The organism is Deinococcus misasensis DSM 22328 (assembly GCF_000745915.1).
GTDB classification, from domain to species: domain Bacteria; phylum Deinococcota; class Deinococci; order Deinococcales; family Deinococcaceae; genus Deinococcus_C; species Deinococcus_C misasensis.
The window spans coordinates 1-56,709 of the sequence record NZ_JQKG01000020.1 but is presented as its reverse complement, the minus strand read 5'-3'; the positions used below and the strand labels follow the sequence as shown (position 1 = coordinate 56,709).

Sequence of the window (56,709 nt, the reverse complement as noted above, 5' to 3'; positions counted from 1 at the left end):
GTGAACCGGGCTTCGATGGGTTGTCCCACCAGAGCTTGGGTTCCACCCACTTTGCGGGCAGAGAACACCACCGTTGCCGGGGTTTTTTCTTTCAGGTTTTCAGGAGGGGTGACCACACTCAGCACCACGCTGCTCGGGTAAACCGTGACGTTTTTCTCGGAGACCACGCTGCGTCCGAATTCATCCAGAGCCCGCACGGTGACGTTGTAGGGGGTGGGCAGATTGTCTCTGGCTTGCAGGTTCAGTTTGACGGTGCCTTCACCATTTTTGATGGCAGTCTGGGCGACCCTTGACTCGGAGTCAGAAGGCTCAGAAGTGCCACCATACAGGGCGTACTCGGGGTTGTCCTGATACTGCACCTCCAGTGTTTTCTGGGAAGTGGCATAAGACCAGTAGAACGGCTCGGGGTATCCCTGAAAGGCAAACACATCGGCCTGTGCAGTGGTGCCCCCTCCAGAGAACAGGGTGCTTTGCAACTTCAGGGTGCTTTCTCCAGCGACCATTTCCTCGGGGAGGCTCAGGGCGAGGTCAAAGCTGGGCTTCACATAAGGACGCACCATGAAGGGCACGAAGCTGATGTCCTCTACAGGTTTTTCACGGTTGGGCAGGTCGGAGGTGATCACCACCTGTGCGAGGTGGGTTCCGGTGGTTGGGAAATTCATGGGGAGGTCTTCACGGAAAGCCCCACGCCCATCCAGTTTGAGGTCCTTGCTGTACACCACGTTTCCGTTGGGGTCCACCACACGAAAGGTGGCTGCCCCGGTGTAAGGCTGGTAGGTGGGTCCAGAGCGGCGACGCACCACCCCGGTCACCTGCACCGTGTCGGTCTGCTGGTACAGGGGCCGGTCGGTCACCACCAGAGCCCGGTACGGCTCTCCTGCCGGGGTGGAGTTGTCCACAGGGGTGTAGCTTTCTGATGTGCCATCCGAAGCCAGAAAGTTGATCTGCTGGTCCCTCGGGGCTTTGAGGGTGAGTGCCCCTTGCCGGTTGGTCTGGCCCTCTGCAAGATTCACCAGTTGACCGTTTTGCAGGGTGTACATCTGGATTTTGGCCCCTGCTACCGGTTGACCGGTTTTCAGGTTGAACGCCCAGTAATGCACCTGATCGGGGGTGTTCTTGGCGATCACCGACAGGTCCGAAATGAACACTGGAATGGCCACCTGAACGGCGTTGGGCGCAGAGGCTTTCGCCAGAGACACCACATAAGCCCCTGCCGTAAGGGCCGGGAAGGAAAAGGTGAGTTGAGGATTGTCAGGGTTGCTCTGGTCCGCCACCGGGGTCTGGCGAAACAGCAAAGGGTCTCCCTCAAAAGGCAAAACATCCGGGTCATGGCGGCGCACAAAATACGCCCCATCCACTTTCTGAACCCGCACCATCCATTCGGTGTCCAGAGCCACGTCTTTGCTCGGGTTGAATTTCAGTTTGAAAGCCTCTTTGACCCGTGCAGCCGAACCAAAATATGAATTGTCAAAGTTCCCAACCCAGACGGTCTTTTCACTGGACAGGTACTCGCTTTTCACCCAGCCCACCTGATTGCCAATCAGGACCTGCGACCAGTCTGCCTGATAATCGGGGGTATACAGCACGTTCCAGACGTAAACGGTGCGTCCGGCTTCCAGCACCTGCCGAATGGGGGCATTCGCGCTTGGGGCCTCTCGCAAGTTCAGGGTGGTGCGGGTGATTGCCGTTTGGGCCATTGCGGCAGAGCAAAGCATTGAGAGTCCAAGGGAAATGGAAATCCAGGGGAAAAGACGCATGCTTCCATTCTAAAGATTTCTCGGATGAGTTCTTTTCTCTCTGGTCACTGCACAGGGTAAGCGCAAAATTGCTGTCAGGCCATGCCAACACCAAGAGCCATCAGCCGTCAGCGATCAGCCGTCAGCCATAAGGACAGTTTTCTGGCTGCCTGTTGAACGGAAAGTCTAAGTGGCTTTCCGTTTGTGGCTTTTTGTCTTGCTGTTTGCAAAAGCCTTTTGGTGAGCTTTTTGCTGAAAGCTGAGGGCTGACCGCTGAACGCTTTTTCAAGTGACATGCCAAAAGTCAGACTTTGCGCTTACCCTGGGTCACTGCAAGTCTCCCTACACCTGACAGAGAAAGAACCTTTAAAATGAAATCGTCTTTTAACACAGTCCAAAATTGGAGTGAGCCCATGTTGAAAAAAACCCTGATCGCCACTGTCCTGTTGACCTGCGCCAGCGCCCTTGCCCAGGAAACCCCCGTCTGGCAAACCATTCAACCCGGCGGAGACACCATCTGCTCTGACGGAACCCCTTACAGCTACCTGGAAATGAAAGCCAACCCCAAAAAACTGGTGCTGGAATTCATGGGTGGAGGGGCTTGCTGGAACGACCTCACCTGCGGGGCAGGCAGCAAAACCTACATCCCCAACCTGACCGGAGCCAGTTCCGCCCAGCTTTCAGGTGGCATCTACGACAAGTCCAATGCCGCCAACCCCGTCAAGGACTGGTCCCATGTGTTCGTTCCGTACTGCACGGCAGATGTGCACCTCGGGAACAATGTGAAAACGTATCAGGGCAAAACCGTGTACCACAAAGGAGCTGTCAATGCCAGAGCCGTCCTGAACGACGTGTTCCAGAAATACCCTGAGCTGGATCAAATTCTGGTGACCGGTTGCAGCGCAGGTTCTTATGGTTCGATCATGGCCACCCCCTACATGCTGCGCCAGTACCCCAATGCTCGGGTGGTGCAACTTGGAGATGCAGGGCTTGGCGTCGCTCCCGCGTCTTTTGGGCAAGTGGGTTTTGCGAACTGGAACGCCTTCGGAGCCATTCCAGACTGGATGGAAGGTCTTGCTGCTGTGCGTGCCGATGTGTCCAAACTGACCGTGGCTGGACTTTACAATGCCATCGGCACGGGTTACCCCAGAGCTTTGCTCTCACAGGTGACCAGCAGCACCGACACCACCCAGATTGGTTTTTACAGCCTGATGAAAGGCATCGTGCAGCCCGATCAGAAAGTGGCTGTGGAATGGATGACGGGTGCCCTGACGCAGCTCAAGACCCTTGCAGCCACCACCCCCAACTTCTCGGCTTACGTTTATGGGGGCCAGGAGCACTGTGTGATCAACCGGGCCGGATTTTACACCACCACCGTTGGTGGGGTGAAGTTGACCGACTGGCTGAGCACTGCACTGAACGGTCAAAAACCCGCTCCTGTGCTTCCCTGATTTTGTTTTTCGCTCGGGACCCTGCTCAAATGCAGGGTCTTTTTTGTGCTGTGTCACGACTTGTACTGACTTTTCACATGCGGACCCTTAAAGTGGAGGCATGGATGTGCAAATTTTCATTCTCGCCCACTATTCGAGCAGCAGTGTCAACACCGGAACCGGAGAGGTGCGCCGGGTGTTTCTCAGCCTTGCACGGACCTACGACGATGCCAAAATTCTGGCTGAGCGGGACGCAGGCCGGGAACTGGAATTCAAAACGGTGGTGCAGGACCACTGGGAAGCCGCAGGCCCCAAAAAGCGCTTTTATGTGATCTTGCGCCAGAGGATGCATGACCCTTTGCCGTTCAGGGAAGACACCGAAGAAGCTTGATCCCTGTACCCACCTCAGAAACATCTGAACCCCTTGCAGTAAGATCAAAACATGTTCCAATCTTCTCCTTTATTGAGGTGGTCTGCCACCGTGTTGTTGCTGGGTGGATCTGCTCTGGCCCAGAGCGCTTTCAACAGGTTCACCCAGGAGTGCGTGTACAACCTGGCCATTCAGCAAGAGGTTTATGCCATGGACCACAAAATGAAGTATGTGGTGTCTGCTTCTGGAACCGGAAACAAAACCACTGCTCCATTCAAAGGCAAGTACTCCCCCAACTGTGAAGCACAGGTGAGCTGGAAAATCACCAGAGATGGCAAAGGATTCAAGATCACAGCCTTCCACCCCAAAGGAACACTGGTGTACACCTTCACCAAAAGCACCGCCAAAATCACCTCTGCACGCAGAAAATGAACATCGAACCGTGACGCCATCCATGGGCGTGACCCTCAGGCATTGAATGTTTTTGTCAGGAGAATCCATGCAACATCAAAAAACCCGTGTGGTGGTCACAGGTCTGGGCACCATCAGCCCTCTGGGCAATTCAGCGCAAGCCTTTCATGAACAACAACTTCAAGGCAAGTCCGGGGTGCGCCCCATCCAGAGGTTTGACCCCTCCGACCTGCCGGTGCAGATTGCTGGTGAAGTGGACCTCGATCCTCAGGATTTCATGGATGCCAGAGAGGTCAAACGCACCGACCGCTTTGTGCACCTCGGGGTGGCAGCGGCAGAACTGGCTTTGCAGGATGCGAGCCTGAATCCAGAGCACACCGACCGCACCCGTTTTGGTGCTTTGATTGGCTCTGCCATTGGTGGAATGGACACCTGGGAAAGCCAGTCAAAAGTGGCATGGGAACGTGGAGTGGGCCGGGTCAGCCCGTTTTTCATTCCGATGCTGATGGCGAACGCAGCTTCCAGCCATGTGGCCATCCGTTACGGCCTTCAGGGGGTGGCTTCCAGCGTGTCCACCGCTTGCACCACCGGGGCAGATGCTCTGGGCAACGCTTACCGGGCCATTGGTTTCGGTGAGGCCGATGTGATGCTGGCCGGAGGCACCGAAGCCATCGTGACCCCTCTGGTGATCAGTGGTTTTGCCAACATGAAAGCCCTCAGCCGCAGAAACGATGAACCTGAAAAAGCCAGCCGTCCTTTCTCGGCCCAGAGGGATGGTTTTGTGCTGGGTGAAGGGGCCGCTGTGTTGGTGCTGGAATCTCTGGAACATGCCCAGGCCAGAGGGGCCAGAATTTACGCTGAAATGGTGGGGTTTGGTCGCAGTGCGGATGCCCACCACATCACCGAACCGCACCCGGAAGGCTCAGGGGCTTTGCTGGCCATCCGTGCGGCCCTCAGGGAGTCTGGTCTGGACGCTTCAGGCATCGATTACATCAATGCACACGCCACCAGCACCCCTGTTGGAGACAAAGCAGAGGCCAGCGCCCTGCGTGCTGCCTTTGGCGAGGCCATCGATGACATCTGGGTGTCCAGCACCAAAAGCATGACCGGGCACCTGCTCGGGGCTGCAGGTGCCATCGAGGCCATCGCTTGCATTCAGGCCATTCACTCTGGAACGGTTCCACCCAGCATCAACGCAGAAGACGCCGACATCCCCCTCAAAATTGCCCATCAGGCGGTTCACACCGAGGTGCGGGCCGCCCTGAGCAATTCTTTCGCTTTTGGAGGCTTGAACGCTTCTCTGGTCTTCAAACGCTTTGAAGGTTGATCTTCAAGCCCGGCCATAAACCGGAATCTGTGCCCCATGAATGGCCCGAGCCTGCTCTGAGGCCAGAAACACCACCACGTGGGCAAGGTCCTCTGGGGAAACCCATTTGCTGTGGTCAGCATTCGGCATGCTGCTCCTGTTGGTTGGGGTATCAATGGTGCTCGGGATCACCGCATTGACGTTGATGTGGTGGTCCTTGAGTTCCAGAGACAGGGCTTCGGTCAGGCGCAGCACGGCAGCTTTGGAAGCGGAATAGGCACTGGCCCCTTTGCCCGCAGCCAGACCTGCTTTTGCACCCACCGTGATGATTTTTCCAGAGCCCTGTTCCAGCATGTGAGGCACCACCGCTCGGGTGGTCAGAAACACACTGCGGGCATTGAGGTTCATCATCTGGTCCCAATCCTGTTCTTCCATTTCGTGGACCGGGGTTCCGGCTTTGAAACCACCCACCAGAGCGACCAGCACATCACACCTGCCCCACTTCTGGTGCACCCTTTCAACCCAGCGCTCCACATCTGCTGCTCGGGTGACATCTGCCTCGAAGGGGAACACCTGTTCATCGGTGTGCTGTTCTTCTTGCATGAAGGATTGGGCTTTTTTCAGGCTGCGGTCCGTGAAAGAGACCCGGTCTCCCAGAGCCACAAAAGCCCGCACCACAGCAGGTCCAAGACCTCCGGTGGCCCCGGTGACCAGCACCACCCGGCTCATCTGGAACCTCCGGCCAGAGCCAGTTGTCTCTGGATCGGCATTTCCAGTTCATGCAGCTCCTGATGGGCTTTCTCCAGAATGGGTTTGCCGTGGCCCACAATCAGGCGTTCCACATCCAGATCCACGATCCTCTGGGCAGAACGTGCAGCGTCCCGCATGCTGACCGTCAGGGCCTGCAGGGGCAATTTGCATTTCCCGGAACCCCGCATCAACGCATCCCCTGCAATCAGAGTGCGGGAAGAGGGGATCCAGAAACCCACCTGTCCGGGGGCATGTCCGGGCAGTTCAATCACGGTCATGCCAGGCAAGATGTCTTGCAGCACCTGACCTTCCACAATCGGTTGGGCCTCAGGGATGGTGGGAGGCCGCTTCATGCTGGTGATGATCCGCTGCAAAATCTGCTGTCCCAGAGGCAGGGTTTCTCTGGGTGGCAGGGCTGCTTTTTCTTGTCCCAGCAAAACAGGGATTTCTCTGGGATGGGCGTAAACCGGAACTTTTTTGCGGTTCAGCAGTTCAGCCAGCACCCCATAATGGTCCGGATGGGCATGGGTGATCAGAACCGATTGCAGGTTCTGCAATTCAAAACCGGCCCGGTTCAGTTGTTGCTCCAGACGCTTCAAACTGCCCGGGATCCCTGCATCCACCAGCGAAAATTTTTCACGTTCCCCCAGCACCACCACATTGACGTATCCCAGAGGAACCACAAACACCCGTTCGGCCACTTTCTGCATGTTGCACCTCTGGTTTCAGTATGCAGCACAGGGGTGGTCCTTCACCTGCAAGACAGCCCACACTCCATGGGCCAGCAACATTCAGCTGGTTGAATCAGGCCATGTTCCACACCTGTTTTACTGTGGAGGCTGGTTTTTGTGGTGTTCGGCCACCTTGTAAGCACAGGCCAGGGCTTCGGTTTGTTGTGGGTAGGCATCAATCAGCACTTTTTCACCTGTGTGCGCAATGCCATAAACGCACCATTCGCCCTCTTCATAGACCACCTGCACGTCCTTGAAGCCGGTTCTGGGCACCCGGTACCGCCATCCCAGGCCCACCACCAGAAGCACCACCACCAGAAAAGCAACCGCCATCCACTCGGGAGTCATCAACACAAACCTCTGGCCACCCGAGCTTGATGCACTGGTGGTTCTTCACATCCTAGCTGTTTCAAATGAAGCAAAACATCCTCAAAACCATTTTCTGTTCGATTTTCCATCATCTAAGCATTGTTGTACCATTTTACGCCGCATCTTTTGCATAAGCCATCAGAAGTGTCAAGGAAAAGCCTCGAACGCGTAAAGTTCTTTTGACAATTGAAAACGCTGTCTCTCAAAGAAGCCGCCACCCCCAGCCCATCTTCATGAAGGCCATCCCTTCATGTTCTAACCTGAAGGCAGGCTGAGCGGAATACACTGAAGCAAAGCATGAAAACCACCCCCCTTTCCTCTGCCTCCAGCCCTTTCCAGAACGACCCAGAGTATCCCATCTACCTGTACACCACAGCCCTTGTTCACAGTGCCAGAGTTCCCGCTTTGCTGCTCTGGGTGGTGCTCAATGCCACCGTGGTCTTGCGTGCTGCGGGCCAGTCCGAGATGGCCCCTCTGATGGTGGCCCTCAAAAGCGGGGGATTGTTGTTGATGGTCGTGACGCTGGTCCTCACCGTGTGGAGCGCACAGCAACCCACTCTGCGCAAAACCATTGATGCAAACATGAAATCCGACATGCTGTACACCCAGAAAGCACAATCGATGCGGAAATTTGCTCGCAGCCACATCGCCCAGCTGCTGGGCAAGCTCGGGACTTTTGTGGCCCTGAGCCTGCTGATCCGCGAGCTGTGCTTCGGATGGCATCGCTGGTTGCAGTGAAGTTGAAATTTTGAACGGTGTCGGCTTCAGTGCACATCCGTGCTGATGAGCCGCCTTGCCTTGACAGGACCTGCAAACTCAGGTTCAAATGGTTCTGTCGGCATCTGTCAGGCATGAAAGGTTCTCTGCAAAGAGGGCAACATCAAGGCTTGCAAGATTTGTGAACAACACACTGAAATGGCATCCCTTCTGGAAAAGAGGTTGGCTTTGGTTCGCATTCCCATGAAAGTCCGGCTGCAGTCGTCTCCCCCACCTGTGCATTCCGGCATTCGTCCTTTCAAAACGAAAGACCTCCCAGCACTGGCCGAACTGATGTTCGAAGCCTATCAGGGCACCATCGACTTTGATCCGGGAAGCACCCTGCAAGACGCCCTGGAACAACTGGAGAAAACCCTTCAAGGCGATTATGGGAACTTCATGCCAGAGGCTTCTTTTGTGCTGGAAGAAGATGGGGTGCCACTCAGCGCCAGCCTGATCACCTTCTGGGCACCTTTCAATTGCCCCCTTCTGGCCTTCACCATGACCCGACCAGAGTGCAAAGGGCAGGGTCTGGCGGCTCTGGTGATGAAATCCAGCATGAGTGCCCTGTACCACGATGGTTACAACCGTCTGGGTCTGGTGGTCACCGATGGCAATGCACCTGCGCAACGGTTGTATGAACGGCTCGGGTTCAAACCTTTTGATCCTGAAACATGATGACTGATGTGCGGCGCCACATCGGAGCACATTTTTTTAACCACAACGCCCAATCATATGAAAACATCATCTTTTCAATGTGAATGCCTACATCACTGAAGCCATTGATTTTTATTTCCGAACAGACACAGGACTTCAGGAAAACTTCAGAGGCTTCAGGCTTCTTTCAGAAGGCTGTATTAACATGTCTTCATCAGCAAAGGAGGTCAGAATGCTTTTTACCCTCTCACTTCTGATGGGTCTGGTCATTGGATTGGTTTTTTTGGGAATGATGATGCTGATCGACCACATGGATCGCAAATCCAAGGCACTGCAAGAGAACACCTCAAAATCCACTTCGAACTTCATTCAATCCCGCATTTAGATTCATTCGTGTTTGATTTAACAGATTTGACATCGATTCATTTGATTGGATTCGAAAACCTTTGCTTCATTGATGAATGCACCTTGATGTTCCGGCGATGTTTGAGGATCAAATGAAACAGGAGGAAGTCCATGCTTCCTCCTGTTTCATTTGATCCTCAAACCCCGAGTCTCTTCATTTCTTTTCCTGAAAGTTGCAGGGTGGTTTTGCCTTGCAGATACAGGTCAAAGGTGGCTTGTTTGCCACACACGTCTTCGAAGGTGTGCAGAAAAACTTCTTTTTCGGTGCTCTGGTTGCACACAATCAAACGGTTTGAGGTGCCGGGAACCCAGCGCACCTGCAGGGAAAATGAATGCATGTGATACCTCCGGGGAATCGGGGGGCCAGTGGATTGAAAAGGGCTCTGGAGCAGGACAACTTCAGATAACAATGGAAGACAGGGAAAGGGGTCAAACGCCAGTCAAAGCATCAAAAGCAAGCCGAAGGTCAACAGGATCACTTCAGTTCATGCAAAGCTTACTTGACCGGGGAGGCAGGGACACCTGTGGAAACACCTGACCTGCTGAAGGTATTTTCCCATAGACCCTGGGGGACAAATGCCTGTCCTTCCAGAGAAAATCAAAGTGCAGGAAAGGTTTCTTGCAGCGTCCAGCAAAGCAGAAAGGCTGTCTTCCATGAAAAGCTGTCCATCAGCGCTGAACCGGGTGCAGATCTGGTGCAGGCATTTTCTGGACCAGCGTTTGCAACGCTTGCACTTGCCAGTGGTGCACCTGCATGATTTCAGTGCTTCTGGAGGGCAGGTTCTGGATGCATTCCAACAGACGCCAGAAGCGCTCTGCACGGGGATCGGTGTGCCTCTGAAACACCTCCAGTTGATGTGCTGCCAGAGCTGCAACATCCGTGGTTTCAGGGGACAGGGTTTGCATGGCCTCAAGCATCACCTGCTGACCCTCAGGGCTGTCCGGAAGCACCCCACGTTGCACGGCTTGCTGAATCAGGTGGTCGTGATGCTGTTTGGCTTTCACAAACTTCATGCGCGACGCCTCGTCCGGAAATTGGCTCCAGAATTCCTGTCCCACCGCCTGAAATTTCAGGATGAAATCCTCATCCAGAAGCAAATCGGCCAGTTCCAACCATGCCTCGAACTGCATGTCGGAAAGGTGTTCTGGAAGCTGCATCAAAGGGCCCTGCCAGAGGCTTTGAATCCAGGAAGGATCGGCGGGCACATCCTGAAACAAACGCTCCACCTGCTGATCCAAAACCTGCTGGCGTTCTCGGGCATTCAGGGAAGCGAGGGTGCGGGCCACCCTCAGGTGCTCCAGAGGGTTGTTGCGCCGGAGTGCCGCCCCGAGCACGGTTTTTTTGCGTTGCAACTGGGCCATTTCCAGTTCGATGGCCTGCATCTGCAACTGCAGTGCAGCAGCAATGGAATCCTCTTGCTGCATGATGTGCTGGATGGCTTCCAGACCGACTCCCACTTCACGCAGGCAACGGATGACGTCCAAACGCAGGCGGTCCTGATCGGTGTAGAGACGGTGTCCGGTTTCTGTGATTTCCGCAGGAGGCAACAGCCCGAGGTCTGAGTAATACCGCACCGTTTTGATGGACACCCCACCCAGGCGGGCCAGTTCTCCGATACGGTAACGCTCCATGGGTTTCATGTTACCGGCCCATTTGCCTGCCTCCCTCCGGCAAATGGCCTACAGGGGTTGAACCTCCTGTTGGGGGAGGTTCTAACCTGATTTCAGAAAGGAGCACCCATGAAACTTCACACTTCGCCCACCCTTTCAGGCCTGCGCAAAGCCCTGCAGGCCCCTCAGGAACACCAGATGTCCGAATTTTTACAGGAGGTGATGGAACCCATCCGGCCCTGCTGGGAAACCCCTTTGCGTCACATGGGGCAGGTGCCCTCAGAGCAGAATCCTGCCTTTCTGGCTGCACAACGCTTCTTGTTTTACACCCCCTCTCAGGGCTCAGAGCGTGGCCTGCAGGCCTTGCAACACATTGAGGACTCTGGAGCAGCCGCACAATCCATGCAGTTGCTGAAACAGGCCGTGGACCTGCTGCAGCCCGAGGCACACGGCATCATCCTGCAGGACATGCATTTCGCTTTTGTGGTGGGAGATCCAGAACGCATGGCCCCTCCGTTGTACACCGGGGCAGGAAACGTGCCCGGATGGATTTTGCTCATGGCTTTCCCCACCACCGAAAACCTGCCCAAACTGCCTGCCATTCCGGTGCATGAATTTCACCACCAGATCCGCTTTCAGTACGAGCCCCTCTTCCCAGAGATGACCCTCGGGAAGTACCTGGTGGCCGAAGGACTTGCAGAGGTGTTTGCGGCTTCCCTGTGTGGTGAGGAGCACCTTGGACCGTGGGCGACCACCTTGACCCTTCCAGAGGTGGAAAACCTCAAGCCCCGTTTTGCTGCAGCCCTCCACTGTGCAGACTTCACGGAAGTCAGGGGGTACATTTTTGGGGATTGGGCTGCCAGAGACTGGGGCACACCTGTGCTCGGGATTCCTGACTTTGCCGGGTATGCCGTTGGATACCGTCTGGTGCAGGCTTATTTGCAAAAGACAGGAAAGAACATGGTGCAAGCCACCTACACCCCATGGCAGGAGATTGTGGAGCAAAGTGGCTTCTTTGAGGGTTTGCTGTAAATCTTTCAAAAAACAGGAGAGCATCTGCTCTCCTGTTTTGAATCGCGTTTGTGTTGTGAAACTCAGCTTTCAACAAACAGAGCATATCCTGTTTTGCGCAGTGCCCGGATGTTGAGCTGGCTGCCAATCTGACGCAATTTTTTGCGCAACAAAGACACCCGCACTTCGAAACTGTTGGAAGCAGGAGAGTAAAAACCGTAAACGTGCTGTTCCAGCACCTCTCGACTCACCACACGGGAAGCATTCTGCATCAGAAATTCCATGATTCTGACTTCATGGTCGGTGAGCATCACGCTTCTGCCTTCATGACCCAGGGTGCATTTTTGAATGTCCAGACTGGTCCCCGAGAGGTACAGCACCTGTTCCTGCGGGTGCACCCGCCTGAGGAGGGCTTTGAGGCGTGCATCAAATTCATCCAGAGCGAAAGGCTTGATCAGGTAATCGTCGGCACCCTGACTGAGGCCCTGCACCCGGTCAGCCACGCTGCCTCTGGCGGTGATCACCAGAACCGGCAAATTGCCAAGGCTTTGCACAGTGGGAATCAGGTCCAGACCATCACCATCGGGCAGGTTGAGGTCCAGAATCACCACATCCGGGGTCCAGTTTCCCAGGTGTTGGTAGGCTTCTTCGAGGGTGCTGCACGCTTGCACCTTGTAACCAGTCATTTGCAACTGGGTGGCCAGCAATTCCTGCAAGCCGGGATCGTCTTCAAGAAGGAGAATGTGCCATTTTCGCATGTTTATTTGTTTTTGCCTTTTCCACCAGAGTTGCTGCTTCCACTGCCAGAATTTCCACCAGAGTTGCTGCTTCCACTGCCGGAATTGTTGCTCGGGTTGTTGGTTTTGTTGTCAGGGTCCTGACCTTTGTTCCCGTCAGGAACATTTTTGACATCCAGTTTGGGGGTTTTCACCACGGTCAATTTGAGGTTGATGCCCAGTGAATCCAGATACTGTGCCATGGTGCTGGGTCCGTTGGAGGTGTTGAGGGTCAATTGACCGGCCACCACCATGCCGGGCACACTGGTGGCTTTTTCATGCACAATCATGCTGACCACCGGGCCAGTGTAATCTTCTTGCAATTCCAGACGAAGCTGGTCCCCCGATTGTTTGCCATAGCCCACCACCCGCTGCAGGGTGTTGTCGAAAACAATCACTTCCAGAGGGTGGGTGATGAGCGCGAGGGTCAATGCCAGAGATGCAAACAACATGTTGTCTTCATTTTAAAATCGAAGCTGATTTGATTCTGATGTGCCCCTCCACCATCAAAAAAAGCCCTTGCGGGCTTCTGATGGGGTGGTGTTCAGAGGTTTCGGGCCAGCACTTTCACCTGATAACTGTGGGCCGTGATGGTGCGACTGCCTGCCTGACGGTGGCCTTGCAGGCTGAACACCACCCCTTTTTGCACCCCAGCAATGGAGTAGGCATTCACCACAAAGCCGGTGTTGCTTCGCAGGGAAGGATGCAAGAGCCTCAGCTGGGAAATCGCTGGATAGGAGCTGCTGGTGCACTGGAACGGGGTGGCGTTTCTGCCTTCAATCAGGCTGACCGCTCCAGGGGTTGCCTGAGCCAGACGCCTCTGGATCGGCAGTGCAGCATTTGCAAGGGCTTCAGAGGGCACCACATAATAGGCATAAAGGTCACACAAATCCGGGCTGTTTTTGGAAGGCAAACGCACCACCACAATCTGCTGCGCAGACAGCGTGGATGCTGGCAGGTAGGCGGTCTGTCCAGCAGACTGGGTGTCCTGAAAAGTGACTGCGGTGGGGGCCACAAAGCGGTCTGCTTCTTTGATGCGGTTCACCATCAATTGCTGGACTTTCTGGGTTTCGGTGTCCAGATCCGCCCGGGTTGAGGTTTCCATGGAGGTGGTCAGGCCCAGATTGAAAATCCGGTACACGGCCACAAACAAGATGGACACCATCAACATGGCCACCAGCAGTTCAATCAGGGTCAATCCAGCCTGACGGGATGAAGGTTTGAGGTGGGTCATGTTCAGCTCCTCAGGTGGGTTTGGCAATGTCCAGAAACACGGTGATGGCTTTGTTGTCTGAACCCCTGATCACCAGTTTGACCCGCTTCAGGTAACTGGCTCCCACGCAACTGCTGCCAAACACGGTGGGAGGGACATCCAGATTCATCCAGTTGGCACAAGAAAACGCAATGTTGGACGCTGTGGGGGTGTACGTTCCTGCTTCCCAGTTGATGTTTTCAGACCAGTTCTGTTTGATGTTTTCCAGCTCGTTGGCGGCCAGGGTGTTCACGTTCACCACACTCGCATTGGTGCGGTTGGTCTTGTAGAGGCTTGAAATTTGCAGCACAGCTGTTCCAAGGACAAAACCGATGATGCCCAGAGAAATCAGGATTTCCACCAGCGTGAAACCCTTCTGTCGCTGTGTGTTCAATGGATGGTCATTGCAGGTCGCGGATGGACGCATATCCAAAAACCCCTTGCAGAACGAGTTGGAGAGAATTGTTGTTGCGGCTGAAACGAATGGCCTGATCCATGGTGACGCATGGGTTTCCCCAGCACACCTCACCATGGGGGGAACGGTAAGTGAATTGCGTGGTGGTGGCACACCCGGCTCCCGAGGGCACACACATGGTCAGGTTGTTGAACCTGAGGGTTTTGCTGCCCCAGGTGAGCACAATGTTGTTGCCAGAAGCCGAGAGTTGCACGGTCTGGTCCCTGGAGGTTTTGACACTGGTGGACCGGGCCTCTTCGATGGGATAGAGCATGGCCATCACATCCTGTTGAAAAGTTCTTTTTTGCAGTTCGCGCACGTAACTGGAGATCCCCAGACTCATCAGGATGCCCAGCACCACCAGCACCATCAAAATTTCGATGAGGCTGAAACCTGCAACACCATCCCTTCTGGAACGTTCCATCACAAGTCTCCCTGGGTCAGTTGAATCCAGCGTCCTTTGAAAATCAAATCTGCGTTGGTGGACAAAGGTTTGAATTCATAGTTGGTGATGGTGGTGGTTTGACCAGGCACCACCACATCGGGCAGGTCGTTGTCCAGCTCAGCGTACAGGTTGGCTGAAGTGACTTCCTCACAAAAATTTGAGGAGATGGGAATTCCAGTTTGTGAATTGCCCCGGTTTCTGCCACCACCGCTGGCAGAATCCAAACAATCACCCACAAAGTACAATTTGTTGAAACGGTCACTGTTGTCTGCAGACAACAGGTCCAGATTGCCGGACACCAGATTCCATTCGGCAATGGTGTTGTTGCCATTGGTTTTTCCACCCAGAATGAGCACCAGGTCATCGTTGCTGTCACGCAGGAAGTACACAAAATCGTTGTTGCTGGCAGAGTTGCTCTGGGAACGCACCTGACACTTGTAAAGGGTGTTCCTGTCGGTCAAGTTCACAGAGATGTTGGTTCCTGAGCTGGTCTGCACGCAACGCACCGAAGGCGGATTTGCAGAAAAATTGTAAGTGACTTGATACATACGGTCGTTGCCGCAAGCTCCAGAGTTTCCGTTGCTGGTCTGCCCACACATCTGGTAAGTCACCGAAGTGGTGGTCTGGGCGATTTTTTCGATGCCCACAGCTCCTGCGATGTTGTTGAAGTCAATGCCTGTGGTGGGTGGTTTGATGATGGTATTGGAAGTGGTGTCTTGTTGAGTGCCCACCGCATCCACTTCAATGAAATTGCGCCGGGGATCTGTGGCATTTGCAGCTCCACCACCCACACCTGTGGCGGTGGGGCATTTGCTGGATGTCGAGGCAGTGCTGGACGTTGGGAATTGGCCCACCACACGGTTGCCATTGTCTGAAGTGACACCCCGAGACACGTAATAACCCACGTCGTAACAGAAACGGAAAGCATCCATCAGGTTGACGGTGCGGGTGGAACCGTTGGTCAATTGAATGGTGGTGGGGGCAAAATCCCATTCAAGGCGGGTCACCGAAAACAGGGGTTGCCGGGTGACCGTCCCATTGGAACTGTACACGTTGTATACGGTGTATTGTTGTCCATCTCCAAGGTTCAGTTGGTGTTCCACGTCATTGAAAATGTTGCTCCAGAAGGTGTCGCTGCTCGGTGCCCCTTCCCAGGTTCTGAAAAATTCGCTGATGGCTTGTTTTGCATAAGTCAATTGGGGCTCTGTGGTGGGCAGGTTGCAACCACTGGACAGGGTGGTGTTCTGTCCCGATCCGCACACCCCTGAAACCAGAGCCAGAAAATCATTGACGTTCTTGCGGGTGGGTTGAAGACCAGAGAACCTTGCTTTCATTTGCAGTGCGTAAGCTTTGGACCATGCAAGGCCCGATTCACTGACATATTGTGCTTCCAGGGTGGCCGATTGGTCTTCAACGGTGCGCATTCCTTTGATGGTGTACTGGCCTGCAATCAACAGCACAATGACCATGATCAGCATGATGCCAAGTGTCATCACCAGAGCTGCACCTTTTTGATGCTTTTGGGATTTGTGGATCTTCATGGTGATTTTATTATAAGCATCAAATTCAATTTTTTCGTGTTCTGAACGCCTGTTTTTTTATTACATCTTGATTACAAATGTGATTTTGCGTCAGCTTCGTCATGAAATCAGGGCACCCTCGACTTGCATTCTGGCGGGTGCCCTGGAAGATTTTCAGTTCATTTTCAGTTGACAGATGGGGTTTGGCACGCAGAAGCCTGACGGATTTCTGACTGGCCTTTGTGGACAGATTCTAACAAATTCAAAGAAAATTAAACTTTGTTCAAGCAGCATGAACAAAGTCCGGGTGCTCGAAACCCGGATTTCTGCTCATTGACAGCTGTTTATGCTTTTTCAGAACAAAGTTCAAAAACGGAAACTGGAACATAAGTGAAATACTTCGGTTCCCATTCAGGCTCTTGCAAAGCCTCCTCAACCTCTGCTGGGGTCCTGTAGGTCAGGCCCAACTGCAAAATGGTTTCTGCCACCTTGCGGGCCACATGTTGATTGGCCTGCATCAAACTGGAAATTCTGGGGAACACTGCACCTCTGGCAAGCCTTTCTGCAGGAACGGTTTCTGCCAGAGCAAAAGCTGCAGCCGTGAACACCTCGTCAGGAATGCTTTTTGCACCTGCAGCAATGACCCCTCGGCCCACACCGGGAAAAATGAAGGTGTTGTTGCCCTGACCGATCTCGTAAATCTGGCCATTGTGGTACACATCTGGAAAAGGGCTTCCGGTGGCCACAATCGCCTGTCCATCGGTCCAGAGCAGGGCGTTCTCTGGGGTCACTTCGGCAAGGTGGGTGGGATTGGAGAGGGCAAAAACGATGGGCCTAGGGGTGTTCTGGTGCACGGCCCGCACAATCTGTTCCGTGAAGGCCCCTCCTGCTCCAGAAAGCCCGAGCAGAACCGTGATGCCTGCGTTCTGAACGGTTTCCAGCATGGTGGGCACCTCACCGGCACAGGTCCAGCCTGCGATGTCCTGCGCGGTTTTGGCAAAAGGGGCCTGATGGGCTTCCACTCTGGGTTGCCCCTGCATGATCAGACCCCCACGGCCCATCAAGAAAATCCTGCTGCGGGCTTCCTCGGGGGTCAGGCCCATTTTCAGGAGGCCCTGATAAATCTGGCCGGTCACGCCCATTCCTCCGGCCCCGGCCCCGAGCACCATGAACCTCTGGTCGGTCAGGGTTTTTCCTTGATAGGTTGCGGCAATCAGTCCGGCCAGAGCGGTGGCCCCGGTGCCCTGAATGTCATCGTTGAAGCTGGGGAGCACCTTCTGATAACGCTCCAGCACCCGGAAGGCATTGCCACGGCTGAAATCCTCCCACTGGATCACCGCACCGGGAAAACGCTTGCTGAAGGCGGTCACAAAAGCGTCCAGCATTTCAAAGTATGCCTCACCGCGCAATCGGGATTCCCGGAGGCCCAGATAGTACGGGTCTTCCAGCAAGGCTTGATTGTCGGTGCCCACATCGAAGACCACGGGCAAGGTGCGGGCAGGATCAAAGCCCGCCACCAAGGTGTACAGGGTCAGTTTTCCGATGCTGATCCCGATGCCGCCAAACCCCTGATCGCCAATCCCGAGGATGCCTTCTGAGTCGGTGGCAACCACCAGTTCAGTGTCATCGTATTCGGCAAGAATATCGTCCAGACGGGTGTAATTCTCGCGGGTGACCACCAAGCCTCTGGGTTCCCGGAAGTTGGTGCTGTAGGTCTGGATGGCTTCGCCCACCGTGGGGGTGTACACGATGGGCAGCATCTCCTCGACGTGTTTTTTGAGGAGGGCGTAATACAGGGTGCGGTTGTACTCCTGCAGGGAGCGCAAAAACAAATGCTTTTCCAGAGGAGAATGGTTTTCCCTGTACTGGGCGTACATGCGCTCGATCTGCTCCTCAAGGGTTTCCACTCTGGGGGGCAGACGGCCTTCGAGGTGAAAGGTCTGGCGTTCTTCAGGGGTGAAGGCGGTACCTTTGTTGAGGAAAGGGTCTTGCAAGAGGGCTCGGCCTTGCAGGGAAACAGGGATGGACGTTTTCACAGCGACCTCCGGTGGCACTTCAGGTGGGTCCAGCTTCAGAAAATGGCTTCGGTCAGGGGCCAGAGGGTGGCAACACAATACCTTTTTAGGCCCATTCCCCTTTCAGGTGTAGAGACACTTGACTACAACGCCTGCAAAACGGTGTACTCCACCTTGTTTCCAGAAACGGTTCAGACGGGGCCATTTTCTGCCAACAGCGAAAGCCTTTTGAGGGGTGTTTTTCCTTATGGAAACGTTAAATCCCATCAAGCATCTTCATCCATCAAACACTAGAAATTATGCTCAAAACATAATATAATGGAGTCATTCGCAGGAGGGGCAACAGGCCCGATCCTGCCAGTCCTCTACACAACCCACCCGGAATTCCGGACATCAAAGGAGATCGGCATGACCCAGAGCACCATTGATGCTTTTTCCCACCAGCGTTTTCAGACCATGTGCCAGATGGCAGAAGTCTTCATTCGCAGCCGCATGCTGCCCCCCTCCATCCAGACCCCTGAGCAGGCCATCGTGATCATGATCAAAGGTCAAGAACTGGGACTGCAGCCCCTGCAAGCCCTGAACGGCATCAACGTGATTCAGGGGAAACCCGTGGTCAGCCCCCAACTGATGCTCTCCCTGATCAACCGCTCGGGCAAGATGGAAGACATCAAATTCGAAATCGGTCAGGATTACGTGTCTTGCACCATGAAACGCTGGGACCGCAGCGCACACACCGAGCGCTTCGGGGCCAAAGAAGCCGTTTCGATGGGCCTCTCTGGCAAAGACAACTACAAGAAACAGGCTCTGGTGATGTACAAATGGCGTGCGGTGGCCGCCTGTGCCAGAGTGACGTTCCCGGATGTCATTGACGGCCTGTACACCCCCGAGGAAATGGGTGCAGATGTGGTGGTGGACGAAGAAGGCACCATGACCATCCAGTCCCCTCAGCCTCAGGAGAAAACCCTGAGCCAAGAAGCCGCACAACGCCTGAATGCTGCTCTGGTGAAATTCGGTGTGGAAGACAGTGCCGTGCTGGCCTCCTCGGTGCTGGACCGCGAAGTGAAAGACCTGACCCACCTCACCAAATCCGAAGGCACCCGCCTGTTTGAGTACGCCCGCCAGATTTTCGAGCAAACCCAGGCTTCCGGCACCACCGAAATCAAAGCAGACGAGGAAAAACCCCTCAAAGCCCGCAAAAGCAAAACCGAACCTTCCGACAATGGCGACCTGAAAGCCATGTGAACGTTCAGAATCCAGAGCCCTTCCTGCATCAGGAAGGGCTTTTGGGTTGACAGGCTTTTGGGTTGACATCAGCCCAACCCAGCCTGCAAGGTGAACATGTGCACTGGAGCATCCGCAACAAACTGCTGCTGCTGTGCCTCGGGGTGGTGCTGTGCGGATTCGCGCTGGAATCGCTGCTGACCGGGGTGTTTTACCGACGGGTGGTGGACCTGTACAGCCAGGAAAGGGTGACCCGTCTGGCCACCTTCATGTCTGGTGTGATGCAGTGGTGGTTTGACGGAGACGAAGCCCCCGACCCCGGAGATTCCGACTGGTTGCGCTCCGAACTGGGACCAGCCCAGTCGATGGTGTACCATGTGGACCTCAAAACCGGTCGGTACAGCACCACTCCGGTCTGGAAAAGCATGAAAAGCACCCTCCCCCCTCTGGACCCAGAGGGGCTTCAGACGCTGGCCCGCAACATGCAGGTGTCCGAAGTGACCTGCATCTGTGGGGCTTACCGGGTCGCCAGCAAACGGGAATGGAAGTACATCGTGCAGGTGGCCTTGCCGCTCAGCATTGACCAGCAGAACATGCAGGGGTTCAGGCAAACCACCTTGCTGGTGGGTGGAGGGGTGTTTTTGCTGGTGGGACTGCTCACCTGGCTGATCGCCCAGAGCATCACCCGACCTCTGGAAGAACTGTCTGACCGGGCGCGCAAACTGGAAAGAAGCCCGGTTTTTCCGCATCAGCAAAGGAAAGATGAAGTGGGGGTGCTGTCCAGAGCCCTGCAAGAAGGGCTGCAAGAGGTGCAAAGTGCCCGGGAACGTGAAAAGCGCTTTCTGGCTGCAGCGTCCCATGAACTTCGCACCCCGATCACCGCTTTGCTGCTGTCCATCGAACAGGATGCCCGCAAAGCCAGAACCATGCAGGACCACCAAAAAACCCTTTCGAGGGTGCACGCCACGGCCCTCAGGCTGCGTGAACTCAGCAGCAACCTGCTCACCCTCGTCAAACCCCAGAGTGCATCTCACCTGACACTGGATTTCACCCTCATGGTCGGCGGGGTGATCGATGAACTCATGCCGATGGCTGCAGAAAAAGGGCTGTGGCTGGAATTCAACGGCGATCCTGTGAAGTTCTCTGGAGATCCCCATGCCTTGCGCCAGATGGTCACCAATCTGGTTTCCAACAGCATCAAATTCACCACGCAGGGGGAAATTCAGGTGCACATCCAGAGCCAACCAGAGGGCCTTCTGCTGACCGTGGCAGACACCGGAATGGGTTTCCCCGGCAATGCAGAAGACCTGTTTCAGCCTTTTGCTCGGGGTTCAGGGGCGGCACAATGGACCGCAGGCTCAGGGCTGGGTCTGGCGGTGGTGCAAGAGGTGGTGCAGGCGCATCAGGGCAACATTGCATTGAAAAACCGGGAAACAGGGGGAGCTCTGGCCTCCGTCTGGCTTCCCCACCGGTGAAACCATGAAAATCCTGATCATTGAAGACGACCCCGACATCCTGCAGAGCCTCGGTGAAGTGGTGGAACATGCCCAGCATCAGGCCGAGCGTGTAGCCTGCGCACAGGATGCCAGAGCTTTGCTGAACCTCTACCCCTTTGACGCCATCATCTGCGATGTGGGTTTGCCTGAAGGACCTCGGGCAGGTTTTGAACTGGTTCAAGAACTGCGCAGCAAAGGCATCCGAACGCCCGTGATGTACCTGACCGGTCTGGACAGTCTGGAAGACACCATCCATGGGCTGGACGCAGGCGGAGACGATTACATCCTGAAACCTTTCCGGGTGCCCGAGTTGCTGGCCCGTTTGCGTGCCCACCTCCGGCGCTCAAGGCCCGAGTTGATCCACCGTCTGGAGCATCTGGATCTGGTGATCGAATGGGAAAGCAAAAAAGTCTGGAAAGCTGGACAGGAACTTCGCCTCACCCAGAAAGAGTACCTGTTGCTGGAGTTGCTGGCCTCCCACCGGGGACGGATCTTCAGCCGGGATGAATTGCTGGACCGGGTCTGGGATGGGGAGTTTCAGTCCTCCACCAATCTGGTGGACGTGTACATCAGCATGCTGCGCAAAAAACTCGGGGAAGGCCACATCGAAAACATCCGTGGGCGGGGCTACCGGTTTGCAGAAGCCTGACCCTTTAAGTTTTTTTTAAGGTGATCCCTTCAGACTGTGGGGCATGAACAAGATGCTTGGCATTTCCATCTTCAGCGCACTCTTTTTGGCCTCCTGCGGAAGTTTACAGAGCCCTTCCATCAACCAGAGCATTCAATCCCAAGCCACAGGGGGTTATGTGGTTCAGGGCGCGAACATTCTGGACCCGATGGGCAAAACCTTTCAGGTGAGGGGGGCCAGCGTGGCGTACCAGACTTTCATTTTCAACGGTCAGGACCACGGCGGATACGACCGGGCCAACTACCTGTACCTTGAACCGACGCTCGACGACCTGAAAGCCAGAGGCATCAATCTGGTGCGGATTTTCGTGACCGAGCCCATCCTGACCCGCACCGCATCATGGAACAACAACCAGTCTTACCTGACCATGCTGGACCGGGTGATTGCCTCTGCAAACAGCCGGGGGATGGTGGCTCTGGTGACCAACTCTTACCGCAAGTACAGCAGCACCAATCTGGCGTTTGTGGGCAAACTGGCCGCACGGTACAAAGACAATCCGATGGTCTGGCTCACCCCCATGAATGAGCCCAATTGCGCTGGAAACACCTACGATGACATCAAATGTGAAGACTGGGCCAACTGGAAAAAAGAACAGAACGCCTACATTGGTGCCATTCGCAATGCCCAGTTCAAACAGCCAATTTTGATCAACAGCATCAGCTACTCGTGGGACCTGACCGGCGTCACCAGCGACAAATTCAAACCCACCGATCCATTGCAGAACCTGATTTACGGTGCACACTGTTATGGGAATGAACACCTCAAATGGGACGCAGCACAGGCCGCAGACACCGACGCACTGTGGGCGAATCTGGCGAACACCGTCCCTGTGGTGGTGGATGAGGTCGGCGCGGACAACGGTCCTGGCGAATTCGGAAACACCTTTGTGAACAGTCTGGAGTGGGCAGATGGCTTCATGGGCTACGTGGAAAACTGGATCAACACCAGAGGCGGAGACGGGGTGATCGGGTTCACCAGTTACACCTCCGATGGCAACACCCTGTATCAGGACGCAGGTTATGTCAAAGGCAACACCCCGCAGCCCGTGCTGCCCCTTCAGCCTTCCCTCTGGGGCCAGATTTTCTTCAGGCACGTCAAACCGCCCATCCAGATCTACTGAGCCAGAGCCTCAAATTTGATTCCATCCCACACCGAAAGAATGGACAGCTCTGGCTGTCCATTTCTTGTGAAAGCACCTGTGAAGCGATGCAAGTGGGTATCAGTGCAAAAGCCGTGCTGGTGCAGGCCCAGCTGCAGGCAAGGTGGTGGTCACCAGTTCACCCCCGAGGGTTTTGAGGATGTCTTCCACTTTCAGAACATCTTCAGAGAGGTCCACATCCACGGCCACCATGGGTTTGCCTTCGTGCATGGAAGAAGCCTGAACCGCTTCATGGTGGGCTTTTTGCCGCAAATCAAAAGCTGTACCGATCGTGCTGCCAATCACGGCTCCCAGCATGGCTCCGAACACCACGGTGATCACAATGCCAAGGACACCACTGAAAATGATGGGACCCAGAGCAGTCCACATGGACTCAACCAGCCCGGCCACCGCACCAAGCACGGTGCCGATCCACACCCCTCTGGATGACCCTCTGGCCATGTCCTGCTGCAGGATGCTCATGATTTTGTTGCTTTGAACCGTGCTGAGTGTGGCAGAGATGCCAATGCTTTGCAGTTTCTCGATGGCGCACTCGGCTTGCTCAGGGGTTTCATAGACGGCAGTGATGCGTTGCACAGGGTCCTCCTTTGCTCTGGAATGTTCTTGATGGGTGTGCCAGAGGAAGCTCTGGCGTTTTCACAGTCAACATTGTCGAGCAGGTTGATGTTCTTGAAGGTGTCTTGAAGTGGATGTCCGGTTGCTTCATTTCGAAGTTGAATTCATTGTAGAAAACCCTGCGTTTCAATCGATCAGAAAAAACCTGAAAAAGCTGAGTTTCCCTCCATCAATTCATCAGATCTCAAACAGCCCTCATTCAACTGCTGCTCAGCTGGCTGATTTTTCGTCAGAAAACCATGTGAACAGGGTGTTCCATAAATGAACATTCACATTTTTTATATCTGAAGTGGTGCAGGATCCAGCACCATGGAGGCATGAACCCCCACAAAACTGGAAATGATTTGAAAAACAATGTCACAGCAGGTGCACAGCAAACCAAGGCCCAGATGAAGCAGAAAGTCACGCAGGCAGCCCCATGGCTGGAAAAACTCGCCCGTTTCGGGTATTTCAGCAAAGGGGTGGTGTACCTGACCATCGCTTTCCTGTCCCTGAAAGGGGTGGTGCAGCAAAGCCGCAACGCTGCGGATGCCAGAGGAGCACTGGAATACCTCGGACGCACCACTTTATCGGATGTGCTGCTCATTGTGCTGGCGATTGGTCTGGTGGGGTACAGCCTCTGGCAATTCATCCGGTCTTTGCTGGACCCTGAAGACCAGGGCCACAAATTCAAGGGCATCTTCAAACGCATCGGGTATTTTTTCAGCAGCATTGCCTACCTGACCCTTGCGTGGGCTGCGGTTCGGGTGTCTCTCTTGAAAGACCGGGTGTGGGAGCAACAGTCCGAGGAACAGTGGGCCCAGAGGCTTTTTGACCTGCCTTTTGGCCGCGAACTGGTGGGCATTGTGGGGGTGGTTTTTCTGGCGGTGGCCGTCAACCAGATTTATGTGGCGGTGCGGGCCTCGTTCATGAAGCGCATTGAAAGCTGGCATCTGGATCCCCAGAAACAAAGAATGCTGGTCTCCATTGGTCGAATTGGCATCACAGCACGGGGTCTGGTGGCAGGGATGATTGGCTGGTTGTTTCTGAAAGCGGCATATTATGTCGATGCAGAGAAAGCTGGAGGCATGTCCGAAGCCATCCGCAATTTTGAGCGGGCTCCGGGTGGCATCATCACTTACAGTCTGATCGCTCTGGGCATGCTTCTGTATGGACTGTACGCGTGGATTCAGGCCGCTTACCGCCGGATTCCCTTCGAGAAAGCCTGATTTTGCCCTTTCAAATCACCCGTCAAAGGACACCTGATGCAAGCGACATTGATTTACAACCAGAATGCTGGAGGCAGCAACCGCGTCACCCCCGAGGATCTGCTGCACGCCCTTGAGAACATCGGCTATCGTCCCATCTATGAAGCCACATCCAGTGAGGAAGACCTGCAAAGGGTGCTGGGAGATGCCACAGGCACGGTGTTTGTGGCTGGAGGAGACGGCACCATCCGTGCGGCTGCACTGCACCTGCTGCACAAAGAGGTGGTGCTGGGGATCATTCCAATGGGCACCGCCAACAACATCGGGCGCACCCTCGGGATTGTGGGAGAACCTCTGGACATCATCCAGAGGTTTGCCCAGTCCCACACGGTCCCATTCGATGTGGGAAGGGTGCATGCCCCCTGGGGCGAAGACCATTTTCTGGAAGCCTGCGGATGTGGCCTTTATGCCGATGTGCTTGCTGCCTACAACCCCGAAAACGGCAAAAGCCCCATGCGTGCCCTGCAAGCCATGAGCGGCACCCTCGCAGGATATGAACCGGTGCCAGTGGTGCTGGCCGTGGACCAAGAAGACCTCTCGGGCAGCCACCTGATGACCGAAATCCTGAACACACAAGCCACCGGACCCCGCATGCGCCTTGCACCTCTGGCCTCGCCGTCAGATGGGGCGTTTGATGTGGTCACGGTGCAGCAGGACCAGAGGGACAGCATGTTCAGCTATCTGGGGGCACTGATTTCTGGCAATTTCACCGACCTCTCCAGCGTGAACCACCAGCAAGGACAGTGCATTGAACTGCTCTGGCAGGGGCAGCCTTTTCATGTGGATGGAGAAGTGCGCCCCTCGGGAGCCACGGGACGACTGGACGGGGCAGAAGGTCAAATCCAGATCGAATTGCTCTCAGGTGCCCTGACCATGCTGGTGCCCCATCAGGGGGTGGATGATGGTCAATGAACCCCAACCCACCATTCCCCCCAACAGGCGCGAGGGGGTTCCGGTGATGCGCATTGACCTGCACTGCCACTCTGAAGCCTCCCACGACTGCAAAACCCCTTTGAAACAGATGCCTGGAATCTGCTTGCAACACAACCTCAGGGTGCTTGCCGTCACCGACCACGATCAGGTGTGGGGCGGGCTGGAACTGCAAAAGATGGTGCGGGAAGAGGGACTCGATCAGGACCTCTGGATCATTCCCGGCGAGGAGGTCACCACCAGAGAGGGGGAACTGATTGGCCTCTTTTTGCAAGAACGCATTCCGCCTCAACTCACCCCCGAAGAAACCGTGCAGGAAATCAAAAGTCAGGGCGGTCTGGTGATGTTGCAGCACGGCTTTGACCCTCTGAAACGCTACCGTTTGCGACCAGAGGCCACCGCCCGCATTGCAGGCTCCATTGACATTGTGGAGACCTTCAACGCCAGACTTTCCAGAAAACGCTGGAATGCAGCAGCGGTGGTGTGGGCCAACGAAAAACACCTGCCCCAATGTGCAGGTTCAGATGCCCACACCATGCAAGACATCGGGGAAGCCTGGGTGGAAACCCCCTTCAGGGCTGTTCACACTCCAGAAGACCTGCTGGCCGCCCTGAAACTCGGGACGGTGGGCGGGGTGTGGACCCATCCTGTTGAGGCTTACCTGCGAAAACAGTGGAGGCAATTCAAACAAAAATACGGCTGGTCCTGAGCACACAGGGCTTCCATTGGATTCGCAAGACTGAAACACAACTGTGCAATTCATGAAGCTCTGGTGGGGCTCCATTTCAGTTTTCCTGCTTACACTCTGACCATGCACGGCCTCAATTTGCAATTTCCCGGAGACAGCAATCGGCCTCTTGGCACTTTACAACGCAAGAGCATTGCCCATGTGGATGCTCAGGCTGCACAGGCTTTGTGTTCCATTGCAGATCTGTATTACGCTTTTGGCCCAAAAGAAATGCCTTTCCAAAACTCAAACCTGATGAGTGCAGTGCGCCTGTTTGACATTGACTTGACGGCTTTCTTGCAGGTCAGTGCTTCACAATTTCCTTTCGCTCTGGAATCTGAAATCCTGCAGAAAGTCACAGGCAGTTACACCCACACCCTGTACCTGCTGCGCAAACAGGGCACACTGGACACCGGATGGGTCTGCCTGATCCCACACACCCGCAACACAGCCCTGCAAAAAATCCTGCACAAACACAACCTGCTGGTCACCGACTGAATTCCACCATCACCAGAGCCGCAAAAGAGAAAGCCGGGTCATTCCCGGCTTTCTCTGGTTTCAGTTCTTCAGATCAGGGGCTTATTTGCGGCCCAGTTGATCGTCACGCAGGGTGCTCTGGGTGGTGCTGTCTTCAGAGCGACGGTTCAGGTCATCTTCAAGGTCACTGGTGCTGCTCCGCAAGGAACCGGTCGCGGTCTGGTCGGCACGCACATCCACCTCACCCGTTTTGTTCACTTCCAGCACTTCTTTGCCCACCGTTTCCGTGAAACTCTGGCGTTCGGTTTCGGTGCGTTTGCCCACCTCCACTTCTTCGGTCACGTAAGCCCGTTTTTCCACATCAGCACGTTCAGCCTCCAGGTCCACACGGATGCTTTCACGGTCTGAACCCAGAGTCACGTTGCCTTCCACGGGACGCTCGCCGGTGACCCTGTGGCGTTCAATCACCACTTCTTCACGCTCGAGGTCCACATTCACGTTCTCGGTGCGGGTTTCCACCCGTTTGCCGACCTCCACGCTGCCAGCCACATAACGCTCTTTGTCCACAAACAGGCGCTCCTCAAGGAGTTGCAGGCGTGTGGGGCTCTGGTACAGGCTTTCGCTGGTGTGGCGATGCAGGGCAGAGTTCTCGGTGCCAGCGTGGGCTTCATTGCCGGGATGCAGCCAGGTGCTTTCATCGGCAAGCTGGGCATCGTAGGTGAATTCCTGTCCGGGGGTGTAAGCGCGCAGGTTTTGCACCTGATCGCGGGTCAGGGTGTCGAAGTACACCCCGTCGTCTTCAATGCGGGCAAGGCCCACAGGGACAGCCACGATCTTGTTGCTTGCCCAGTTGCCCACATCCACCAGCAGGTAACGGATGCGGCCACTTTCCTGTGCCAGAGCCTGATGCACGGTCCCCACCTGTTCACGACCAGAGCCGTAAACCGTTTGACCCACCGGATTGTAGACGCCATTCATGTCCCGGTCATGGGTGTTGACCATTTCATCCAGAGGGTAAAGACGGGGACGCCCGGAGTGGCTGGTGTCGTGCTGGTCATGGCCCACCTGTCCCAGATGGGTGTGGGATCCGGTGGCACGGTGGTCTGCAGCAGCATCGCCCATGGTGTCGCCTCTGTTGTCAGTCATGTTGCCAGCCATGCTGGAAGCAAGGCTGCCCTGACCAGAGATTCCGGAACCCAGGGTGCTCTGGCTCTGTTCCTGACGGCCCACGTAGTCGGCAGAGGTGCTGCTTTGCATGGTGCCACCGTGCTTGCGGAGCACGTCCACAATCTGATCGCGGTTCATGTGGTCTGGGGCATCCACAGCCACCAGCACACCACCTTCGTTGATGGTTCTTTCATAGAATTCGGCTTCTGTGCGGTCGTAACCGGCATCTGCCAGTGCACCAGCGAGGGTTCCGGTCACACCACCCACGATGGCTCCGGCAACAGCACCGCCAGCAGCAGCACCGAGAGAGGTGGCCAGAAAGCCCGCAGTGATGAAGGGTCCCACACCGGGAATCAGGGCGGCAGCCAGACCAAACAGGGCTCCGGCACTGACACCCACAGCCAGACCACGGGCGGCCCCTTTGCCATCGTCGTGGGCGTCATGGTTCATGTCTGCGCCTGTGCCAGCGGTGGCGGTGTCTCCATTCTGGCGGGCGATGAAGGAAAGTTGCTGGTCCGACAAACCCAGGGTTTTCAATTCGTTGACGGCATCCTGAGCCTGGTCCTGACGGGAAAATACAGCGGATATGCGTTGAGTCATGATGATCCTTCCCGAGCCTTTGAAAAAGGCCCGTTTTGATTGGTTTGACTTTCTCAATGTAAATCCACATGGGCTTTCAGACTGAACGAAATGTCTCTTTATGGGTTTCTCAAAACAACACATTCTGGCGCATCAAATCGAAATGGAGCTTCACGACAATCCGCATGAAATCTTGTCAAATCACACAGATTATGCAAGAATACTTTTTCTGAGGTTTTGATGTATTGGATGGGTTTGCTGACGTGTGTGTTTTTCAATGGTCTGGGATTTCTTTTTGCTCCAAGAGGGAAAAAGCATTTTGCACTCCCCTTCCTGTTCTTTTATGTGCTTTGGGCCTTCCTGATGTTCACCAGTGGTACAGCCCCGAGGGTGGGGGCTCTGGAAGAGGCCATCAACTGGATGATCCTGATCGGTTACAACCTGCTGTGCATCTGGATTTACCACAGAACGTGGGTGGAGCATCAGAACACCCCATAAATCAAACAAGGCCAGAGCATACAACTCTGGCCTTTTGCCTGTATTTGTAGGTCATGTGGTCAATTTTCGAATTTGACCTTTGACCATTTTGAACAGTCCCACCACCAGAGCAATGGGGAAGGTCAGGGCAGTGATCAGGATGCCTCCCAGCAACCCCATTCCTCCACTGATCACCTGCATCAGGAGTTGCAGGGCAGGTTTTTCAGATGTGGGACGGACCACAGGGGTTTTGGGCTGCACCTCGGGTTCCAGCACTTTCGCTTTCTGGGCGATGGTGCCGTAACGGTGGCTGTAGGCCCAGGTCACCTCTGCACCAAAAAAGAAGATTTGACCACTCAGGTAAACCCACAAAATGAACACCACCAGAGTCCCTGCTGCACCAAAACTGCCTGCGGGCGAAAAGTTCGCCAGATACAGGCTGATCAGGTACTGCCCGAGCACAAACAAGACCGCGGTGCTGAACGCGCCGAATTTCACATCCTGCCAGTCCAGTTTGATGTTGGGCAAATACCGGTACAGCAGCATGAAAAGGCCCGTGAACAGTCCAATGCTGAGGAGCACCGTGAACAGTTTCAGCAGCACGTTCAGGACCACCGAACCGTTGAACAGGTCCTCGGTTTGCACGGTCAAATAAACATTCAGGCCCAGAAAAGCCACGATGACGGCCCCGAGCACGAGGGTCATCAGGGCAGCAATCAGGCGACCCAGAATCATTTTGACGAAAGTGGTTTTCTGGGGGGTCACCTCCCAGATTTTGTTGAGGGTGGTCTGGATCTGCACGAACAGGCTGGAGGCGGTCCAGAGCAGGAGCAAGGATCCAAACACCGTGGCCCCAACCCCAGAGCTCTGGGTGCCGTTCAGGAAGTCTTGCAAACCCGGAATGGCATCCGATCCGAAACGGGCTCCCACCTGTTGCTGGATGCTGTTTTCAATGTCGGTCTGGCTGAGGAACAGGCCAGCAATGCCCACCGCCAGCAGCAGCAAAGGGCCAATGGCAAAAATGGTATGGTAGGCCAGGGCCGCCGCCATTCTCGGGACATCGTCTTCTTTGAACGCCTGAAAAGCGTCTTTGAACACCGGGAGCAGTTTCTGGGTTCTGGTGGGTGCAGTGTGGACCTCTTTCATGGCCTGATTGTAAGAAGCGCTTTTTTCTCATGAGGTAAGGATTCACACGGGTCTGCTTGCTGTCCAATGAACTCCCAAGGTTTCATGAAGCTGAATTCAAAACCCACAGGCAAACTGTTGGTTTTCTGGCAGAACTGGACCTCCAGAGCAGGGATGATGCTTCCATCTCAAACGCAGTTTTGCAAAAAGGAGTTGAACCCATGCCCATCGACCGTCCTGACATGGAAAATCCCTCTGGCATTCCAGCCGCCGACAACCCTTCACAGGGTGGTCTTTCGATGCCGGACCATGCACCGGGAATTGGAAACACCCCTGCTGGCGGGAACCCTGCCCCTCTGCCCGACACCCCGGATGTGGAAGGGGAACTTGAAGGGGATGCCCGGACAGGCAGACAAATCGAAGAACGCTGAACTGAAGGCAGTCTGAAGCAACCCTTTGCACCGGTCCCTCTGGTGACTAGACTGAGAGAACATGGACAGGCACCCACCCCATCAGGATGTGTTTTCGCTGTCTCAATTGGTGGTGCTAAGCCAAAAGATTGAACATGCCCCCAACCTCCAGACCGCTTTAAACACCCTGCACACCACCTTTGAACCTGTGGCACCCGGCCTCTGGCTGCGGTGCTTCATGCTGGGCCATCCAGAAATCCGCATCGGACCTGAACCAAAAGCAGACCCAGAGCAGGTGATGCAGGTGCTGAAACTGTCCAGAGGCACCTTGAGGGTGGGTGCAAGTGAACCTCTGGATGCCCGCCTGAAAGAAGCTTTGCAACTGGTGCTGCCTGCTCTGGAGCGTCTGGTGGACCGGATCTTGCCTGCTGCTGGACAGAGGCCAGAATTCCAGCAGGCCCTGCTGTCCCACATGAGTGAAGGTCTGGTGGTGTGTGATGCACAGGGTGTGCTGGTGTCTTTCAATTCCACCATCCGCCACATCCATGGACAGGACATGAAGCATCTGCCTTACCCGGTGTGGCCCGAGGCATTTCACCTGTACACCCCGGACGGCAGACGCATGCTGCAACCCGAGGAAGTCCCCCTGTACCGCGCTTTGCAGGGAGAGCACGTGGAAAACCATGTGGTTATGGTGCGTCCACCCGGTTTGCCTGAACGCATTCTGCGCTTTCAGGGCGGTCAGGTGCGCTCTGCACAGGGGGAAGTGCTGGGGGCTCTGGTGATCGGCACCGACATCACCGAAATGGTGCAGCAAGAACAGCAACTCCACACCCGAGAGCGCCTGATCCTGCATGAGCATCTGGCAAGGGCCCAGAGCAACGAGACCCTGAAGTACACTTCGGCCTTGCTCAACATTTCAGAGGCCCTGCTGGAAGCCACCGATGTGCTGAACATGTGTGACCGGGTGCTTTCTCTGGGCACCCGTTTGCTGGACGCCATGACCGGAGCGGTTTTTGTGCTGGAGGAAGACCAGAGCCAGCACACATTGCAATTGGTGCATTCCCTGAACACCACCGAAGCCGCACAAAAATACATGCAGCAAATTGCTTTGCAGGCCGACCATCCGGTGGCTGAGGTTGCGCGCACAGGAAAACCCTTTGTGATGCAAAGCAAAGATGCCCTCCTGAAGCAGTTTCCCCACTTGCAGGATGTGGTGCAAGACATCCGCGCCTCGGTGCTGGTGATTTTGCCGATTGCCCACCGGGAACAGGTGCTCGGGGTGCTGTACTTCGGCTTTGAAGGGAACCGCAAAGTCACCGAACAGGACCTGTCGGTGATTGACAACATTGCACGCCAGATGGCTCTGGCCTTGCTCAGGCACCGCCTGCAAAAAGCACAGGACCAGTTGGTGGTGCAGCATCAGGAGACCGCAGCCTTGCTGCAAGCCATCGTTCACAATGCTCCGGTGGGTCTGGCTTTTCTGGACGATCAGCTGACATTCAAAATGGTCAACCAGCCCATGGCACGCATGCTGAACGCACGACCAGAGGACTTCATGGGCTCCACCCCCACTTTGCGCTTTCCACTGTTTGGCAAGGTGATTGAAAAAGAACTTCAGGAGGTTCTGCGAACCGGAAAAGCCGTGCTGGACATCGAATACAACATGCCTGAGGGGATGGGGCGCCCCATTCAGGATTGGCTGGTCAATTACTTCCCGGTCAAAACCCCCCACGGGGAACCGCTCGGGGTGGGAGCCACCATTCAGGACATCACCGCACAGAAAACCGCAGACCGGGTCCTTCAGGAAAGCCAGATTTTCAGGGAACGGATCATGCAATCTGCTCCGGTGGGGATTTACCTGCTGGACCTGCGCAAGCAGCACATGGTCTACTCCAACCAGCACATGGCCGAAGTGCTCGGATACCAACCCGAGGAGGTCTCGGACCTGTCTCTGGGCAATGTGGTGTCCATCGTGCACCCTGAAGACCAGCGCAAAACCCTGCAGTTGTTGCAGCAGATGGAAGCCCTCAACTCTGGTGATGTGCTGGAAACCGAAGCCCGCTTTCAGCACAAAGACGGCAGTTGGCGCTGGTTTTTTGTGAAGTACACCCTGTTCTCCAGAACCCCAGAGGACCTGCTGGTGCTGGGTCTGGCTCTGGATGTCACCGAGCGCCACCGGATTGAGCAGGCCCTCAACGAGAGCGAACAGCGTTTCCGCGATGTGGCCAACAGCGTCCCGATCCTGATCTGGATGAGCGATGACCAGAGAAACCGCACCTTCTTCAACCGCACCTGGCTGGAATTCACCGGCCAGAGTGCAGAACAGAGCGCAGGTTATGGCTGGACCCAACTGGTGCACCCCGAGGATGTGGAACGCTACTTGCAGGTGTACCATCACCACTTTGAACAGCAAAAAGCCTTCCAGATCGAGTACCGACTCAGGCGCTTTGACGGACAGTACCGCTGGATTCTGGCCCGTGGGGTGCCCCGTTTCTCATCCTCTGGAGCGTTTCTGGGGTTCATTGGTGGGTGCATCGAAATGCACGACCGCAAAATGGCTGAAGAAGCCCTGCACGAACGGGAATCCGAGCTGCGCAACCTGATGCAGGTGCAAAAACGCTTTGTGGCCGACGCTGCACACGAACTGCGCACCCCCCTGACCGCCATTCAGGGCAACCTCGACATCATGATCCGTCACCGCAACATCCCCGAGCCCGAAAAGATGGAGATCATTTCGGATGTGCAGCGCGAAGCCACCCGTCTGGGTCGGCTTGTGAACGACATGCTCACCCTTGCCAGAGGAGACAGTGGCCTCGCCTTCAATGAAGAAGAGGTGGAACTGCATGGCGTCCTGCGCTCGGTGTTCAAAGACATGGAACGGGTGAGTGCAAAACATCACATTGCCCTCGGGCAGGTGGATGAGATGCAGTTGTATGGCGACACCGACCGCCTGAAACAGCTTTTTTTGATTCTGCTGGAAAACGCCATCAAGTACACCCCCTCAGGGGGATACATCCGGGGTTCTCTGGTCCACAAAGGCAAGGTGGCGGAATTCCGCTTGCAAGACGATGGGGTGGGCATCGCCCCTCAGGACCTGGAACGGGTGTTTGAACGGTTTTACCGTGCAGACCAGAGCCGCCACCGTGGAGAGGACCCCGGAGGGACCGGCCTCGGGCTTCCGATTGCCAAATGGATTGTGGAGCAGCACGGAGGGCACATCTGGCTGGAAAACAATCCCACACAGGGCATCACCGCAGTGGTGCAGTTGCCTCTGGAAGACCTCTGAAGGGAAGCCTTTGGGGAACGCACACAATTCAGGATTTCCCACAAAAAGCAGGTCAGGTTTTGCCTATGCTGGACATCATCCAGCTTGTGGTGTCCATGGGCACCAGAGACTTTCACTTGCATCCCTTGAGGAAACCATGCCTGATTCCAAACCTGAAGATCAAAACCAGAACATCATCGTGTCTGCCAGAACCGGAATGGGTTCTGGATCGGCAGAAGCCCACAGCACGGCCAGTCAGCAGCAAGGCCGGGTCGAAACCATCGACCAGACCACTTCTTTTCAGCACACCATCCAGAGCACCAAACAGAACACCTCCGTTCAGGAAGACCGCATCAAAACCCTGGTGGGCACCCTCGAACTCCGGGAAGAGGTCCCAGAGGTGAACATTTCCCGCGAACACCTCGGGCAGGTCCGGGTGCGCCGGGAACGCCGGGTCCGCGAGGAAACCGTCACCATCGATCTGGTCACCGAAGTGCTGGTGATTGAAACGGTCTCGGGCAATCCCCATGTGCGGATGTTCGATGTGGATTTGCCAGTCGGCGAAACCATGGAAATCGAGATCTACCGTGAGGACGCCGAAATCGGCAAAAAAGTGGTCAAATCCGAAGAGGTGCGAATCTTCAAGGAAAAACAGGTCGACCACCTGAGCGTGCCCATCGAGTTGGCCCGAGAAGAACTGGTGGTGGAGAAAAACCCCCTTGAACCCAACATTGCACCAGACACCAGAGACCTCTGACCCCGCAAAAAGCACCCCCAGAGCCTCAAACTCTGGGGGTTTTCATGCTCTGTTTGATGTAGGGTCAGCACAAAGTCTGACTTCTGGCATGTCATTTGAAAAAGCGGTCAGGAGTCAGTCATCTGTTTTCAGCAAAAAGCTGGTGCAGAGTCTTTTGCTTTCCACAATGGCAAGGCACAAGGATGCAAAATGAAAGCCACTCGGATTTTCAGCTCAAAAGGAAGCCAGAAAACTTTCCTTCTGGCTGACGGCTGATGGCTCTGTCTGTTGGCATTGCCCGACAGCGACTTTGCGCTTATCCTGCGGGTTGAAGTTGATTTGAGGTTTATTTGGTGGCCGCCACCACACCCAGACCGGACATGCGGTCATAGGCGGTGCTGGATGGGGCAATCCAGATGGTTCCAGAGCCCCGGAACACCTGCAGCAAACCTTCACCAGAGGACACGCTGCCCAGCAAACTGCGTGAGGAACGCTCGATGCGCATGCTGAATTGTCCAACCCGCGCAAAAGCGAAGTTGCCGTCCACTTTCAGGGTGTCGTTTTGCATCTCGATGACTTCGAGTTCTTCGTAGGGCACCGGGCTTTGCAGCACCACGATGCCTGTGCCGGAAATCTTGGTCTGGAAGAGGCCTTCGCCGGACAGCAATCCCGAGGCGATGTCGTCGGGCTTGGCCACCCCGACTTCCAATCCGCCGGTGCAGCACACGAAAGAACCCCGGTCTGCCACAAGGGTGTCGTTCTGGATTTCCACAATCAGGAAATGCCCGAAGGTGGGCTCCAACCACACCTCTCCCCTGCCCGAGTAGCGGGGTTTGGTGATGCTTTCTCCGGTGGCTGCACCTTGCACGGCACGTTTCATGAAGCCGCCCAGTCCCCCTCCGCTCGGGGTGCTCATCTGGATGTCTCCGCGCATGAAGTGCAGGGCTCCGGCTTCGGTGATCAGGTCATCAGAGCCCCCGAGGGTGACTTTGATGCGTTTGAGGTGCATGCCGAGCTTTTCAGCGTAATAGAGGTCCTTGGCAGCGTGAATGTTGGCATTACCCCCGAGGGTTTCATACTCATACAGTTCGATGGTGGTGCTGCCGTGTGTGCGAGAATCGGTGCGTCTCATTTTGCCCATGCCTGTTGGTACGTGAGGACATCCACAAAAGTTTCAGGGGATGCTGTGATGTTGCAAGGCTGGAAATGCTGCCACATGCTCCCAACGGATGGGGTACCCGGCCTGCAGGGTCACCCGGTACAGGTCCATGACCGTGCAGCGCGCCGTTCTGGGCAAGGGCAGAGGAAGGTCCTCTGGCAGCAAGTCTGGGCTTCTCCAGAGTTGCACCCCGGGTTGCCATGGGTTGTTGGTGCGGTAACTGAACGGTTCGTTGGGGGTGAACTCGCAGAACAGGGACACCAGAGAGGTGACTGTGGACCACACTTTGGTTTTCAGGTGGATCAGGGCCATGTTCTGTTCACCGTCTGGAAGCATGCTGGCATCCCACAGGTAACTTCCATCGGCGGTCCAGCGCTTGTCTCCGAGGTGCACTTCCACCGCCTGAAAATCCTGCAAACTGACCTGCAACCTCTGGATCAGGATGCCACAAGGCACACACGGCCTGAAAAAAGATTTGATGACGATCTGTGGGGGCATCAAAACCTGTGTGGGGTGCAACCTCTGGAAACGTTCGTGGAGGGGCGTCACGGCTTGTAAGGTGTCTGCATCGAGGCGCAAAAGCACGGCATAGGTGAGGTCTTCAGACATGGTCCTCCCAGGGGCCCACAATCCGGTTGCGGCCAGCGTTTTTGGCCCGGTACAGGCGTTCATCGGCCTGCATCAGGACCTGATCGATGGTTTCCAGTTTCATGCTGTCCGAAACCCCAAAACTCATGGTGATGGTGCGCCTGTCCAGCAGGCGGTGCCAGGGGTAACCGGAAAGCCTTTTCTGAATGCGTTCACAGGCCAGTTTTGCCCCGAGTGCCGATGCACCGGGCAGCAACAGCACGAATTCTTCGCCTCCGTAACGGGCCACCAGATCCCCCTGCCTGCGGTCCAGTTTGAGCAGGTCCGCAACAATTTTGAGCACCAGATCTCCGGTTTTGTGGGAGAAGGTGTCATTGACCGATTTGAAGTGGTCGATGTCCATCAGGACCACACTGCACTCTTCAGCGGAGCGTTTGACCCGGCCAAATTCCCGTTCAAAATGGGCAAAGAACAGCCTGCGGTTGGGAAGGCCAGTCAAAGGATCGGTGTTGGCAAGGCGTTCAAATTCCTCGGCTTGTTTTTCGAGGCGCTCGTAGAGGATTTCCCGTTCGGCATTCAGGTCGTAGAGCCTCTGGTAGGCTTCCTGAAGTTCCATGCGCATGGACTTCTGAAAATCGAAGTTCTGCTGGTTCTGGCGCACTTCCATGTTCATCAAGAGGGGTTCATGGGCAGAGGTGCCAGAGAACGCCACCTCCAGACGGGCGTATTCCAGCAGGTGACCTGCAGCCTCTGCCCTCGGGAGGCCTTTGAGACCGGCCAGCATGTAATGGGCTTGCCGCACGAAATGCACCATGCCCAGAGGTTCGGCCTGACGGATGATCTCTTTGAGGGTGGCCCGCGCTTCCTGAATGCGCGGGATGCTTTGCAAGGTCTGGGCCATGTTGAGCAGTTGCTGGATCTGGCCCGGAAGGTCCCCGGCCTGCTGGTACAGGTGGTGGTTTTCCTGATAGGCAAGCAGGGCTTCTTTGAACCGTTCGGTCCAGGTGTACACCCCGGCAATGCCATTCAGCAGGTCCACTTTTTGCTGGATGGGTGCATCTTCCGGCAAGCACACCATGCCCAACTGGAACAGCCTCAGCCCTTCCGGGTAAAGCTTCAGGGAGCACATCACATTTCCGAGGTCTTTGTACAGCAGTGCGGTGCTCTGGTCATCAAGGGAAATGCGGCCCGGCAATTCTGCCAGAAAAGCGTCCAGCGAGGTGTCCAAAATGCTGGTGGAGCACACGTCCAGCAAAACATCCCAGTCCAGTTTGCCCAGAGCCTGTTGCAACCCCAGCAGGGTCCACTGTTCGCCGCGGGCCTCTTCGTAGCGTTTGAGGGTTTGCAAGACCTCCACCATTTTGTGGGTGATGCGGCCGAGGGCACTTTCAGGAAATGGGACTTCTGCGGCGGTGAGCACCAGTTGCCGCACCCCGGCAAGCAATGCCAGTGCCTCTTCAGATTGGAGGCTCTGGTGCAGGCCATTGGCCACCTGCATGGCCTGCTGCACATGCTGCTCAGGGTCATGGGCCGGATTGAAGACAACAAGGTGGGCGTGTTCCGGGGGGATGCTCATGGGGTTCTCCATCCAGTGTACAGGCTGTGGGCCTGTCTCAGAAAGCAACATTTAGAGCGCCGGATACACTGTCCGGCGCTCTGGATCACTGGAACTGGGGGTGGTTTTTCACTCGGGTTTTTCGGTGAGGGCGTTTCTGGGGTTCCACTGCAAAAGCAGTTTGACCGGAAACCAGAACTCTTGACGTGCGTCGTCAGAAACCACCTGCACATATTCACCGTCGGTGCGTTGCACGGTGCCTTTGATCAGGTTGGGACACAGAACCAGGGTGCCTGCCGGGATAAACGTGTTGTTGTTCATGCTCTCTCCTTCAGGTGAAGGTGGGTCTTCCGGACACTTGCGCAGGCCTGTTGCCTGTGCCTTCGAGGTGGTCTTTCAACTTCTGCAGGGTCTGGTTTGTCATCTGGACAAACTGCTCCTTGCGAAGGCGGTGGGTGAAGATGGCCATGGGCCCAATCAGTGTGACTTCTTGAGTGACCTTGATGCCGTCACTGACTTTTTCCCAGCTTCGTTTGATGTTGAGTTCTACACCCATATTGTACTGATATGAGATCATCAGGCTAGACCCCGGATCACAGAGCAGAACTTTAAAGGTGTGCTCTGATCCACGCACAGTGGTGAGTTTTCCAGTGCTGCCAATGCGCAACACACTTTCACTGGAAGCCTTTTCGATGTCGGCGTCCCAGCTGGACCAGCCAGCAGGATTGGCCCACAAGGCCCAGAGTTCCTGAGGGGTGGTTTTCACAACCACACTGTTCTGATAGGCATGCATAATGGACCTCTTTCGAAAGTCAATATACTGCTGTGGCTATTAAAGTATTCTTACAGGCCGACTTGATTCTCTCTTAATGAAAGCGCTTTTGGTGAGAATAGAATGCAAATACATGCAGATTTATGAATGAATATGCTAAAAATCTTGTCATTGAGAATTTTGATTGATTTTGTTCATTTGAAGCATTTGACCCCTCAATCCACACAAAAGCGCCCTTTCGGGCGTCTTTGTTGCTACAGATGTTGCTACACCAGCTCAAATGGCATACCGGTTGCTGAGGGTCACTTTGACATTCAGGGTGCTCTGGCCCCTCTGAACTTTCAGGGACACCTGATCGCCCACTTTTTTGCCACGCAACACGGCGATCAGATCATCTGGCTCCTGAACGGCTTTCCCATCGATGGCCACAATCACATCCGCCTGACGGATCTGCTGGCGCATCCGGCCCGAGTCATCGCGGAATTCAGAGACCTCTGGAGCCTGAAGACCTGCTTTCTGTGCCCCGAGCCCTCTGGTCACATCGGTCACCATGGCCCCTGCGGTGTCCAGATAACTGCGTGCGTCGGCAATGCTCACACCAATCACTGGCACAGATTTTTTCAGACCAGCCTGCAGGTCCCTCACGATCTTGCTGTTGTTTTTGAGCGGCACGAAGTAACTGCTGAAATGCCCTCGACCACTGCTGATGGCGGTGCTCACCCCCACCACTTCACCGCTCTGGTTGAGGACCGGACCTCCAGAGTCACCGGGGGCCAAAGGCATGCTGGACGCCACCATGTTGGTCGGGAAAGACGCACTGAGGCTTGCTCCCAGAGCGGTGACTTCACCTGCACGGCCCCCATCAAAAGACCCTCTGGAGTTGCCAATGGCCACCACGCCGTCCCCCACACTGGGGGTCCGGGCAGCGAATTTGAGGCTCGGGAGGTTCTTGCCGTTGACTTTCAGCAGGGCCAGATCCTGAATTTCGTCATAGCCAACCAGTTTGGCAGTGTAGTCTTTGCCGTCATGGGTGGTCACGGTCAGGGTTTCAGAGGGGTCCCCAAGGGCAACGTGGGCTGCCGTCAGGATGTACCCATCTGAAGAGATGAAAAATCCACTGCCCAATCCCGAGTTGCCGATGTTCACCCGAACTGCAGCGGAAACGGTCTTCTGGTACACCTCTTCTAAGTTGTTTTGCAGCACCCTGATTTGCTGCTCGGGTGGCTGAAAAGTGTGCTGGACAGGTGCATCGTGACGGGCCAACCATGGAATGGCGGCCAGAGCGAGGGAAAGCGGAATCAAAAACACGGGAAGTCTGCGCATGTGCGGGCTCCTTGCAGGTGAATTTCAGTCAGGGTGTTGGGTCCTGTCGATGTTCTCAGGGTGAACAGAGGATGGTATTGGGTTCTTCATGCAGAACAGACCCTGATGGACCTCAGAATGAGGCAAGCCCGTTATGCTCCAGTTATGGTGGCCATAACCACGGGTTAACCCATTGCCTGTAAAATGCCGTCATCAGATGAGAAATGCTCACCTCTGGCACAGAAAAACCTCAAAAACCAGAGCCTAGAGCTTTTATCAGTGAAATACAACGATTCAAATGAATCCTTGTATTTCAAGAAACCCTTTCCAGAGAGACAACCTTTTATTCTTCTGTCAAATGCTCTGGTTTCCTGACCCCTGAAAAGAGACTCCATGCGCTTGCTGCTTGTCGAAGATGAATTCAACATTGCCCGTCCCCTGATCCGCGCTCTGGAAGCGCAAGGCCATCTGGTGCGTCATGCCCCGGACCTCACGCGTGCACGCGCCCTGTTTCTGGAATTCGAACCGGATTTGATGCTGCTGGATGTGCGCCTGCCGGAAAGCGAAGATGGGGGTTTTTTGCTGGCCAGAGAAGCCCGCAAAGCCGGTTACACCGGACCGATCCTGTTCATGACTGCACGAGACGCTCTGGAAGACCGGGTGATGGGCCTCGACGAAGGTGCAGACGATTACGTGGTCAAACCCTTCGACCTGCCCGAGTTGCTGGCAAGGGTGCGCGCCCTGCTCAGGCGGGTCCATGAGGTGCGCAGCAGTGTCCTTGTGCATGGCACGCTGGAAATGGACCTCACAAGGCGCAGCGTGAAGCACCAAGGGACGCTGGTGGAACTCTCCAGCCGTGAGTACGCCCTGCTCGAACGCTTCATGATGTCTCCCAGTCGGATTTACCGACCAGAGGAACTGGTGGATCTGGTGTGGGGCGAAGAGGCCAGCGATGCCGGAGTGGTGAAGGTGTATGTCCACCACCTGCGCAGCAAACTGGCCCCGCAGGTGATCAAAACCGTCTCGGGAGGCTACCGTCTGGGTCTGGAGGAGGTGTGAGCCTCAGGAGCCGTCTGGCGGTGTTCATCGCCCTGACCACCCTGATTGCCGTGCTGGTGCAGGGCACCCTCGGGTACCTGAGTTTCCAGCATCAGGTGTACTCCAGTCTGGACCGCGACCTGAACATTTACGTGCAGCAGTGGTCCCGCATGATCCGCCGTTCCAGCATGGACGAACGGGGTTTGCGTGAACTCAACAAAACCTACGAGGGCTACGTGACCCGGGTGCGCATCGTGCATGAAGGGGTGGTGCTGCGTTCTTTCGGGGATTTTCCGCCCGAGATTCCCTTGCCCACACTGGACCAGGCACCCACCACCTACGGGCAGTGGCGGGTGGTGACGTGGCCCGGACCCATCGACGATGAAGGCCAGATTGATTTTTTTGTGCAGGGGGCAATTTCCTCCAGAGAACTGTCCAGCAGCCTGACCAGTTACCAGCAAACCATGGTGCTGACCACCTTGCTGGTGACCTTGGTGGGAGCCGTGCTGGCCTTGCTGCTCAGCCGTCCTGCTCTGCGGCCTTTGCAGCACCTGCTGGACACCACCCGCAAAGTGGCCCACTCTGGCGACCTGTCCCTCCGGGTCCCTCAGGACGGGCAGGGCGAGTTGCGTGAACTCAGCGAAACCTTCAATGAAATGCTGGACCGCCTCTCTGCCTACCGCACCCGCGAAACCGAATTCACCCGCAACGCCTCACACGAACTGCGCACCCCCCTGACCGCCATGAAACTGCATCTGGGAAGCTGGAAAGCCGGATACGCCAACCCAGAGGAAACCCTCGGCACCATCGAAGAAGAGGTGGAACGCATGGCCCGCCTGAGCGAATCCCTGCTGACCTTGGCCCGGGAAGGGCGCAGCCACAAAGTCCATTTCGATGTGGCCGAACTGGCCCGCGAAACCGCCACCAGCCGCAAAGTGCTCTGGTCTGGACCCGAGGAGCACATCCTGTGCGGAGATCCCCTCCTGATCCGTCAGGCCCTCCTGAACCTGCTCACCAACGCCGAGCACCACGCACCACAGGCAGAAGTGCAGGTCTCTTTGCGCAAAGAGACCCTGCAAGAACAAGAGTTCGCTGTCTTGCAGGTGAAAGACTCTGGACCGGGACTCTCGGATGAAGCCCTTTCCAGAGCCACCGAAACCTTTTACCGGGCGCCGGGCACCCGCACTCCCGGCAGTGGCCTCGGGCTGAGCGTGGTGGCACAAGTGGCTGCTGTGCACGAAGGGGAAGTCAAACTGTTTCGCAACGAACCGCAGGGTCTGGTGGTGGAGGTGTGGCTCAAAAACCCTGCAAATTGAAGGACACTCAAAGTGCAAGGAGCAAGACGAACCAGCAGAGTAAACTGAACCATGGCTTTTCGTACGCTCAGGGCTTCTGATGTAGCTGTGGTGGCTGCTCTGATTCAGGAGACCCGGCAATCTCATGTTTTTCTTTTTGGAGAGAAAGAGCTTCTGGCCTTGCTTGAAGCAGATGGCAAACAACAATGCTTCGTGTGGGATGAACAGGGCATTCAAGGGGCGTATTTCATGAACTGGGAACCTGAAGGGGTTTCCGTCCCTGAAACAACGAATTTCTGTTTTCTGGACCGCATGTTCTGGTCCTCTGAACATCATTTTGATTTTGCACACCGTCTTTTTCTGTTTTCGGCACAATTTGAAGCCACCCTCAGGGGATTTGATGACCTGATCCTTCCCAGCCTTTTTGCTCTGGGAGGCACACAACCTTACCTTGATCTGGGAGGTGAAGAAGTGCAATTCCATGAGCTGAGCGGAATGCAGATACACAGCAAAGGCATCCGCTTCCATTTGCACTGATGGGCCTTATGTTTTTCAAACCTGCAACTCCACCAGAAAAACCGCCCCAGAGCCCTTCTGGTTCCACGCCCTCACCCGCCCACCATGCAACTCGGTCAGGGTGCGCACAATGGCCAGCCCGAGTCCGGTGCCTCCGGTGCCCCGGTTGCGTGAGCCGTCTGCCCGGTAGAAACGTTCGAAGATGTGTTCCAGTGCATGCTCGGGAATGCCGTGACCAGAGTCCTGCACCTGGATGTGCACGGTGTCCTGCTTGCGGGTCACTTGCACCTGAATTTGGCCCTCGGGTGGGGTGTAACGAACAGCATTTTCCAGCAGGTTGCTGATCACCTGCGCCAATCGGTCGGGGTCTCCGGGAATCAGGATGGTTTCATGGCTGGTGTGCACCTCCACATTGACGTTTTCCCGGTGGGCGATGGTCTGGTATTCGCTGACCACGTTTTCCACCAGAGCGGCGATGTCCACCACCTGTGTGCTGAGGTCCAGTTTTCCTGCGTCTGCAAGGGAGAGGGTGCGCAGGTCGTCCACCAGTCGGGACAGCAGGTTGGTTTGGACCTGCAACCTCTGGATGGATTGCAGGTCCAGAGGAACGATGCCGTCTTCGAGGGCGTCCAACTTGGCTTTCATCACCGCAATGGGGGTGCGCAGTTCATGGGCGATGTCGGCAATCATGTTTTTGCGTTCCTGCTCCTGCCTTTCCAGCGTTTCGGCCATCCGGTTGAAGTGCTGGGTGAGGTGGTACACCTCATCTTGTTGGGGCCTGCGCACTTTGCGCATTTTGACTCGGGTGCTGAGGTCTCCCGAGCTGACTTGCGCTGCTGCGTGGGCCACCGATTCCAGAGGCCGCGCCAGACGGCGGGAAAAGTACACCGAGAGTCCTGCCCCCAGCAGGCATCCAATCAAGGTGGACCAGAGCAGTGAGATTTGCAGGTCGTCCCTGAGGCGCAAGCCTTTGGGAACCCGCACGGTGCGGGGTTGTTCAAAAAGCACATTCCAGTTTTGTTGAGGTGTGTACAGGGGGGTGACCCAGTTGAGGTTGGCCAGTGGGCCTTTCGGTGTGTAAGCCCCAGAGGGGGCACCATTGCCCACCACCTGAAAACGGACCTCCCCGTCATCCCGGTTCGGGGCAGGTGGTCCTGCATTTCGATAGAAACTGTCGCCCTTTTGCTGCAAAACCTGCTTGAGGTTGGGGGGCAGTTTCTCAAAACGTTGCCATGCCTGATACTGCATGAACCCCACCGTGATCAGGTTGGTGAGCAGCACCACCGCCAGGGTCATCAGGCTGAGTTTGCCTGCGATGCTGTAAATCGAAGGCTTGCGGAATGGAAATTTCAGTGGTCGAGCCACAGTCGGTACCCCACCCCCCTCACGGTTTCCAGCATGCCCACCGCTCCGGTTTGCTCCAGTTTGCGGCGCAGGTTTTTCAGGTGGGTGTCCACCACCCGTTCCAGAGCGTCCGAGTTGGGCAGCGAAGCCTCCAGCAGTTCCGCTCTGGAGCAGGCCCTGCCCGGATGCCTTGCGAGGTATTCCAGCAAGCGAAATTCAGCAGGGGTCAGGTCAAGGCGCAGCCCGTCCATGCGGGCCACCATGGCGTTCGAATCGATTTCCAGCAAGCCAAGACGGATCACACTCTGGGTTTGTTGCTGGGTGCGCCTGAGCACCGCTTTGACCCGCGCAACCACCTCTCTGGGCGAGAAGGGTTTGACCACGTAATCGTCTGCCCCGAGTTCCAGACCCAGCAGTTTGTCGAGGTCTTCGGCTCTGGCGGTCACCATGATCACCGGGGTCAGGTGCTTGTGACGGATGGTTTTCAGCACATCAAAACCACTCAGGCGTGGCAACTGGATGTCCAGAAGCACCAGATCCGGCTGGGCGGCCCGGAACAGGTCGAGGGCCCGTTCGCCATCCATGGCATGCTCGGTGCGGAACCCGTCCCTTCTCAGGTAGGCTTCCATCAGTTCGAGCATTTCGGGTTCATCTTCCACCACCAGAATCAGTGGACTGGTCTTGGTCAACGTTTGCACGGGTGTATTGTGCACCAGAGTTGTGAAGATCCCAACAGTGAAATGTGGAGATTTGATGGAGATCGCAGAAAGGATGCAGCACCATCCCCTTCCCCTGCACTCCGGGAAAACCCTGAGGCATCATTTTCTGTTTCCCAATGGGACCTGCACCGAATTCAAAAACACAAGTTCATATTCCAGAAAGGACTTGATTGATCTCTGGGCCTCTTGATTTCAAAATGTTGTGCCCATGGATGGTTGTCTTTTGCAGGTTTGCCCCTCATCATGAGAACACCATGACGGTCCTGACTGCCCGGCACATCACCCTGATTCAGCGCACGTTCCATGACCTGATCCCACAAGACCCCGAGATGGAAGTGTTCTTCGGAGACATCTTTTACCGGAAACTCTTTGCCATCAACCCCGAGTTGCGTCCCCTCTTTCACATTGGCATTGCCGAGCAAGCCCACCGTCTGGTGACCATGCTGCGCTGGATGGTGGAGCACATCCCTTCTGAGCAGGAATTTCACACGCAGGTGGCCGCTCTGGGCACCCGCCATGTGGGGTATGGGGTGCTGCCCGAGCATTACATGCAGGTTGGAGAGGCCCTGATCTGGGTCTTTCAGGAAACCATGGCCGAGGATTTCACCCCTGAACTCAAGCAGGCCTGGCTGGAGGTTTTTCAGACCATCACCGAAACCATGCAGGGGCAGGAGGCACCCAGATGACCTTGCGTGTGCAGCTTCTGGGGCCTTTCCGGGTGTGGTTTCAGGAAAGTGCACTGCCGGACAAAACCCTCAACCGCAAGAAGGTGCGTTCGGTCTTCAAAATGCTGGCCTTGCACCCGGAGCACCGCCTCCAGAAAGACCGCCTGATCGAGGAACTCTGGGCAGAACTCGAACCCGAGCAGGGGGCCGCGCAGCTGTACAACGCCCTGTACAACCTCCGCAAAGCCTTCCAGCCGTTTCAGGGCATCGAGGTGGGCCTCTCTCGGGGCGAAATTGTGCTCAGTGCAGAGGGGGGCGTGCTGGTGGATGCCCTCGATTTCGAAAAAATCACCCTGACCGCCCTCAAAAGCCGGGCTTTTCAGGACCTCTTGACGGCGGTGAACCTGTGGACCGGAGATTTCAGCCCGGAAGACCTGTACGACGACTGGAGCGAGCCTTACCGCATGCGCTTCACCGACCTGCGCCTGCAACTCTTGCTGGTGCTCGGGGAGGAAGCGCTTCAGCAGGGCAATCTGGACCGGGCACAGCAGGCTTTTTCCAGCGTTCTGGAAGTCTTTCCGGCCAGTGAGGGGGCACATCTGGGCCTGATGCGGATCTGCTTCCTGCTGAAAAACCGGGACCACCTGATCAAACAGCACGAGCGGTACACCACCAGCACTTTTGAAGAACTGGGAGAAGGCCCAGCAAAACACGTTCAGGAAGCCTTCGAATCCATGAAAGCAGAACTGGAAAAAGTGCCTGTGGTCCTGCCCCAGAGCATCACGGTTCAGCTTCCGGGTCGGGCAGCAGAACTTGAGCAGTTGCACACCCTGCACCAGCAGGGGGCCAGACTGATCACCATTGTGGGAATGGGCGGGCAGGGGAAAACCCGTCTGGCCCACACCTTCAGCGAAAGCCTGCACCTGCATTCACTCTTCATCTCGGCGGCCCAATGCAAAACCCTTGAAGACCTGCTGGAACGCCTGCGTCTGGATTTGCAGGTCAAAGAGGAAACCGCCAGTGTGCTGGACGTGCTGCTCTCCAGAGGAAAAGTCCTGCTGGTGCTGGACAACGTCGAGCAAGTGTTGGGTCTGGAAAACTGGTTGCAGCAGGCCCTGGACCGCCTGCCCGAGTTGACGGTGGTCTGCACCTCCCGCAGGACCCTGAATGTGCCTCAGGAAAAGCTGCTGGAACTTCAGGGCCTCAGGGACCGTGACGCCATAGACCTGTTTTGCAGTGTGGCCCGCAAAACCCGCACAGATTTTGTGTGCACACCTCAGGATCAGGAGGTCATCCGAACCCTCTGCCAGCACCTTGGAGGCTCCCCTCTGGGCATCGAACTGGCTGCAGGATGGGTGCGCCTGATGGAGGTGCAAGACATCCTGAACGAAATGCAGGAAGGGCTGGATTTTCTGGATGCAGGCACCCCCAAAAGCCTGATGCAGGTCCTGAAAGGCACATGGGAGCGCCTGAACGAACACGAGCAGGAAGCCCTGAAAGCCCTGAGCACCTTTGCAGAAGGATTCACGGTGCTGCAAGCCAAAAACACCTTTCAGATTCGGCCTCCAGTGCTGCTTTCCCTGTCACAGTTGGGTCTGGTGAACAAACAGGACATGACCCTGAGTTTGCACCCACTGATCCGGCAACTGGCCCGCAGCCACCTTCCAGAGAACAGCCCCCATCTGGAAGCCCATGCCCGGCACCATCTGGAAGTGCTGTCCAGAAACCACCTGATCCTGAACGGTGCAGACCGCCCGGCTTACCTGACCGCTCTGGAACACACCCGGCACATGATGCCAGACGTGCTGCTCGCCATGCAGTACAGCCAGACCCACCTTCCAGAGCTGTTCATGGAAGCCTGTCCTGCTTTCAGTGAAGCGTGCCTGTTTTCTTTTTTGAGCGTCTCGGGTCTTCAGATGCTGCAACAAGCCCAGCAACATCCCAGAGCGGATGTGCAAAGCGTGGTGCACCTGTGCCTCGGGGAAATGCACGTCTGGCTGGGCGATGTCGTCACAGGCCTGGCGTGCATTGAAAAGTGCGATCCCACCCAACTGCCCGAAAGCTTGCGTTTCCGCTGGTACCTGCACCGGGGTCTGATTGCTGAACGCAAAGGGCAATTTCAGGAAAGTCTGGAGTGGATGCAGCAAGGCCTGAACGTCGCCACCACCGAAGCGGCGCAAGGTCGGCTCTACATGCAGATGGGAGACGCTTACGCTGCCAAAAGCCGTTTTCAGGAAGCTTCAGAAGCCTACACCAAAGCAGGCATGCTGACGGTCACCCAGAACAATCCCCGCCTGTATGCCTCATGGATCATGCGGCTCGGGACACTGGCCGGGCGCACCGAAAACTGGTCCACCGCAGAAGAACGTTTCCTGAAAGCCATCGAAGCGTTCAAAGCACTGGAAGACACCGGAAACCTCAACCGGGCCATCAACAACCTGAGCATGGTGTACCTGAACACCGGGCGCTACGAGGAAGCCAGAGATCAGGTGCTGGGTTCTCTGGCACGGGCACGGCTTTTTCACAGTCCGGGCACCCTGACTGCACTGCTGAACAACCTCAGTGTGGCGAGTCTGGCCTGCGGAGACCTGAAAACCGCTCTGGAAAGCAGTCAGGAGTCCCTGAAAATTTGCCGCGAAAGCGGGTTTTCACGGCGCATTCCCTCTTGCTTGCTGCATCTGGCCGACATCCATCTGGCGTCCAGAGAACCCGAACTGGCCCGCATGGTGCACCTTGAAGCCCGTCCGTTGTTTCAGGGCTGGAATCCGCTCAGCCAACTGGACAACCTGATGGGGGCAGCCTGGGCCAGCACCGAACTGGGAGATGTGGCTCTGGCAGAAGAACTCTTGCAGGAGGCCGAATCACTGGTGTCGCAACACCCCTCCAGACTGTTTCGTTTTCTGGCCACCCGAGCCCACCTGCAAACCCGCACAGGCCATCCTGATGGCTTCAAAACCGTGCAGCAGGCACTCAAGACTTGCAACCCAGTCAAAGATGTGCTCTCTCTGGGATGGCTGCTTCCTGCAGTGATGGCCGTTTTGCCCGAGCCGCAAGTCCAATCTTTTGCAAGTCTGCTTTTGGGATCACAGAAGGTGTACTGGCTCCACAAAAAATGGGCTTCACAAATTGGGGCAACTCCAGCAGAAGGCAGTTTTGAAAGCTGGTTGGAACAGGTGCAAGGCACACCGACCAGAACGCAAGCCAACACCTGAAATTCGAGCCACCTCCAGAGCTCAAAACCACCACGCTGAAGGGGTGCAACCCACTGCATCAGCGTGGTTTTTGGATTTGGTCTTCCCTTCAGACGGGACCAAATCCCACAGTAAGGCAACCCTCTGGCTTTCTATGCTGGACGGCAGGAGGTCACCATGCCGTGGAATGAACATGATTATCCGCAATCCTTGAAAAACTTTAATCCTGAGGTGCGCAACAAAGCCGTGGAAATCGCCAATGCCCTGCTGGAAGAGGGCTTTGAGGAAGGAAGCGCCATTGCCATCGCCACCGACCGGGCCGAAGATTGGGCCAAAAACCGGGGCATTCCCATCCGTCAGGATGAAGGCTGACTTTTCTTGCCATGCCCCGCACCAAGCTGAAAGCGTCCAGCACACGCCTGACCACCCCCAACAAGAAGTTTGATTACTCGCTGGATTACCCCAACCTGAACCTCAGGGAGCACCCTGAGCTGTACCGGGTCGGGGTGGGTGAGCAGGGGGTGCTGCTGGTTGAGCCATACAAATCTGAAATTCTGCCCCTCTGGCGTTTCAAAGATCCAGAAACTGCACGTGAGAGCAGCGAACAGATTCACACCCTGTTTTTAAAGTATCTGGCCGACCATGATTTTGTGGGGGCAGACATGGCCCGCAAATTCCTGCAGATGGGTTACACCCGCGCAAGGCGTTACGCGAACCACCGCTCAGGTCGCAAGTACGATCCGAAAACCGGCGAGGTTTTGCCTCTGGAAACCGATCCCGTCAAGGCGGAAGCCGCCGAGATTTTCAAGAAGGTCTGGCACACCGCAAGGGACCATCTGGAGTATCAGGCCCTGCTGAAAGACCACAAAAACCGATATGGCTGAGTGAGGCGTAAATTCACTGAACGGTCACACCCGCTTCCAGACGGTAGCCGTTTTTGACCATGTCTTCTTCCAGATGGTGAATCTGGCGGTAAATCTGATCGGCCCTGGAAAACAGGTTCTCCAGCTCTGGGTCCACAATTTTGAGGTTCTTCAGGATGGTGGGCAGGCGTTCCAACGTGAAATGGCTGCGCACAATTTCTTCAATGCGTTTGCTGGTGTAACGGTAGAAAGCCCGCAAGGTGCGGGTCGGTTCACCCGAGATGCTTTGCAGTTTGAGCCAGATGCCCTTTTTGCCTTCACCTGACATCACTGCGTCCATGAAAGCATTGAGGTGGCGTTGTCTGGACTGCTGCAACAGGAGGGTTTGCACATCATACAGTTCTTGATAGAGGCCTTCATACAGTTCGGCATCTCTTTTTTTCACCACGCGCACATACATGGAAAAAGGAGACTGGAACTTGTGGATGCGCCTTGCAGAGAGTTGCATGACTTGAAAGGCACGGTCACACACCACGCAATCGATGTGGTATGTGGTGATGGGCCCACCTGTTGGATGTTCCGTGGTGCTGGTGGTCACCGTGCTGCGGGAACATGGACAGGGGTACTTGCGTTCATAGATGTGGACCATGATGATACTTTACCTTGTGGAACACAAAAGTAAAGCCTTTGTAAATGAGGTTGGTTTATCTTTGCTTCACTTGTTTTACATGACCGGCCATGATTTCAGTTTTGCCTCAGGGGTTTGATCAAGGGTTTTCAAAGACCCACACTGTGTTTGATAGACAAGTGCATTGATGAATGCAGCGCCTCAAAGTTTTCAATCATCAGCCCCACTTCAGACCCGTGGCAACCGGCCTGAAAACTGCTACGATGGCAAACGGAATTCGAATTGGGAACCGATTTCCACAACACACGTAAAACCCTCTAGGAACTCACACCTCACAGCCTTTCAAAGGATCGGACATGCCGAAAACCAAAATGCCTTCCCGCCCACAGTCGCCCCTCATGAAGTGGCTGCTGCAAGGCCAAAACCAGAACATTGAAGGCCCCTTCGAGGCCGAAAGCAAAGCCGAAAAACACACCCACCCCTGGTACCAGGTGATGTGCCTGACCGGGGTGGACTACTTTTCCACCCTCGGATACCAGCCAGGCATTGCAGCTCTGGCGGCAGGGGCACTCAGCCCGTTTGCCACACTGGTGCTGGTGATCGTCACCCTGTTTGGGGCGCTTCCCATGTACCGCCGGGTTGCCGAAGAATCCCCGCACGGAGACGGATCCATCAGCATGCTGGAAAGGCTGCTCAGCTTCTGGCAGGAAAAATTTCTGGTGTTGATCCTGATTGGCTTTGCCCTGACCGGGTTCATCATCACCATCACCCTGTCGGCAGCGGACGCCACCGCCCACATCATCGAAAACCCTCTGGTGCCCAAATCGCTGGACCATCCGGTACCCATGACCCTGCTCTTGATTGCCCTTTTGGGAGGGGTCTTCCTGAAAGGCTTCAAAGAGGCCATCGGCATCGCCATTTTTCTGGTGGTCTTGTACCTCGGGCTCAGTGGGGTGGTCATTGTCGAAGGCTTCTACAACATGTCCCAGCACCCCGAGTACTTCCAGAACTGGACCGAGCGGGTGTTCCAGTCCCACAACTGGTGGTCCGTTTTTGGAACCAGTTTGCTGCTGTTTCCTTACCTGGCTCTGGGGCTCTCGGGATTTGAAACCGGCGTGCTGGTGATGCCCCAGATTCGAGGCAAAGCCGGGGACACCCCTCAAAAACCCACCGGGCGCATTCAGAACGGCAAGAAATTGCTGACCGGCGCAGCCGTGATCATGAGCGTGATGCTGCTCTGTTCAAGCATCGTCACCACCATGCTGATTCCAGCAGCAGAGTTCCAACCCGGCGGAGAGGCCAACGGGCGCGCTCTGGCTTACCTTGCCCACGAGCACTTCAGCACCTGGTTTGCCACCCTGTACGACATTTCGACCATTCTGATCCTGTGGTTTGCAGGCTCCAGTGCCATGGCCGGCCTCCTGAACATCGTGCCCCGCTACCTGCCCAAATACGGCATGGCCCCCGAGTGGACGCTGGCCAGCCGTCCTCTGGTCCTGATTTTCACCACCATTGCTTTTGTGGTGACCATCATCTTCAAAGCCGATGTGAACGCACAAGCCGCCGCTTACGCCACGGGCGTGCTGGCCCTGATGGGTTCCGCTGCGATTGCCACCACCCTGTCTGCCAAACACAAAAAGCAGAAACTGCTCACCTTCTTCTTCGGGCTGGTCACGGTGGTTTTTGCCTACACCATCGCGGTCAACGTCTTCAAAGACCTCGGGGGTCTGAAAATCGCCGGGTTCTTCATCGTGCTGATCACCATCACTTCCCTGATTTCACGGGTGTTCCGGGCCACCGAACTCCGGGTCACCGAAGTCACTCTGGACGCCGAAGCCATGCGTTTTGTGCGTGAAGAGGCCCGCCACAACCACGGCAGAATCCGCATCATTGCCAACCGCAAGAACGCCGGAGATGAACGCGAGTACCGCCTGAAAGAAGCGCAGGTCCGCGACGACACCCACATCCCCGAGGACGATGTGGTGCTGTTTCTGGAAGTCAGCATCGATGACGCTTCCGACTTTGCACACCGTCTGGATTTGCAGGGGGTGCAAGTGGGACCGCACCGCATTTTGCGGGGCACCAGTTCCAGCATTCCCAACGCTCTGGCGGCCTCCCTGCTGCACATTCGCGACCAGACTGGACGGATTCCGCACATTTACTTCGGCTGGACCGAAGGGAACCCGGTCTTGTACCTCCTGAGGTTCATCCTCTTCGGAGAAGGAGACATTGCCCCAGTCACCCGGGAAATCCTGAGAAAAGCCGAACCCGATCCCCAGCACCGTCCTTACGTGCACGTCGGAGGTTGAAGCCTTCACCGTTGGAGTTTGCTCTTGCAATTTGAGCGGCAAGCACTTCATACTCAAGAAGCCCCTATTTGAATCGATTGGAGAAACCGCTGGAAGTCCAGAGGCCTCCTGAAAATGCCCGGAGTTGGTCCGGGCATTTTGCTTTTTGCGGTTTTGCTTTTTGCGGTTTTGATTTTCGAACAGTGTTCATTGAAACGTCCATTGAAACACCCTGAAAGGTTGCAGATGTCTGCATTCTGCTTGAGAACTTGCACCCATTGAAGCTGAAAAAGAAACCCATCCTCATGGCTGTGCACCTTTTTTGAGGGTTTTCCTTCACCCTGAAAGAAATCAGAAAAGCCAGAGTGGCCTGCAAGCTGTCCCATCCCGAAAAACCTTGAAAAGAAAAAACAACGCCTGAAAACATTCCAGGGGTTTTCCTTCGTTCCCGCTTCCAGAACATGCAAGTCCAGCATGATGCCGAAGAATTTCCGCAATGGGGTTACACTGCAAAAGCAAACTTCAATTCAGACACCCATCTCCACCGGACTGCACCTGCACCGGGCCGTCCCTTTCGTGCCACGCGAAGTTTGCCTTCGGAGGAACACATGAGAAAACACACCCTTGTTTTGCTTGCTCTGGCTGCTGCAGGAAGCGCACAGGCCGCCACCCTCACCGTCAGTTGCTTCACCAACATGAATCAGGCCATCGAAGCCGCCATTCCCCTCTGGAAAAAACAGCACCCCGATGTGGACATCAAAGTCAGTGCTCTGGCCTACGGCGACCACCACAACGGCCTGACCACCGCTCTGGCCTCTGGAAATGGTGCCGGAGATGTGGCCTGCGTCGAGGTGGGCTTTGTGGCCAAATTTGGTGAGTCCGGCGGTCTGGAAGACCTGCTGAAAGCCCCTTACAACGCCAAGCAATACCAGAGCAAAGTCACGGGTTATGCGTGGGCACAATCCACCAACCCGGATGGAGGCATGTACGTGTTCCCAGCAGACATTGCCCCCGGCACCCTGTTCTACCGTGCGGATGTGCTGCAAAAAGCTGGCGTCACCACCTCTGCCCTCACCAAAAGCTGGGACAGTTATCTGGACGCTGGCAAGAAAATCAAAGACAAAACCGGCGCATATCTCCTCCACAACGCAGGATTTCTGGCACAGGCCTACATCCGTGCCCGGGTGGAAAGCGGAGAAAGCCTGTACTTTGATGCCAAAGGGCAGCCCCTTCTGAACAGCCCACGTTTCGTGCAGGCCCTGACCCTCGCCAAGAAAGCCCGCGACCTGAAACTCGATGCCAACATCGCCGAATGGTCTCCCGAGTGGACCGACATGCTGAACAAAGGGCAGATTGCCACCCAGCCTTTCGGTGCATGGTTCGAAGGCACCATGCGTGGCATGGTCCCCGAGACCGCAGGCAAATGGCGTTCCATCGACCTGCCCGAGCAAAGTTACGCCACCTGGGGCGGCAGCTTTCTGGCGATCCCCAAGCAAAGCAAAAACAAAGCTCTGGCGTGGGAATTCCTGAAATTCTTTGCCCTGAACAAAGAGGTGCAACTGAACTCCTTCAAAGTGAACAGTTCCCTCCCCTCCCTGAAATCCGCTCAATCGGATGCACTGTTCCGTCAACCTGTGGATTTCCTGGGTGGTCAGGTGGCCCGTCCCATGTGGGTGCGTGCTGCAAACAAGGTGAAAAGCGTGGAATCCCACCGCTTGGAGTCGGTGGCCAGTGACGCTTTCACCGCGGCCCTCAATCAAGTTCTGAACGATGGAAAGTCCATTAAAGCTGCTCTGGACGATGCACAAAACCAACTGGTTCGCAGGCTGAACCGCTGAAAACAGAGCCAGATTCCAATGGATTTATTGGCCCCGAGGAGATCTCGGGGCTTTTTGATTGCAACCAGAGAGAGCCTTCCGCATTCAGCAGTCAGCCAGTAAGGAAGGTTTTCTTTCTGCCTTTTGAGCTTAAATCTGAGTGGCTTTCCATGGTCGTTTTTGTTTTTTCTATTGCCAAAAGCCTCAGGATGGTCTTTTTGCTGACAGCTGAGGGCTGACCGCTGAAAGCTTTTTCCGATGACATGCCAGAGGTCAGACGTTGCACGGACCCCCACATCCTGTGCCAGAGTCCATTTGTCTTCATCTCTGGGGAATACCATGGGAGGATGTTGCGCCCTCCTTCCGTTTCCAATGGCAAACCCGCACCACTGGGCCGCCAGAGTTTCTCTCAATTGCAGCGTTTGTTGAAGTACGCCAGACCCTACATGACCGGTCTGGTGGTGGCAGGGGTGGCCAGTCTGGTGTCCACCGCTTTCAATTTGATGTTCCCTCAACTGGTGGGTCGCCTGATTGACGCTTCTTTTCTGGAAGCCAACTTGAACCAGCTGAACCGCATCCTGCCCATTTTGCTGGGGGTTTTTGCAGGTCAAGCGGTGTTCACAGGGGTGCAGAATTACCTGATTGCCCGGGCCGGAGAAAGCGTGGTGGCAGACCTGCGCAAAGGGCTGTACCAGCACCTGCTGGGCCTCTCTTCAAAGTTCTTTGAGAACAACCGGACCGGAGACATCACCAGTCGGCTCACTTCGGACATTTCCACGGTGCAGTCGGTGGTGTCCACCACACTGGTGCAGGTGTTCACCATGCCAATTGTGCTGCTGGGCACGCTGGCGATTTTGTTTTTCACCAACTGGAAGCTGTCCCTGTTGATCCTGTCGGTGGTGCCTGCGGTGGCTCTGGTGGCCCGCATGCTGGGGAAACAAATCCGGCAGATGTCCAAAGCTTTTCAGGATCAGGTGGCCAAAGCGAACGCCCACGCCGAAGAGACCCTCTCTGGGGTGCGGGTGGTGCAGTCTTTCACCGCAGAAGCCTTCGAAGCCAGCCGTTACAACACCCTGATCGGGGCTTCTCTGAAAGTGGCCCTGAAGCGCGGCATGATCAGCGCTGTGCTGGGACCGATCATCCTCTTCTCGCTTTTCACGGCACTGGCTCTGGTGCTGTGGTACGGAGGGCGTCTGGTGGCCACGCAAGAAATCAGCCCCGGCCAACTGCTGACTTTTGTGCTGTACACCTTCAACATCGCGGGAACGGTGGGCACCCTGACCAGCATCTTCGCGCAAGTCCAGAGCGCTCTGGGGGCCTCCAGCCGAATTTTTGAATTGATGGACACCCAGACCGACCTGCCCGATCCTGCCCATCCCAAAGTGTTGGCCCATGTGACCGGCACCGTGAAATTTGAGGGGGTCAGCTTCGGATATGGGGACCGGGGTGAGGTGCTGCACAACCTGAATTTGCAGGCCAGCAGCGGTGAAGTGGTTGCCATCGTTGGCCCGAGCGGTTCAGGCAAAAGCACCTTGGTGTCCCTGATCCCGAGGTTTTACGACGTGACAGCTGGCCAGATTTTGCTGGACGGCACCGACATCCGCGAACTGGCCTTGCAGGATTTGCGAAACCAGATTGGCATTGTGCCTCAGGAAACCCTGCTGTTCTCTGGGAGCATCACCGACAACATCCGCTATGGGCACTTCGATGCTTCCGAAGAACAGGTCTTGCAAGCTGCGCAGGCCGCCAACGCCCATGAATTCATTCAGCGTTTCCCTGAAGGGTACCAGACGGTGGTCGGAGAACGGGGCGTCAAGCTCTCTGGAGGCCAGAGGCAGCGCATTGCCATTGCCAGAGCGCTCCTCAAAAACCCAAGGCTTTTGATTCTGGACGAGGCCACCAGTTCTCTGGACTCCGAATCGGAAACACTGGTGCAAGAGGCCCTCAACACCCTGATGCAAGGCCGTACCACCTTTGTGATTGCCCACCGCCTGTCCACCATTCGCAACGCTGACCGCATTCTGGTGCTGGATCAGGGACGCATCGTGCAGGAAGGCAAACACGAAGAATTGCTGGCTCTGGGGGGACTGTACCGGGACCTGTACGAACTGCAATTCAAGAACAACCCTTACCTTGCTTGAACAGGTGTCCATCAAAGAATCATAATGACCAGAGACATGTCCAGTTGTCAGCACATCAAGGGACAGTGAACACAACATGGAAAACCAGAATGTCCTTTATGATCTGAAAAACCTGTACCGAATCTTTGATCATCTTGATGGATTGATCGATGCTCCTCAGTACCCGACAAGTTTGGGGAACAAAAGCTGAAGGCCTTCCAGTAAAGCCCACAATGGCTTCCTGAATAACTCCAGCAGCAGAGAAATCCCCACCCGAAAGACACTCCGGGCCAAACGACCATGTTTCTTTTTTGGAATCTGAACCCTTTCGCCCAGTTTCACCGCCCACACGAACACCACTGCCAGTAGGCACACCAAACGTTCCAGGTGCCGAGCATCCGTCATGTGGGTGTTCTCCAGCCGAAAACCCAGAGACTTGAGGTTCTTGAAAAGACATTCAATCCGGAACCTTTTCAAATAACGTTCAAGCAAAAGGCCATCTGGAACGTTGGAAATCAC

56 protein-coding genes and 1 pseudogene (1 of these 57 only partly in view) are annotated in these 56,709 nt (G+C 55.6%); 30 read left to right on the top strand and 27 right to left on the bottom strand.

Features of this window, described 5'->3' with window-relative positions; genetic code table 11:
- A protein-coding gene (locus Q371_RS14125) for an alpha-2-macroglobulin family protein (protein WP_034341670.1) crosses the window boundary here: on the bottom strand, positions 1-1,757 show its beginning. It extends 2,653 nt beyond the left edge of the window; only the first 1,757 of its 4,410 coding nucleotides appear in the window; the start codon lies at positions 1,755-1,757; its stop codon lies beyond the left edge, outside the window.
- 392 nt (positions 1,758-2,149) lie between these two features.
- Between Q371_RS14125 and Q371_RS14120 the strand changes: the two genes are divergently transcribed.
- The 4 genes from Q371_RS14120 to fabF all read left to right on the top strand — a co-directional run bounded on the left by Q371_RS14120 (position 2,150) and on the right by fabF (position 5,274).
- Positions 2,150-3,187, top strand: coding sequence for a pectin acetylesterase-family hydrolase (locus Q371_RS14120; protein ID WP_034341669.1), 1,038 nt, complete (start codon positions 2,150-2,152; stop codon positions 3,185-3,187).
- A gap of 100 nt (positions 3,188-3,287) precedes the next feature.
- Positions 3,288-3,557, top strand: coding sequence for a hypothetical protein (locus Q371_RS14115; RefSeq protein ID WP_034341668.1), 270 nt, complete (start codon positions 3,288-3,290; stop codon positions 3,555-3,557).
- 51 nt (positions 3,558-3,608) lie between these two features.
- Positions 3,609-3,968, top strand: coding sequence for a hypothetical protein (locus Q371_RS14110; RefSeq protein WP_034341667.1), 360 nt, complete (start codon positions 3,609-3,611; stop codon positions 3,966-3,968).
- 67 nt (positions 3,969-4,035) lie between these two features.
- A complete protein-coding gene (fabF, locus tag Q371_RS14105) occupies positions 4,036-5,274 on the top strand; it encodes a beta-ketoacyl-ACP synthase II (RefSeq protein WP_034341665.1) in 1,239 nt (412 codons plus the stop codon).
- 3 nt (positions 5,275-5,277) lie between these two features.
- Here fabF and Q371_RS14100 read toward each other — a convergent pair whose 3' ends face one another.
- The 3 genes from Q371_RS14100 to Q371_RS14090 form a co-directional block, all read right to left on the bottom strand.
- The gene (locus Q371_RS14100) at positions 5,278-5,982 is read right to left on the bottom strand and encodes an SDR family oxidoreductase (RefSeq protein ID WP_034341663.1); all 705 of its coding nucleotides are present in this window, start codon (positions 5,980-5,982) and stop codon (positions 5,278-5,280) included.
- A complete protein-coding gene (locus Q371_RS14095) occupies positions 5,979-6,713 on the bottom strand; it encodes an MBL fold metallo-hydrolase (RefSeq protein ID WP_034341661.1) in 735 nt (244 codons plus the stop codon). Before Q371_RS14095 ends, Q371_RS14100 begins: the two co-directional genes overlap by 4 nt.
- A gap of 117 nt (positions 6,714-6,830) precedes the next feature.
- On the bottom strand, positions 6,831-7,082 hold the full coding sequence (locus Q371_RS14090) for a hypothetical protein (protein ID WP_034341660.1): 252 nt from the start codon (positions 7,080-7,082) through the stop codon (positions 6,831-6,833).
- Between the two features lie 318 nt (positions 7,083-7,400).
- On the opposite strand from Q371_RS14090, the gene Q371_RS14085 reads away from it, so the two are divergent.
- From Q371_RS14085 to Q371_RS27055, 3 genes are all read left to right on the top strand, one after another.
- Positions 7,401-7,841: a hypothetical protein gene (locus tag Q371_RS14085; RefSeq protein WP_034341658.1), complete on the top strand. Its 441-nt coding sequence runs from the start codon at positions 7,401-7,403 to the stop codon at positions 7,839-7,841.
- A 222-nt stretch (positions 7,842-8,063) separates the two neighbouring features.
- The gene (locus Q371_RS14080; RefSeq protein WP_169743857.1) at positions 8,064-8,537 is read left to right on the top strand and encodes a GNAT family N-acetyltransferase; all 474 of its coding nucleotides are present in this window, start codon (positions 8,064-8,066) and stop codon (positions 8,535-8,537) included.
- Between the two features lie 79 nt (positions 8,538-8,616).
- Positions 8,617-8,901 (top strand): hypothetical protein, encoded by a 285-nt coding sequence (locus tag Q371_RS27055; protein WP_157442710.1) that lies wholly within the window; start codon positions 8,617-8,619, stop codon positions 8,899-8,901.
- A 157-nt stretch (positions 8,902-9,058) separates the two neighbouring features.
- Here Q371_RS27055 and Q371_RS14075 read toward each other — a convergent pair whose 3' ends face one another.
- Positions 9,059-9,259, bottom strand: coding sequence for a hypothetical protein (locus Q371_RS14075; protein ID WP_034341655.1), 201 nt, complete (start codon positions 9,257-9,259; stop codon positions 9,059-9,061).
- A 331-nt stretch (positions 9,260-9,590) separates the two neighbouring features.
- On the bottom strand, positions 9,591-10,553 hold the full coding sequence (locus Q371_RS14070; protein ID WP_034341654.1) for a MerR family transcriptional regulator: 963 nt from the start codon (positions 10,551-10,553) through the stop codon (positions 9,591-9,593).
- A 108-nt stretch (positions 10,554-10,661) separates the two neighbouring features.
- Here Q371_RS14070 and Q371_RS25800 point away from each other — a divergent pair, with 108 nt between their 5' ends.
- On the top strand, positions 10,662-11,564 hold the full coding sequence (locus Q371_RS25800; RefSeq protein ID WP_051964401.1) for a DUF2268 domain-containing putative Zn-dependent protease: 903 nt from the start codon (positions 10,662-10,664) through the stop codon (positions 11,562-11,564).
- Positions 11,565-11,626: 62 nt separating this feature from the next.
- Here Q371_RS25800 and Q371_RS14060 read toward each other — a convergent pair whose 3' ends face one another.
- The 7 genes from Q371_RS14060 to Q371_RS14030 all read right to left on the bottom strand — a co-directional run bounded on the left by Q371_RS14060 (position 11,627) and on the right by Q371_RS14030 (position 18,026).
- Positions 11,627-12,301: a response regulator transcription factor gene (locus Q371_RS14060; RefSeq protein ID WP_034341652.1), complete on the bottom strand. Its 675-nt coding sequence runs from the start codon at positions 12,299-12,301 to the stop codon at positions 11,627-11,629.
- Positions 12,302-12,303: 2 nt separating this feature from the next.
- Positions 12,304-12,771 carry a hypothetical protein gene (locus tag Q371_RS14055; RefSeq protein ID WP_034341651.1) on the bottom strand — a complete coding sequence of 156 codons (468 nt, stop codon included), beginning with the start codon at positions 12,769-12,771 and terminating at the stop codon, positions 12,304-12,306.
- A gap of 92 nt (positions 12,772-12,863) precedes the next feature.
- Positions 12,864-13,553, bottom strand: coding sequence for a PulJ/GspJ family protein (locus tag Q371_RS14050; protein WP_034341650.1), 690 nt, complete (start codon positions 13,551-13,553; stop codon positions 12,864-12,866).
- A 10-nt stretch (positions 13,554-13,563) separates the two neighbouring features.
- Complete coding sequence (locus Q371_RS14045) at positions 13,564-13,965, bottom strand: type II secretion system protein (RefSeq protein WP_211253845.1); 402 nt, start codon at positions 13,963-13,965, stop codon at positions 13,564-13,566.
- 7 nt (positions 13,966-13,972) lie between these two features.
- Positions 13,973-14,449, bottom strand: coding sequence for a pilus assembly FimT family protein (locus Q371_RS14040; RefSeq protein ID WP_034341648.1), 477 nt, complete (start codon positions 14,447-14,449; stop codon positions 13,973-13,975).
- Positions 14,449-16,011: a pilus assembly PilX N-terminal domain-containing protein gene (locus Q371_RS14035; RefSeq protein ID WP_034341645.1), complete on the bottom strand. Its 1,563-nt coding sequence runs from the start codon at positions 16,009-16,011 to the stop codon at positions 14,449-14,451. The genes Q371_RS14040 and Q371_RS14035 overlap by 1 nt, the downstream gene beginning before the upstream one ends.
- A gap of 323 nt (positions 16,012-16,334) precedes the next feature.
- Complete coding sequence (locus Q371_RS14030) at positions 16,335-18,026, bottom strand: NAD-dependent malic enzyme (protein ID WP_169743855.1); 1,692 nt, start codon at positions 18,024-18,026, stop codon at positions 16,335-16,337.
- 387 nt (positions 18,027-18,413) lie between these two features.
- Between Q371_RS14030 and Q371_RS14025 the strand changes: the two genes are divergently transcribed.
- The 4 genes from Q371_RS14025 to Q371_RS14010 all read left to right on the top strand — a co-directional run bounded on the left by Q371_RS14025 (position 18,414) and on the right by Q371_RS14010 (position 22,533).
- Positions 18,414-19,250, top strand: coding sequence for a recombinase family protein (locus Q371_RS14025; RefSeq protein WP_034341644.1), 837 nt, complete (start codon positions 18,414-18,416; stop codon positions 19,248-19,250).
- 98 nt (positions 19,251-19,348) lie between these two features.
- The gene (locus Q371_RS14020) at positions 19,349-20,704 is read left to right on the top strand and encodes a sensor histidine kinase (RefSeq protein ID WP_157442708.1); all 1,356 of its coding nucleotides are present in this window, start codon (positions 19,349-19,351) and stop codon (positions 20,702-20,704) included.
- Positions 20,705-20,708: 4 nt separating this feature from the next.
- Positions 20,709-21,374: a response regulator transcription factor gene (locus Q371_RS14015; RefSeq protein ID WP_034341641.1), complete on the top strand. Its 666-nt coding sequence runs from the start codon at positions 20,709-20,711 to the stop codon at positions 21,372-21,374.
- A gap of 43 nt (positions 21,375-21,417) precedes the next feature.
- A complete protein-coding gene (locus tag Q371_RS14010) occupies positions 21,418-22,533 on the top strand; it encodes a cellulase family glycosylhydrolase (protein ID WP_034341639.1) in 1,116 nt (371 codons plus the stop codon).
- Between the two features lie 99 nt (positions 22,534-22,632).
- Here Q371_RS14010 and Q371_RS14005 read toward each other — a convergent pair whose 3' ends face one another.
- Entirely contained in the window at positions 22,633-23,148 is a 516-nt protein-coding gene (locus tag Q371_RS14005) for an FUSC family protein (protein WP_034341637.1), read from the bottom strand.
- A 356-nt stretch (positions 23,149-23,504) separates the two neighbouring features.
- On the opposite strand from Q371_RS14005, the gene Q371_RS14000 reads away from it, so the two are divergent.
- From Q371_RS14000 to Q371_RS13985, 4 genes are all read left to right on the top strand, one after another.
- Entirely contained in the window at positions 23,505-24,395 is an 891-nt protein-coding gene (locus Q371_RS14000) for a DUF1206 domain-containing protein (protein WP_051964398.1), read from the top strand.
- A gap of 36 nt (positions 24,396-24,431) precedes the next feature.
- Entirely contained in the window at positions 24,432-25,346 is a 915-nt protein-coding gene (locus Q371_RS13995; RefSeq protein ID WP_034341636.1) for a diacylglycerol/lipid kinase family protein, read from the top strand.
- Positions 25,333-26,073: a PHP-associated domain-containing protein gene (locus Q371_RS13990; RefSeq protein WP_245618345.1), complete on the top strand. Its 741-nt coding sequence runs from the start codon at positions 25,333-25,335 to the stop codon at positions 26,071-26,073. Before Q371_RS13995 ends, Q371_RS13990 begins: the two co-directional genes overlap by 14 nt.
- A 102-nt stretch (positions 26,074-26,175) precedes the next feature.
- Positions 26,176-26,589: a hypothetical protein gene (locus Q371_RS13985; protein WP_157442707.1), complete on the top strand. Its 414-nt coding sequence runs from the start codon at positions 26,176-26,178 to the stop codon at positions 26,587-26,589.
- 81 nt (positions 26,590-26,670) lie between these two features.
- Here the strand turns inward: Q371_RS13985 and Q371_RS27900 are convergent, their stop codons facing one another.
- Complete coding sequence (locus Q371_RS27900) at positions 26,671-28,335, bottom strand: PRC and DUF2382 domain-containing protein (protein ID WP_245618343.1); 1,665 nt, start codon at positions 28,333-28,335, stop codon at positions 26,671-26,673.
- Between the two features lie 219 nt (positions 28,336-28,554).
- On the opposite strand from Q371_RS27900, the gene Q371_RS13975 reads away from it, so the two are divergent.
- Positions 28,555-28,812: a hypothetical protein gene (locus tag Q371_RS13975; RefSeq protein WP_034341633.1), complete on the top strand. Its 258-nt coding sequence runs from the start codon at positions 28,555-28,557 to the stop codon at positions 28,810-28,812.
- A gap of 51 nt (positions 28,813-28,863) precedes the next feature.
- On the opposite strand, the gene Q371_RS13970 is transcribed toward Q371_RS13975, so the two are convergent.
- A complete protein-coding gene (locus Q371_RS13970) occupies positions 28,864-29,937 on the bottom strand; it encodes a YihY/virulence factor BrkB family protein (RefSeq protein WP_051964395.1) in 1,074 nt (357 codons plus the stop codon).
- Between the two features lie 200 nt (positions 29,938-30,137).
- Here Q371_RS13970 and Q371_RS27050 point away from each other — a divergent pair, with 200 nt between their 5' ends.
- The 3 genes from Q371_RS27050 (at position 30,138) to Q371_RS13955 (ending at position 34,351) form a co-directional block, all read left to right on the top strand.
- Positions 30,138-30,347, top strand: coding sequence for a hypothetical protein (locus tag Q371_RS27050; protein WP_157442706.1), 210 nt, complete (start codon positions 30,138-30,140; stop codon positions 30,345-30,347).
- 61 nt (positions 30,348-30,408) lie between these two features.
- A complete protein-coding gene (locus tag Q371_RS13960; RefSeq protein ID WP_034341631.1) occupies positions 30,409-33,615 on the top strand; it encodes a PAS domain S-box protein in 3,207 nt (1,068 codons plus the stop codon).
- 136 nt (positions 33,616-33,751) lie between these two features.
- Complete coding sequence (locus Q371_RS13955; protein ID WP_034341628.1) at positions 33,752-34,351, top strand: DUF2382 domain-containing protein; 600 nt, start codon at positions 33,752-33,754, stop codon at positions 34,349-34,351.
- A gap of 325 nt (positions 34,352-34,676) precedes the next feature.
- Here Q371_RS13955 and Q371_RS13950 read toward each other — a convergent pair whose 3' ends face one another.
- The 6 genes from Q371_RS13950 to Q371_RS13925 form a co-directional block, all read right to left on the bottom strand.
- Complete coding sequence (locus Q371_RS13950; RefSeq protein ID WP_034341627.1) at positions 34,677-35,471, bottom strand: AIM24 family protein; 795 nt, start codon at positions 35,469-35,471, stop codon at positions 34,677-34,679.
- Between the two features lie 33 nt (positions 35,472-35,504).
- On the bottom strand, positions 35,505-36,098 hold the full coding sequence (locus Q371_RS13945; RefSeq protein WP_034341625.1) for a hypothetical protein: 594 nt from the start codon (positions 36,096-36,098) through the stop codon (positions 35,505-35,507).
- Positions 36,091-37,653, bottom strand: a complete 1,563-nt coding sequence (locus Q371_RS25795) for a GGDEF domain-containing protein (RefSeq protein WP_051964392.1) — start codon at positions 37,651-37,653, stop codon at positions 36,091-36,093. The genes Q371_RS13945 and Q371_RS25795 overlap by 8 nt, the downstream gene beginning before the upstream one ends.
- Positions 37,654-37,761: 108 nt before the next feature.
- Positions 37,762-37,953 carry a hypothetical protein gene (locus Q371_RS13935; protein ID WP_034341624.1) on the bottom strand — a complete coding sequence of 64 codons (192 nt, stop codon included), beginning with the start codon at positions 37,951-37,953 and terminating at the stop codon, positions 37,762-37,764.
- A gap of 10 nt (positions 37,954-37,963) precedes the next feature.
- Positions 37,964-38,425: an SRPBCC family protein gene (locus Q371_RS13930; RefSeq protein ID WP_034341623.1), complete on the bottom strand. Its 462-nt coding sequence runs from the start codon at positions 38,423-38,425 to the stop codon at positions 37,964-37,966.
- Between the two features lie 255 nt (positions 38,426-38,680).
- Positions 38,681-39,727, bottom strand: coding sequence for a S1C family serine protease (locus tag Q371_RS13925; protein WP_034341621.1), 1,047 nt, complete (start codon positions 39,725-39,727; stop codon positions 38,681-38,683).
- Between the two features lie 372 nt (positions 39,728-40,099).
- On the opposite strand from Q371_RS13925, the gene Q371_RS13915 reads away from it, so the two are divergent.
- The 3 genes from Q371_RS13915 to Q371_RS13905 are packed head-to-tail and all read left to right on the top strand — an operon-like array spanning position 40,100 to position 42,576.
- Positions 40,100-40,765: a response regulator transcription factor gene (locus Q371_RS13915; protein WP_034341618.1), complete on the top strand. Its 666-nt coding sequence runs from the start codon at positions 40,100-40,102 to the stop codon at positions 40,763-40,765.
- Positions 40,762-42,060 (top strand): sensor histidine kinase, encoded by a 1,299-nt coding sequence (locus Q371_RS13910; protein WP_034341616.1) that lies wholly within the window; start codon positions 40,762-40,764, stop codon positions 42,058-42,060. The genes Q371_RS13915 and Q371_RS13910 overlap by 4 nt, the downstream gene beginning before the upstream one ends.
- Positions 42,061-42,111: 51 nt before the next feature.
- A complete protein-coding gene (locus tag Q371_RS13905; protein WP_034341615.1) occupies positions 42,112-42,576 on the top strand; it encodes a hypothetical protein in 465 nt (154 codons plus the stop codon).
- Between the two features lie 15 nt (positions 42,577-42,591).
- Here the strand turns inward: Q371_RS13905 and Q371_RS13900 are convergent, their stop codons facing one another.
- Both Q371_RS13900 and Q371_RS13895 read right to left on the bottom strand, forming a co-directional pair.
- Positions 42,592-43,920 carry a sensor histidine kinase gene (locus Q371_RS13900; protein WP_084571434.1) on the bottom strand — a complete coding sequence of 443 codons (1,329 nt, stop codon included), beginning with the start codon at positions 43,918-43,920 and terminating at the stop codon, positions 42,592-42,594.
- Complete coding sequence (locus tag Q371_RS13895) at positions 43,905-44,597, bottom strand: response regulator transcription factor (protein WP_281174311.1); 693 nt, start codon at positions 44,595-44,597, stop codon at positions 43,905-43,907. The genes Q371_RS13900 and Q371_RS13895 overlap by 16 nt, the downstream gene beginning before the upstream one ends.
- Positions 44,598-44,872: 275 nt before the next feature.
- On the opposite strand from Q371_RS13895, the gene Q371_RS13890 reads away from it, so the two are divergent.
- The 4 genes from Q371_RS13890 (at position 44,873) to Q371_RS13875 (ending at position 49,358) form a co-directional block, all read left to right on the top strand.
- Entirely contained in the window at positions 44,873-45,304 is a 432-nt protein-coding gene (locus Q371_RS13890; protein WP_051964388.1) for a globin domain-containing protein, read from the top strand.
- Entirely contained in the window at positions 45,301-48,495 is a 3,195-nt protein-coding gene (locus Q371_RS13885; RefSeq protein WP_034341613.1) for an AfsR/SARP family transcriptional regulator, read from the top strand. The genes Q371_RS13890 and Q371_RS13885 overlap by 4 nt, the downstream gene beginning before the upstream one ends.
- Before the next feature lie 156 nt (positions 48,496-48,651).
- Positions 48,652-48,846, top strand: coding sequence for a DUF2188 domain-containing protein (locus Q371_RS13880; protein ID WP_034341612.1), 195 nt, complete (start codon positions 48,652-48,654; stop codon positions 48,844-48,846).
- Between the two features lie 11 nt (positions 48,847-48,857).
- On the top strand, positions 48,858-49,358 hold the full coding sequence (locus Q371_RS13875) for a DUF4385 domain-containing protein (protein ID WP_051964386.1): 501 nt from the start codon (positions 48,858-48,860) through the stop codon (positions 49,356-49,358).
- Between the two features lie 13 nt (positions 49,359-49,371).
- On the opposite strand, the gene Q371_RS13870 is transcribed toward Q371_RS13875, so the two are convergent.
- Positions 49,372-49,986: a hypothetical protein gene (locus Q371_RS13870; RefSeq protein ID WP_034341611.1), complete on the bottom strand. Its 615-nt coding sequence runs from the start codon at positions 49,984-49,986 to the stop codon at positions 49,372-49,374.
- Between the two features lie 335 nt (positions 49,987-50,321).
- Between Q371_RS13870 and Q371_RS13865 the strand changes: the two genes are divergently transcribed.
- Together Q371_RS13865 and Q371_RS13855 are read left to right on the top strand one after the other, a co-directional pair.
- A complete protein-coding gene (locus tag Q371_RS13865) occupies positions 50,322-52,274 on the top strand; it encodes an APC family permease (protein ID WP_051964384.1) in 1,953 nt (650 codons plus the stop codon).
- 587 nt (positions 52,275-52,861) lie between these two features.
- Positions 52,862-54,091: an extracellular solute-binding protein gene (locus Q371_RS13855; RefSeq protein WP_034341682.1), complete on the top strand. Its 1,230-nt coding sequence runs from the start codon at positions 52,862-52,864 to the stop codon at positions 54,089-54,091.
- A 91-nt stretch (positions 54,092-54,182) separates the two neighbouring features.
- Here the strand turns inward: Q371_RS13855 and Q371_RS13850 are convergent, their stop codons facing one another.
- Positions 54,183-54,356 carry a hypothetical protein gene (locus Q371_RS13850; RefSeq protein ID WP_157442705.1) on the bottom strand — a complete coding sequence of 58 codons (174 nt, stop codon included), beginning with the start codon at positions 54,354-54,356 and terminating at the stop codon, positions 54,183-54,185.
- Positions 54,357-54,417: 61 nt separating this feature from the next.
- Here Q371_RS13850 and Q371_RS13845 point away from each other — a divergent pair, with 61 nt between their 5' ends.
- Positions 54,418-56,211, top strand: coding sequence for an ABC transporter ATP-binding protein (locus Q371_RS13845; RefSeq protein ID WP_034341607.1), 1,794 nt, complete (start codon positions 54,418-54,420; stop codon positions 56,209-56,211).
- 156 nt (positions 56,212-56,367) lie between these two features.
- On the opposite strand, the pseudogene Q371_RS13840 reads toward Q371_RS13845, so the two are convergent.
- Positions 56,368-56,709 (bottom strand): annotated as a pseudogene (locus Q371_RS13840) (IS4 family transposase); the annotation flags it as partial.

Coding starts and splice junctions, on each gene's coding strand:
- Q371_RS27050 (WP_157442706.1), top strand. CDS start 30,138: ATGCCCATCGACCGTCCTGACATGGAAAATCCCTCTGGCATTCCAGCC.
- Q371_RS13985 (WP_157442707.1), top strand. CDS start 26,176: ATGCACGGCCTCAATTTGCAATTTCCCGGAGACAGCAATCGGCCTCTT.
- Q371_RS13945 (WP_034341625.1), bottom strand. CDS start 36,098: ATGTCTGAAGACCTCACCTATGCCGTGCTTTTGCGCCTCGATGCAGAC.
- Q371_RS14070 (WP_034341654.1), bottom strand. CDS start 10,553: ATGGAGCGTTACCGTATCGGAGAACTGGCCCGCCTGGGTGGGGTGTCC.
- Q371_RS14100 (WP_034341663.1), bottom strand. CDS start 5,982: ATGAGCCGGGTGGTGCTGGTCACCGGGGCCACCGGAGGTCTTGGACCT.
- Q371_RS13885 (WP_034341613.1), top strand. CDS start 45,301: ATGACCTTGCGTGTGCAGCTTCTGGGGCCTTTCCGGGTGTGGTTTCAG.
- Q371_RS14080 (WP_169743857.1), top strand. CDS start 8,064: ATGAAAGTCCGGCTGCAGTCGTCTCCCCCACCTGTGCATTCCGGCATT.
- Q371_RS14085 (WP_034341658.1), top strand. CDS start 7,401: ATGAAAACCACCCCCCTTTCCTCTGCCTCCAGCCCTTTCCAGAACGAC.
- Q371_RS13960 (WP_034341631.1), top strand. CDS start 30,409: ATGGACAGGCACCCACCCCATCAGGATGTGTTTTCGCTGTCTCAATTG.
- Q371_RS14075 (WP_034341655.1), bottom strand. CDS start 9,259: ATGCATTCATTTTCCCTGCAGGTGCGCTGGGTTCCCGGCACCTCAAAC.
- Q371_RS13880 (WP_034341612.1), top strand. CDS start 48,652: ATGCCGTGGAATGAACATGATTATCCGCAATCCTTGAAAAACTTTAAT.
- Q371_RS13990 (WP_245618345.1), top strand. CDS start 25,333: ATGATGGTCAATGAACCCCAACCCACCATTCCCCCCAACAGGCGCGAG.
- Q371_RS13875 (WP_051964386.1), top strand. CDS start 48,858: ATGCCCCGCACCAAGCTGAAAGCGTCCAGCACACGCCTGACCACCCCC.
- Q371_RS13975 (WP_034341633.1), top strand. CDS start 28,555: ATGTATTGGATGGGTTTGCTGACGTGTGTGTTTTTCAATGGTCTGGGA.
- Q371_RS13970 (WP_051964395.1), bottom strand. CDS start 29,937: ATGAAAGAGGTCCACACTGCACCCACCAGAACCCAGAAACTGCTCCCG.
- Q371_RS14000 (WP_051964398.1), top strand. CDS start 23,505: ATGAACCCCCACAAAACTGGAAATGATTTGAAAAACAATGTCACAGCA.
- Q371_RS13865 (WP_051964384.1), top strand. CDS start 50,322: ATGCCGAAAACCAAAATGCCTTCCCGCCCACAGTCGCCCCTCATGAAG.
- Q371_RS13925 (WP_034341621.1), bottom strand. CDS start 39,727: ATGCGCAGACTTCCCGTGTTTTTGATTCCGCTTTCCCTCGCTCTGGCC.
- Q371_RS14120 (WP_034341669.1), top strand. CDS start 2,150: ATGTTGAAAAAAACCCTGATCGCCACTGTCCTGTTGACCTGCGCCAGC.
- Q371_RS14010 (WP_034341639.1), top strand. CDS start 21,418: ATGAACAAGATGCTTGGCATTTCCATCTTCAGCGCACTCTTTTTGGCC.
- fabF (WP_034341665.1), top strand. CDS start 4,036: ATGCAACATCAAAAAACCCGTGTGGTGGTCACAGGTCTGGGCACCATC.
- Q371_RS14110 (WP_034341667.1), top strand. CDS start 3,609: ATGTTCCAATCTTCTCCTTTATTGAGGTGGTCTGCCACCGTGTTGTTG.
- Q371_RS14090 (WP_034341660.1), bottom strand. CDS start 7,082: ATGACTCCCGAGTGGATGGCGGTTGCTTTTCTGGTGGTGGTGCTTCTG.
- Q371_RS14050 (WP_034341650.1), bottom strand. CDS start 13,553: ATGACCCACCTCAAACCTTCATCCCGTCAGGCTGGATTGACCCTGATT.
- Q371_RS25795 (WP_051964392.1), bottom strand. CDS start 37,653: ATGAGCATCCCCCCGGAACACGCCCACCTTGTTGTCTTCAATCCGGCC.
- Q371_RS13870 (WP_034341611.1), bottom strand. CDS start 49,986: ATGGTCCACATCTATGAACGCAAGTACCCCTGTCCATGTTCCCGCAGC.
- Q371_RS13995 (WP_034341636.1), top strand. CDS start 24,432: ATGCAAGCGACATTGATTTACAACCAGAATGCTGGAGGCAGCAACCGC.
- Q371_RS14015 (WP_034341641.1), top strand. CDS start 20,709: ATGAAAATCCTGATCATTGAAGACGACCCCGACATCCTGCAGAGCCTC.
- Q371_RS13950 (WP_034341627.1), bottom strand. CDS start 35,471: ATGGGCAAAATGAGACGCACCGATTCTCGCACACACGGCAGCACCACC.
- Q371_RS13935 (WP_034341624.1), bottom strand. CDS start 37,953: ATGAACAACAACACGTTTATCCCGGCAGGCACCCTGGTTCTGTGTCCC.
- Q371_RS13915 (WP_034341618.1), top strand. CDS start 40,100: ATGCGCTTGCTGCTTGTCGAAGATGAATTCAACATTGCCCGTCCCCTG.
- Q371_RS14035 (WP_034341645.1), bottom strand. CDS start 16,011: ATGAAGATCCACAAATCCCAAAAGCATCAAAAAGGTGCAGCTCTGGTG.
- Q371_RS14025 (WP_034341644.1), top strand. CDS start 18,414: ATGACCCAGAGCACCATTGATGCTTTTTCCCACCAGCGTTTTCAGACC.
- Q371_RS14095 (WP_034341661.1), bottom strand. CDS start 6,713: ATGCAGAAAGTGGCCGAACGGGTGTTTGTGGTTCCTCTGGGATACGTC.
- Q371_RS27900 (WP_245618343.1), bottom strand. CDS start 28,335: ATGACTCAACGCATATCCGCTGTATTTTCCCGTCAGGACCAGGCTCAG.
- Q371_RS13845 (WP_034341607.1), top strand. CDS start 54,418: ATGTTGCGCCCTCCTTCCGTTTCCAATGGCAAACCCGCACCACTGGGC.
- Q371_RS14055 (WP_034341651.1), bottom strand. CDS start 12,771: ATGTTGTTTGCATCTCTGGCATTGACCCTCGCGCTCATCACCCACCCT.
- Q371_RS13855 (WP_034341682.1), top strand. CDS start 52,862: ATGAGAAAACACACCCTTGTTTTGCTTGCTCTGGCTGCTGCAGGAAGC.
- Q371_RS13905 (WP_034341615.1), top strand. CDS start 42,112: ATGGCTTTTCGTACGCTCAGGGCTTCTGATGTAGCTGTGGTGGCTGCT.
- Q371_RS14060 (WP_034341652.1), bottom strand. CDS start 12,301: ATGCGAAAATGGCACATTCTCCTTCTTGAAGACGATCCCGGCTTGCAG.
- Q371_RS14115 (WP_034341668.1), top strand. CDS start 3,288: ATGGATGTGCAAATTTTCATTCTCGCCCACTATTCGAGCAGCAGTGTC.
- Q371_RS13930 (WP_034341623.1), bottom strand. CDS start 38,425: ATGCATGCCTATCAGAACAGTGTGGTTGTGAAAACCACCCCTCAGGAA.
- Q371_RS13890 (WP_051964388.1), top strand. CDS start 44,873: ATGACGGTCCTGACTGCCCGGCACATCACCCTGATTCAGCGCACGTTC.
- Q371_RS25800 (WP_051964401.1), top strand. CDS start 10,662: ATGAAACTTCACACTTCGCCCACCCTTTCAGGCCTGCGCAAAGCCCTG.
- Q371_RS13955 (WP_034341628.1), top strand. CDS start 33,752: ATGCCTGATTCCAAACCTGAAGATCAAAACCAGAACATCATCGTGTCT.
- Q371_RS14040 (WP_034341648.1), bottom strand. CDS start 14,449: ATGGAACGTTCCAGAAGGGATGGTGTTGCAGGTTTCAGCCTCATCGAA.